At 63.5% G+C, this 54591-nt stretch carries 59 protein-coding genes; 28 read left to right on the top strand and 31 right to left on the bottom strand.

Annotation, left to right across the window (positions count from 1 at the left end):
• The first annotated feature begins 106 nt into the window (after positions 1–106).
• Complete coding sequence (locus DOM56_RS16170) at positions 107–877, top strand: Crp/Fnr family transcriptional regulator (protein WP_348627125.1); 771 nt, start codon at positions 107–109, stop codon at positions 875–877.
• A gap of 157 nt (positions 878–1034) precedes the next feature.
• Here DOM56_RS16170 and DOM56_RS16165 read toward each other — a convergent pair whose 3' ends face one another.
• Positions 1035–1274, bottom strand: a complete 240-nt coding sequence (locus DOM56_RS16165; protein ID WP_110710093.1) for a hypothetical protein — start codon at positions 1272–1274, stop codon at positions 1035–1037.
• Positions 1275–1453: 179 nt separating this feature from the next.
• Between DOM56_RS16165 and DOM56_RS16160 the strand changes: the two genes are divergently transcribed.
• Both DOM56_RS16160 and DOM56_RS16155 read left to right on the top strand, forming a co-directional pair.
• A complete protein-coding gene (locus DOM56_RS16160; protein WP_110710092.1) occupies positions 1454–1669 on the top strand; it encodes a DUF2945 domain-containing protein in 216 nt (71 codons plus the stop codon).
• Between the two features lie 15 nt (positions 1670–1684).
• On the top strand, positions 1685–2059 hold the full coding sequence (locus DOM56_RS16155) for a DUF6482 family protein (protein ID WP_110710091.1): 375 nt from the start codon (positions 1685–1687) through the stop codon (positions 2057–2059).
• Between the two features lie 237 nt (positions 2060–2296).
• Here the strand turns inward: DOM56_RS16155 and DOM56_RS20040 are convergent, their stop codons facing one another.
• Complete coding sequence (locus DOM56_RS20040; protein ID WP_280951298.1) at positions 2297–2419, bottom strand: hypothetical protein; 123 nt, start codon at positions 2417–2419, stop codon at positions 2297–2299.
• 890 nt (positions 2420–3309) lie between these two features.
• Between DOM56_RS20040 and DOM56_RS19770 the strand changes: the two genes are divergently transcribed.
• Entirely contained in the window at positions 3310–3510 is a 201-nt protein-coding gene (locus DOM56_RS19770) for a hypothetical protein (protein WP_157958259.1), read from the top strand.
• 373 nt (positions 3511–3883) lie between these two features.
• Here the strand turns inward: DOM56_RS19770 and DOM56_RS19875 are convergent, their stop codons facing one another.
• The 3 genes from DOM56_RS19875 to DOM56_RS16135 all read right to left on the bottom strand — a co-directional run bounded on the left by DOM56_RS19875 (position 3884) and on the right by DOM56_RS16135 (position 4799).
• Positions 3884–4033 (bottom strand): hypothetical protein, encoded by a 150-nt coding sequence (locus DOM56_RS19875; RefSeq protein WP_167404622.1) that lies wholly within the window; start codon positions 4031–4033, stop codon positions 3884–3886.
• Positions 4034–4111: 78 nt separating this feature from the next.
• A complete protein-coding gene (locus DOM56_RS16140; protein ID WP_110710088.1) occupies positions 4112–4309 on the bottom strand; it encodes a hypothetical protein in 198 nt (65 codons plus the stop codon).
• A gap of 169 nt (positions 4310–4478) precedes the next feature.
• On the bottom strand, positions 4479–4799 hold the full coding sequence (locus DOM56_RS16135) for a hypothetical protein (protein ID WP_110710087.1): 321 nt from the start codon (positions 4797–4799) through the stop codon (positions 4479–4481).
• A gap of 219 nt (positions 4800–5018) precedes the next feature.
• Between DOM56_RS16135 and DOM56_RS16130 the strand changes: the two genes are divergently transcribed.
• Both DOM56_RS16130 and DOM56_RS16125 read left to right on the top strand, forming a co-directional pair.
• Complete coding sequence (locus DOM56_RS16130; RefSeq protein ID WP_110710086.1) at positions 5019–5258, top strand: hypothetical protein; 240 nt, start codon at positions 5019–5021, stop codon at positions 5256–5258.
• Positions 5259–5431: 173 nt separating this feature from the next.
• Positions 5432–5590 carry a YqaE/Pmp3 family membrane protein gene (locus DOM56_RS16125; protein ID WP_110600857.1) on the top strand — a complete coding sequence of 53 codons (159 nt, stop codon included), beginning with the start codon at positions 5432–5434 and terminating at the stop codon, positions 5588–5590.
• A gap of 52 nt (positions 5591–5642) precedes the next feature.
• Here the strand turns inward: DOM56_RS16125 and DOM56_RS16120 are convergent, their stop codons facing one another.
• On the bottom strand, positions 5643–6044 hold the full coding sequence (locus DOM56_RS16120) for a DUF6314 family protein (protein ID WP_280951302.1): 402 nt from the start codon (positions 6042–6044) through the stop codon (positions 5643–5645).
• Between the two features lie 84 nt (positions 6045–6128).
• Here DOM56_RS16120 and DOM56_RS16115 point away from each other — a divergent pair, with 84 nt between their 5' ends.
• Entirely contained in the window at positions 6129–7019 is an 891-nt protein-coding gene (locus DOM56_RS16115) for a carboxylate/amino acid/amine transporter (protein ID WP_110710084.1), read from the top strand.
• Here the strand turns inward: DOM56_RS16115 and DOM56_RS16110 are convergent.
• Genes DOM56_RS16110 through DOM56_RS16095 form a run of 4 tightly spaced genes read right to left on the bottom strand, consistent with a single transcriptional unit; the run spans position 6955 to position 9795 of the window.
• Positions 6955–7992, bottom strand: a complete 1038-nt coding sequence (locus tag DOM56_RS16110; RefSeq protein WP_110710083.1) for a DUF1853 family protein — start codon at positions 7990–7992, stop codon at positions 6955–6957. The two genes, DOM56_RS16115 and DOM56_RS16110, sit on opposite strands and share 65 nt — an antisense overlap.
• A 10-nt stretch (positions 7993–8002) precedes the next feature.
• On the bottom strand, positions 8003–8803 hold the full coding sequence (epsC, locus tag DOM56_RS16105; RefSeq protein WP_157958257.1) for a serine O-acetyltransferase EpsC: 801 nt from the start codon (positions 8801–8803) through the stop codon (positions 8003–8005).
• A 40-nt stretch (positions 8804–8843) separates the two neighbouring features.
• On the bottom strand, positions 8844–9476 hold the full coding sequence (locus DOM56_RS16100) for a cell wall hydrolase (RefSeq protein ID WP_110710081.1): 633 nt from the start codon (positions 9474–9476) through the stop codon (positions 8844–8846).
• Positions 9460–9795, bottom strand: a complete 336-nt coding sequence (locus tag DOM56_RS16095) for an antibiotic biosynthesis monooxygenase (RefSeq protein WP_110710080.1) — start codon at positions 9793–9795, stop codon at positions 9460–9462. Before DOM56_RS16095 ends, DOM56_RS16100 begins: the two co-directional genes overlap by 17 nt.
• A 208-nt stretch (positions 9796–10003) precedes the next feature.
• Between DOM56_RS16095 and DOM56_RS16090 the strand changes: the two genes are divergently transcribed.
• Positions 10004–10918 (top strand): LysR family transcriptional regulator, encoded by a 915-nt coding sequence (locus tag DOM56_RS16090; protein ID WP_110710079.1) that lies wholly within the window; start codon positions 10004–10006, stop codon positions 10916–10918.
• 48 nt (positions 10919–10966) lie between these two features.
• Here DOM56_RS16090 and DOM56_RS16085 read toward each other — a convergent pair whose 3' ends face one another.
• The 8 genes from DOM56_RS16085 to DOM56_RS16050 form a co-directional block, all read right to left on the bottom strand.
• Positions 10967–11839 (bottom strand): VOC family protein, encoded by an 873-nt coding sequence (locus DOM56_RS16085; protein ID WP_110710078.1) that lies wholly within the window; start codon positions 11837–11839, stop codon positions 10967–10969.
• Positions 11840–11929: 90 nt separating this feature from the next.
• Entirely contained in the window at positions 11930–13057 is a 1128-nt protein-coding gene (locus DOM56_RS16080; protein WP_110710077.1) for an aminotransferase class V-fold PLP-dependent enzyme, read from the bottom strand.
• Positions 13058–13150: 93 nt separating this feature from the next.
• Complete coding sequence (locus tag DOM56_RS16075; protein ID WP_110710076.1) at positions 13151–14710, bottom strand: aldehyde dehydrogenase family protein; 1560 nt, start codon at positions 14708–14710, stop codon at positions 13151–13153.
• The gene (locus DOM56_RS16070; protein WP_110710075.1) at positions 14707–15618 is read right to left on the bottom strand and encodes an NAD(P)-dependent oxidoreductase; all 912 of its coding nucleotides are present in this window, start codon (positions 15616–15618) and stop codon (positions 14707–14709) included. The genes DOM56_RS16075 and DOM56_RS16070 overlap by 4 nt, the downstream gene beginning before the upstream one ends.
• A gap of 49 nt (positions 15619–15667) precedes the next feature.
• A complete protein-coding gene (locus DOM56_RS16065; protein WP_110710239.1) occupies positions 15668–16828 on the bottom strand; it encodes a M20 aminoacylase family protein in 1161 nt (386 codons plus the stop codon).
• 92 nt (positions 16829–16920) lie between these two features.
• Positions 16921–18213, bottom strand: a complete 1293-nt coding sequence (locus tag DOM56_RS16060; RefSeq protein ID WP_110710074.1) for a DUF3100 domain-containing protein — start codon at positions 18211–18213, stop codon at positions 16921–16923.
• Positions 18214–18402: 189 nt separating this feature from the next.
• Complete coding sequence (locus DOM56_RS16055; protein ID WP_110710073.1) at positions 18403–20538, bottom strand: pyrroloquinoline quinone-dependent dehydrogenase; 2136 nt, start codon at positions 20536–20538, stop codon at positions 18403–18405.
• A gap of 11 nt (positions 20539–20549) precedes the next feature.
• Positions 20550–20915, bottom strand: coding sequence for a hypothetical protein (locus DOM56_RS16050; protein WP_110600881.1), 366 nt, complete (start codon positions 20913–20915; stop codon positions 20550–20552).
• 367 nt (positions 20916–21282) lie between these two features.
• Here DOM56_RS16050 and DOM56_RS16045 point away from each other — a divergent pair, with 367 nt between their 5' ends.
• The 5 genes from DOM56_RS16045 (at position 21283) to DOM56_RS16025 (ending at position 25520) form a co-directional block, all read left to right on the top strand.
• Entirely contained in the window at positions 21283–22164 is an 882-nt protein-coding gene (locus DOM56_RS16045) for an NAD(+) kinase (RefSeq protein ID WP_110600883.1), read from the top strand.
• Between the two features lies 1 nt (position 22165).
• On the top strand, positions 22166–23143 hold the full coding sequence (locus tag DOM56_RS16040) for a metallophosphoesterase (RefSeq protein WP_110710072.1): 978 nt from the start codon (positions 22166–22168) through the stop codon (positions 23141–23143).
• Positions 23144–23488: 345 nt separating this feature from the next.
• Positions 23489–24367 carry a rhomboid family intramembrane serine protease gene (locus DOM56_RS16035; RefSeq protein WP_110710071.1) on the top strand — a complete coding sequence of 293 codons (879 nt, stop codon included), beginning with the start codon at positions 23489–23491 and terminating at the stop codon, positions 24365–24367.
• Positions 24367–24633, top strand: a complete 267-nt coding sequence (locus DOM56_RS16030) for a DUF1315 family protein (protein WP_110600888.1) — start codon at positions 24367–24369, stop codon at positions 24631–24633. The genes DOM56_RS16035 and DOM56_RS16030 overlap by 1 nt, the downstream gene beginning before the upstream one ends.
• A complete protein-coding gene (locus DOM56_RS16025) occupies positions 24621–25520 on the top strand; it encodes a DUF2797 domain-containing protein (protein WP_110710070.1) in 900 nt (299 codons plus the stop codon). The genes DOM56_RS16030 and DOM56_RS16025 overlap by 13 nt, the downstream gene beginning before the upstream one ends.
• A gap of 10 nt (positions 25521–25530) precedes the next feature.
• Here DOM56_RS16025 and DOM56_RS16020 read toward each other — a convergent pair whose 3' ends face one another.
• On the bottom strand, positions 25531–27018 hold the full coding sequence (locus tag DOM56_RS16020) for a RimK family protein (protein WP_110600890.1): 1488 nt from the start codon (positions 27016–27018) through the stop codon (positions 25531–25533).
• A gap of 247 nt (positions 27019–27265) precedes the next feature.
• On the opposite strand from DOM56_RS16020, the gene DOM56_RS16015 reads away from it, so the two are divergent.
• Complete coding sequence (locus DOM56_RS16015) at positions 27266–27751, top strand: N-acetyltransferase (RefSeq protein ID WP_110710069.1); 486 nt, start codon at positions 27266–27268, stop codon at positions 27749–27751.
• Positions 27752–27796: 45 nt separating this feature from the next.
• Entirely contained in the window at positions 27797–28282 is a 486-nt protein-coding gene (locus tag DOM56_RS16010) for a YajQ family cyclic di-GMP-binding protein (RefSeq protein ID WP_110710068.1), read from the top strand.
• Between the two features lie 37 nt (positions 28283–28319).
• Here the strand turns inward: DOM56_RS16010 and DOM56_RS16005 are convergent, their stop codons facing one another.
• Positions 28320–29126 carry a class III extradiol ring-cleavage dioxygenase gene (locus DOM56_RS16005; RefSeq protein WP_110710067.1) on the bottom strand — a complete coding sequence of 269 codons (807 nt, stop codon included), beginning with the start codon at positions 29124–29126 and terminating at the stop codon, positions 28320–28322.
• Between the two features lie 215 nt (positions 29127–29341).
• Here DOM56_RS16005 and DOM56_RS16000 point away from each other — a divergent pair, with 215 nt between their 5' ends.
• From DOM56_RS16000 to DOM56_RS15990, 3 genes are all read left to right on the top strand, one after another.
• On the top strand, positions 29342–29752 hold the full coding sequence (locus tag DOM56_RS16000) for a YbaN family protein (protein WP_348627124.1): 411 nt from the start codon (positions 29342–29344) through the stop codon (positions 29750–29752).
• A gap of 183 nt (positions 29753–29935) precedes the next feature.
• Positions 29936–32587: an aminopeptidase N gene (pepN, locus tag DOM56_RS15995; protein WP_110710065.1), complete on the top strand. Its 2652-nt coding sequence runs from the start codon at positions 29936–29938 to the stop codon at positions 32585–32587.
• 88 nt (positions 32588–32675) lie between these two features.
• On the top strand, positions 32676–33875 hold the full coding sequence (locus tag DOM56_RS15990) for an MFS transporter (protein WP_110710064.1): 1200 nt from the start codon (positions 32676–32678) through the stop codon (positions 33873–33875).
• Between the two features lie 69 nt (positions 33876–33944).
• Here DOM56_RS15990 and aldA read toward each other — a convergent pair whose 3' ends face one another.
• The 3 genes from aldA to nfo all read right to left on the bottom strand — a co-directional run bounded on the left by aldA (position 33945) and on the right by nfo (position 36754).
• Positions 33945–35420: an aldehyde dehydrogenase gene (gene aldA, locus DOM56_RS15985; RefSeq protein ID WP_110710063.1), complete on the bottom strand. Its 1476-nt coding sequence runs from the start codon at positions 35418–35420 to the stop codon at positions 33945–33947.
• A 176-nt stretch (positions 35421–35596) separates the two neighbouring features.
• Positions 35597–35884 (bottom strand): hypothetical protein, encoded by a 288-nt coding sequence (locus tag DOM56_RS15980; protein ID WP_110710062.1) that lies wholly within the window; start codon positions 35882–35884, stop codon positions 35597–35599.
• A gap of 21 nt (positions 35885–35905) precedes the next feature.
• Positions 35906–36754 carry a deoxyribonuclease IV gene (nfo, locus tag DOM56_RS15975; RefSeq protein WP_110710061.1) on the bottom strand — a complete coding sequence of 283 codons (849 nt, stop codon included), beginning with the start codon at positions 36752–36754 and terminating at the stop codon, positions 35906–35908.
• 187 nt (positions 36755–36941) lie between these two features.
• Between nfo and DOM56_RS15970 the strand changes: the two genes are divergently transcribed.
• Positions 36942–38492, top strand: coding sequence for a methyl-accepting chemotaxis protein (locus tag DOM56_RS15970; RefSeq protein ID WP_110710060.1), 1551 nt, complete (start codon positions 36942–36944; stop codon positions 38490–38492).
• Between the two features lie 5 nt (positions 38493–38497).
• Here DOM56_RS15970 and DOM56_RS15965 read toward each other — a convergent pair whose 3' ends face one another.
• A complete protein-coding gene (locus tag DOM56_RS15965) occupies positions 38498–39106 on the bottom strand; it encodes a hypothetical protein (RefSeq protein ID WP_110710059.1) in 609 nt (202 codons plus the stop codon).
• Positions 39107–39335: 229 nt separating this feature from the next.
• Between DOM56_RS15965 and DOM56_RS15960 the strand changes: the two genes are divergently transcribed.
• Both DOM56_RS15960 and DOM56_RS15955 read left to right on the top strand, forming a co-directional pair.
• Positions 39336–39539: a putative motility protein gene (locus DOM56_RS15960; RefSeq protein ID WP_110710058.1), complete on the top strand. Its 204-nt coding sequence runs from the start codon at positions 39336–39338 to the stop codon at positions 39537–39539.
• Positions 39540–40046: 507 nt separating this feature from the next.
• Entirely contained in the window at positions 40047–40373 is a 327-nt protein-coding gene (locus tag DOM56_RS15955) for a DUF1127 domain-containing protein (protein ID WP_110710057.1), read from the top strand.
• Positions 40374–40453: 80 nt separating this feature from the next.
• Here DOM56_RS15955 and DOM56_RS15950 read toward each other — a convergent pair whose 3' ends face one another.
• The 4 genes from DOM56_RS15950 to DOM56_RS15935 form a co-directional block, all read right to left on the bottom strand.
• Complete coding sequence (locus DOM56_RS15950; protein ID WP_110710056.1) at positions 40454–41251, bottom strand: HpcH/HpaI aldolase/citrate lyase family protein; 798 nt, start codon at positions 41249–41251, stop codon at positions 40454–40456.
• 101 nt (positions 41252–41352) lie between these two features.
• Positions 41353–42330, bottom strand: a complete 978-nt coding sequence (locus DOM56_RS15945; protein ID WP_110710055.1) for a tripartite tricarboxylate transporter substrate binding protein — start codon at positions 42328–42330, stop codon at positions 41353–41355.
• A 192-nt stretch (positions 42331–42522) separates the two neighbouring features.
• Positions 42523–43038 carry an invasion associated locus B family protein gene (locus DOM56_RS15940; RefSeq protein ID WP_110710054.1) on the bottom strand — a complete coding sequence of 172 codons (516 nt, stop codon included), beginning with the start codon at positions 43036–43038 and terminating at the stop codon, positions 42523–42525.
• A 135-nt stretch (positions 43039–43173) separates the two neighbouring features.
• Complete coding sequence (locus DOM56_RS15935; RefSeq protein WP_110710053.1) at positions 43174–43659, bottom strand: Lrp/AsnC family transcriptional regulator; 486 nt, start codon at positions 43657–43659, stop codon at positions 43174–43176.
• A 255-nt stretch (positions 43660–43914) separates the two neighbouring features.
• Here DOM56_RS15935 and DOM56_RS15930 point away from each other — a divergent pair, with 255 nt between their 5' ends.
• Positions 43915–45618 (top strand): 2-isopropylmalate synthase, encoded by a 1704-nt coding sequence (locus tag DOM56_RS15930; protein WP_110710052.1) that lies wholly within the window; start codon positions 43915–43917, stop codon positions 45616–45618.
• A 94-nt stretch (positions 45619–45712) separates the two neighbouring features.
• On the opposite strand, the gene DOM56_RS15925 is transcribed toward DOM56_RS15930, so the two are convergent.
• Positions 45713–46561 (bottom strand): formate/nitrite transporter family protein, encoded by an 849-nt coding sequence (locus DOM56_RS15925; protein ID WP_110710051.1) that lies wholly within the window; start codon positions 46559–46561, stop codon positions 45713–45715.
• 152 nt (positions 46562–46713) lie between these two features.
• Here DOM56_RS15925 and DOM56_RS15920 point away from each other — a divergent pair, with 152 nt between their 5' ends.
• The 4 genes from DOM56_RS15920 (at position 46714) to DOM56_RS15905 (ending at position 50270) form a co-directional block, all read left to right on the top strand.
• Positions 46714–47388 carry an MgtC/SapB family protein gene (locus tag DOM56_RS15920; protein WP_232822336.1) on the top strand — a complete coding sequence of 225 codons (675 nt, stop codon included), beginning with the start codon at positions 46714–46716 and terminating at the stop codon, positions 47386–47388.
• Positions 47389–47457: 69 nt separating this feature from the next.
• Complete coding sequence (locus DOM56_RS15915; RefSeq protein ID WP_110710049.1) at positions 47458–48645, top strand: multidrug effflux MFS transporter; 1188 nt, start codon at positions 47458–47460, stop codon at positions 48643–48645.
• Between the two features lie 201 nt (positions 48646–48846).
• Entirely contained in the window at positions 48847–49770 is a 924-nt protein-coding gene (yegS, locus tag DOM56_RS15910; RefSeq protein ID WP_110710048.1) for a lipid kinase YegS, read from the top strand.
• Between the two features lie 59 nt (positions 49771–49829).
• A complete protein-coding gene (locus DOM56_RS15905) occupies positions 49830–50270 on the top strand; it encodes a nucleoside deaminase (protein ID WP_110710047.1) in 441 nt (146 codons plus the stop codon).
• 118 nt (positions 50271–50388) lie between these two features.
• Here DOM56_RS15905 and DOM56_RS15900 read toward each other — a convergent pair whose 3' ends face one another.
• Positions 50389–50595 (bottom strand): cold-shock protein, encoded by a 207-nt coding sequence (locus DOM56_RS15900; RefSeq protein ID WP_110600936.1) that lies wholly within the window; start codon positions 50593–50595, stop codon positions 50389–50391.
• 607 nt (positions 50596–51202) lie between these two features.
• Between DOM56_RS15900 and DOM56_RS15895 the strand changes: the two genes are divergently transcribed.
• Together DOM56_RS15895 and DOM56_RS15890 are read left to right on the top strand one after the other, a co-directional pair.
• Positions 51203–51619 carry a TM2 domain-containing protein gene (locus tag DOM56_RS15895; protein ID WP_198655816.1) on the top strand — a complete coding sequence of 139 codons (417 nt, stop codon included), beginning with the start codon at positions 51203–51205 and terminating at the stop codon, positions 51617–51619.
• A 60-nt stretch (positions 51620–51679) separates the two neighbouring features.
• On the top strand, positions 51680–52258 hold the full coding sequence (locus DOM56_RS15890) for an exopolysaccharide biosynthesis protein (protein WP_110710046.1): 579 nt from the start codon (positions 51680–51682) through the stop codon (positions 52256–52258).
• Between the two features lie 105 nt (positions 52259–52363).
• On the opposite strand, the gene DOM56_RS15885 is transcribed toward DOM56_RS15890, so the two are convergent.
• Positions 52364–54340, bottom strand: a complete 1977-nt coding sequence (locus DOM56_RS15885; protein ID WP_110710045.1) for a transglycosylase SLT domain-containing protein — start codon at positions 54338–54340, stop codon at positions 52364–52366.
• Positions 54341–54591: the final 251 nt, after the last annotated feature.

The following is a 54591-nucleotide window of genomic DNA, read 5'->3' as shown; positions in this document are numbered from 1 at the left end:
AGAACACGGCGAGTGAAGCAGGATGTAGCGGCCGAACCGGGTAGCCGAGGAACTCGCTGCCGCTCACAGCGAAAGGCACAGCATCGGCTATTCTCAGGTAGTTATCTTGGCCCAATCCTCTGATGTGAACTTGCTTATGACCCGCTCAATTTCGCCGAACGATTTGCTGATCCGAAGGCTGCAAAGTATTCATCCCGTATCGAATGAAGAGATCCGAGCGCTTAGAGATTTGCCCTTGGAAATAGCATCGCTGGAACCGGGTCACGACATCGTGCGCATGGGAGAGCGGCCCACGCAGTGCTGCGTGGTGATCGAGGGCTTTACCTGCATCTACAAACTGACGTCCGACGGCGGGCGTCAGATCATGGCAATCCATGTCCCGGGGGATATTCCCGATATTCAGAGCCTGCACCTTGGGGTGATGGATTTTGGCCTCGCTCCGATCAGTTCCTGCACCGTGGGCTATATCCCCCACGAGAAGATACGACAAGTGTGCGATACCTACCCTCGGTTGGGGGTTGCCCTGTGGCGCGAGACGTTGATCGACGCGGCCATATACAGAGACTGGATGCTCAACATTGGTCAGCGTGAGGCCTTTGGAAGGGTGGCGCATCTGGTCTGTGAACTGATGATGCGTCTCAAAGCGGTAGGCCTTACGGAAGGGAGCTCCTTCGAGTTTCCAGTCACTCAAGCGAATCTGGCCGATGCCTTTGGCATCAGCTCGGTCCATATGAGTCGAGTCTACGGAATGCTCGCCAAACAGGGACTTCTCCAGGTGACTCGAACTCATATCACCGTGCTCGACTGGGACGAGCTCCAGGAGGCGGGTGACTTCGATCCCACTTACCTTCATCTCGAAAGGAGCGCCCCAGCGTAAAGGAGAGTGCGACGCGCGGCGGGGGGGCACCTCAATGATGGCGATCCTTTCCTCCCGATGCCCGGAAAGGCCGCGACGGTGACGCAATGGGCGGCTGGACGAAAAAAGCCGCTCATGGTGAGCGGCCGAAGGGAACAGTGTGAAAGCTGGTATTGACTCAAGCGGCAGAGGCCATTGTCCGCATCCACGCTTTATCGCGGGACATTTCGATCAGCAGTTCCAGCGACTGACTCAGGGTGTGCATGCGGTGGTTGCGCGAGGCAAAAGCGAACTGGTGATCCCGGGTGCCAATGAACTCGCCACATCCCAGGCAATTGATCTCGTCCCAGTCTCGGGCGGTATCGTTTGAGGCTGCTTCGTGGTGCCCGCAGCGTGGGCAGGAAATCTCGTGTTTCATGATAGCCATCCTTGGCTTCCCGCTGGCCGGTCTTCCTGACCGGTCGATGTCTGGTTGGTGCTCCTGAACTGGGCCCGCGGCTCAAGTCTCCGTCAGCGATCCGTGCCGACGAAAGCATCATGGCATGATGAAATAAATTGTACAAGATTGTCGTTGTGTACAGGAAAGGGATTTCAGACATGTCGGACTACAAGCAGCGCGAGTGGGTCAAATGGAAGTGGGGCGACAACTGGGCGGAAGGTCAGGTGACCCGGAAGTACCAGGAGAAAGTCACCAGGAAACTGCAGGGCACCGAGGTGACAAGGAAGGGTACCAAGCAAACGCCGGCGTATCTGATCAAGCAGGAAGACGGCACCCGGGTGTTGAAGCTTCATTCCGAAATCGAGAAAGCCTAGCCAAGGATGGTAGCCATGAAGTTCTCGAAATTTGTACAACTTGCACGTGATGGGCAGATCTCGGAGCTCCACATCGAGTCTGTCACGCCGCAGTCCTTCCGTTTTCGCGCCGTCGCTGAGGGGTACGCTGTCGCCCTTCGCGATGAGCAGGGAAGGCAGATAAGCGACCGGTCCCTGGGACACGCGAAGCAGAGGCTTCGAAACGTCAGGGGGCTCGAGAAACTGCCGCTCTATCTCGTCCAGCAGCGGTCCGGCTCGATCATGGTCGGCAACACGGCCTATAGCACCTCACACAAGACCCCGCTTACGCTGGATGCATCGCCCTTGAGCGTTGCCATCAGAGTTGTCGGAGAGACGGTTGGGACGGCTGACGCCCAGGCGACCCTGTAATGAGGACAAGCTGCTCTGACCAGTTGTAAAACGTGGGAGTGAAGCGCCCCAGCCTGGGCGCTTTTTTCGTGCCTGCGATCAGCGCTCGGCGTTGTCCCGTACATACCGGGAGATCTGACCCGGCAGCGTACCGAGACGTTGAAGAGCTACTCGCGGTGCGAGGAGGGCGATGTGAGTTGCCCAGTGCCCAGGCAGTAGAAATCTTCCTCGTGGCCGGTTCCGCGTCGGTCCCTGAAGCTATTCACGATGTATGGGAAGGGTGATCTTGAGGTTCTTCACCTCATCCCCTTCTTTCCAGATATTGCAGGGGAAGTCGAAGTGATATTCGGCCTCGGCCCTGAGCATATCGATTCGGCGCACGAGGGCATTCCGGTAGAAGAACGTGCTAGCTGGTATGGTACGGCACATAACTTTGTCAGAGTGTGTGATGCGGATAGGGAATGATTCATTCTGAGTGTCTTGCCATTCTACGACGAATGGCTCGAGCCCCGTTTCGACGAGGCGTTGAGCTTGCCTCTGATTTAATCGCATCGTCGTGTCTCCTCCTTGAGGGCAGCTTAGACTTTTAATGTAAGCTAAACGCTACTGGCTGATAAAGGGCGCTCGAGCCTTGCCGCTATTGCTATGACATAACAGGCGGCACTAGGTTTAAGTTGAAACTGACTAACAATGGAGCATTCCTATGTTTCAAGATATTTGTGCTCGCTCTGAATGCGACGGCAAGGGCACTAACCAATTCACCGAAGGGGTAGCGAAGCGGCGCTGACAGCGAGCCTGCACGACCGGCCATGTTGACGGGACCGGAGGCCGAGGGCGTGAGGTCGCGGATGAGAGAAGACACGGTCACCATCGCCGGAGCTTGGCGGATAGGCACCCTTATGGGGCATTCGTGCAGTGATGGATTATCTGTATGGCTGAGTGTAAGGACGGCGAAAAAAATGCCTTGGGAGTTCGAAAAACCGCCGCTGTTCGATTCCCTTCACCCGCTCCAGCCGATCCCGGCTGTCGTTGGCGCCTCTTCCTCCCTACTGGGGCCTAGCCTCCTCGATGCCTCAATCCACCAGACGCCGCTTCAGCAGTGCCTTCATGACCTGTGCTGGTGTCTCTCGGGGATATGGCGAATCGTCTCGCGAAAGGCGGTCTTCTGCTCTACCGGCCGGGACCGTCGCCTGGGGTGACGTCGAGGAGAAATCGCTCTCCTTGAAGTGTCGCTCCGTCGGCTCGATCTGAGGCGGAAGTGTACTGGGTGAATGAATATTGTGCTGCCATTCATAACGCGCGTCTTTGAGTCGCTGGCGGTGATGATGGCGATTCAGCCACCTGGCTTCTTCGATGGCGGCGGGGCGATTGAAATAGACGTTCATGCATGCCCCCTCCTGCTGGAAATCGGCGACCACGAAATGTTCCATCAGGGTATTGGGGTTGACGGTTCTAACGAAATAGCGGTTTGACATGCGCTTGCTCCCACCTTAGCCAATGCTCGACCGTGTCTTCTATCTAGGAGTACGCATTTAGCTTTCACCTGGATGCAGATTAGATATTAGCTTTTTTGTCACACTAGTGTGAAGCGAAAGTAACAAGACCAGGGAAGGGATTGATCTTACAAGCGATTTTAAAGTGCATTATCGTCATCTCAATAACCGGGGGGTGAATTTCCAGGAATCGACGCCTTAGTTGGCAAAATTGACGTGGCGTTCCAGCCAGTACCAGACGAGATCCCAACAAGCATCATCGGCACCGGATCGATTCCATGTCGGAACGATGCACTTCCGACACACGGTTCGTCGCAATAGGGCGTCATTTGTCGCTGACTGCCGACTGGCCTCAGCGAGAGTCGGGGCCTGTATCGGGCGCCGTTCCCTTCTTGCGGCGCTGATACTTATCGTAGGCCTGCTTGGCCGTGCGTTTGGCTTTCTCACGGTTTTCCGGTTTTCTCAACCAGTTGGCGATGGCGGCGCCTATCATCTTCTTCATGACATCATCCCGATCGGTGGTGCTGGGTTCTTTACCACGGTGAGTACGGTGTTCAAATCTTCATTCGTCACGACCCCACTAGTCGACGCTACCGATGGGGGCCGTATCGTTGCCGTTGAGGCGCTCAGCCTCCATTTCGGCCTCCTCCGGAAAGGCGTGACGGGACATGATCCAGCAAGGCTCGGCGCCATCGTCGTAGCGTTGATCGACCACGAGCCACTCTGGTGCCTGCCGTGTTTCATTGATTGCTGAGTGGCGAACGACGAACGAGTTCAAGGTGAACGCTCCTCTTTGGGCTGATGGCTCTCACCGGGCGTTGCGGCATGCCCTGCCGGTTGCCCTTTAAGACACCGACCCGAATCGGTCTCGCAACCTGGCGCGGCTCTACGCTATCTCGGTGCATAAAAAAAGGGGCCGAAGCCCCTCGGCTATTGCCAGTGACTCATCACTGACTTTCGATGGCATCGCCAGCCGCGTCGCTGTGACCCTCGGAGTTGATGTCGTCGAGGTCGTCGGATTGCTGAATGTCCGTCTTTTCATCCGTCTCGGCATCGACCGCATCCATGGACTGATTGGCGGCATCGCTGTGACCGCTGGCCTTGTCCGAGGCTTGACCGCCCTCGGTCGTGACACCACTGCCAGAAGCCATGGGCTGCTCGTTCGCCTGCTCGGCTTCTTCCATGGCATCACTCTGTGCAAAGGTGCTGCCGGCGACGCCCATCAGCAACATGGCGGTCATCGCTGAGGTAATCAGATGCTTTCTCATGACAAATTCCTTTTGTGTAGGCGATGTTTGTTGCGATATGCAACTCGAAGCACTTTCACTGTAGCCCATAAATGGAATTCGGCGAGAAAATTGACGGTACGAACGCTCATGGGGACCTTGAAGTGACGGTCGGTCGATGCCATCTAGGGAGTATTGCGGAGCGAAGCGCATCCGCGAGTGCAGTTAGACGATCCTGCGATGCAGGAGGGGAGGCTTTGGATGAATGCTCGAGACTATCTCGCCAAGCAGGGCATCGCGCTGGAGAAGGAGCAGGACAAGCCCCAGTCGCTCGAGGAAAAAGCCTGGGCACGGGCGCGCGAGGCCGCCGAACATGGTCCGAGAAGTGGCACGCCGCATGATTGGGAAGACTGGGAAAGGCATCACGAGGAACTTGCCTCGGAGTCTTCCACCATTCAGACCAAGGTGAACAAGGCGCGCTTCACCGACGATGGTCACTGACCAACGACAGCGTTCGCGGTCAAAGGGCGCTATGCTGTGGCGGGGTGAAGCATTATCGGTCGGCGGGATGTCGCCATCCCGTTGTTCAGGTCGGCCGGTTCGACGGTCGCCTGAAACTCCACAATGGATTGTTTGACGCCAATAACGATGTCGTTCTGAGCAAAGGAGGCTACATGGACATCATTCGCATCATCTTCGCCATTCTCTTGCCGCCGGTAGGGGTGTTCCTGCAGGTTGGCCTGGGACTGCAATTCTGGATCAATATCGTGCTGACGCTGCTGGGTTACATCCCGGGCATCATTCATGCCATCTGGATCATTGCGACGCGCTGATACGGTTTCAGCGGTTCCCTTCTTCGGCTTCCCTCGGGAAGCCGTCGTCGTTTCAGCGGACTCGATAACGATAGAGAATACGCTCGTCCTTGCGGGGGCCGACGATTCGCCACTCCAGATCGATACCGTCCGATACCAGTGTGAGCGTGGCGCTATAGGCGTCGGCGGCGCACTGATGGACCTCGGCGCTGACCAGGGTGTCCTCGTCGCTGGCGATGAGATCGAAAAGCCAAACGGCAGCGGCGGTGCCACGGCGTTCGTGGGACAGCGAGACCCGCTCGGAATGAAGATCCCAGCGATAGACGTTGCGCATCGGTATGCTGCGATCCTGGCCATCAGGCGTGAAGGTCCCGGACTCGAAAAAGCGCACGGTGTCCTGTTGTCGAGCCACGTCGACCGTGCCGCTACCCGCGCCGTTCCAACCTACTTCCGAAGCCGCCCCCGATTGCGCCACGAATTCGAAGCGCGACAGGCTGGGCAAAACCGCGCTTAGCCGTATAATGGCTGTCAACTTATCATTTTTCACAGGTTGACCTGCATGTCTTACCTCGTTGGCGTCACGGCGCTCTGGGCCTTCTCTTTCAGTCTGATCGGTGTCTACCTGTCAGGGCAAGTGGATAGCTACTTTGCGGTCATGGTGCGTATCCTGTTGGCGACGCTGATTTTTCTGCCTTTCCTGCGTCCTGCCGCGCTTCGCTGGTCCTCGCGTCTGGGCCTCATGGCCATCGGCAGTCTCCAGCTCGGAGTCATGTATCTCTTCTTCTATCACTCGTTTCTGTTGTTGACGGTGCCGGAAGTGCTGCTGTTCACCATCTTCACGCCGCTCTATATCACCCTGATCGACGACCTGCTGGCGCGGCACTTCTCGCCGCGCTACCTCGCGGTGGCCGTGCTGGCGGTGATTGGTGCGGCGGTCATTCGATACGACGGGGTCACAGCCAACTACTGGCTCGGCTTTCTGGTCGTACAGGGCGCGAATCTCTGCTTTGCACTGGGCCAGGTCGGGTATCGGCACCTGGCGCAGCGCTTGCCGACCGAGCTGGCGCATCGCCATCTGTTTGGCTGGTTCTATCTGGGGGCTCTGTGCATCGCGTTGCCGGCTTTCTGGGTGCTGGGAGACGCCGCCAAGCTACCTACCACGTCACTCCAGTGGAGCGTGCTGGGCTGGCTGGGAATCGTCGCCTCCGGGCTGGGCTACTTCCTCTGGAACAAGGGAGCCTGCCGTGTCGATGCCGGCACCCTGGCCATCATGAACAATGCGTTGATCCCGGCTGGACTGATCGTCAACCTGTTGATCTGGAACCGGGACGCCGATCTCGTGCGGCTGGGAGTCGGCGCGCTGATTCTGGCCGGCTCGCTATGGCTCAACGCACGCTGGGCAAAAGGGCCGGCGGGGGCAGCGGCAGTGCCGGCGGCCACTCGTTCCTGACCACGAAAACCCGGCACTGCTTGCCGTTCGGAAGGACCAGCAGCAGGTGTGCCGACTTGCCCTGGTCGCTGAAATGCCTTGCCAGTGCGCCCTCCAGCGCCGCCAGCGGCAGTGGCGCGGAGAGGGGCGGTGCGAGCCAGTGGGGCTTGATCAGCCAATGGCCAGCCGTGCCTTCGGGCAGTTGTCGCAGCAGCGCTGGCCAGACGCTTCGGTGACACCACAGCCCCTGCTCCGTGCTGTCATTGGCAAGGCGGGGTAGCGACAGGCGTTGGTCCCAGGGGTGGTAGAGACACCCGGGCATGATGATCCGCTGTTGCAGTGATCCGGCGGCGTCCAGCGCCTGGCGCTGTCGTTCGGCGGCGGGGGATAGGCCCTGGGGTAGCTGGTGTGACTGGAGGCGATGGCATTTGATGGCCAGCGAGTCGAAGCTCCCGACGCCGATCCAGCGTGCCCCATCGTGTCGATCCCCCGGGCCTTCCGGCAGACCGAGGAAGAACTTGATCGCCAGCTCGGCGTGAAAGATATCGGCTTTGCGATCTTCGGATGGCGAGTCGATGGCCGGCGTTGGCGCGTAGAGAAGGTCGAGCTCGCCCAGGGTCTGCCCCTTCTCGCGCAGCGCGATGTTGTGCGCCAGTAGTCGAGTGCAGGGGGCTCGCTCAAGGATCCACTGCCAAAGCGTCTCGTGATAGATGCCCAGTCGCTGCGAGCGTCGCTTCAGTCGCTGTCGTTGAAAGTCGGCATCCAGGGTCTCCTGCTGGGCCAGCCACGCCCGCCTGCGGTCGTGCCGGTCGAGCCCGAGCTCCGCCAGCGTCGGGCGGCCGAGGCAGTCAAGGGTGGCCATGTCCGGCGCGTGCAGCAACCACGCCATGTCGCGCACCCAGGAGCGGCTGAGCCGTGTCAGATCCGTCGTCAGCGCTGCGTCTGGCCCTCGAAAAATATCGAGCCTGAGTCGGGGTTCCGAGGGAGCAAGCATCGTGACTCTCTCAGCGCGGTCTGGCGGCGGTGCCGATCACGGTGGTGCCGGCGGCGACGCTGCGGGTGACGATGGCCGCAGCGCCGATCCGGGCGTCTTCCCCGATTTCGATATTGCCCAGGATGGTGGCGCCGGCCCCCAGAAAGGCGCCACGGCGAACCTTGGGGTGACGGTCGCCGCTCACCTTGCCCGAACTGCCGAGCGTCACGCCATGAAAGATCGTGACATCGTCCTCGACGACGGCGGTTTCACCGATGACGATCCCGGCACCATGATCGACGAACAGCCCGGCGCCAAGGGTCGCGGCGGGGTGGATATCGGCACTGAACTGGACTGCCGTGCGGTACTGGAGGTGGCTGGCCAGGTCGGTCAGCCCGTCCAGCCACCATTGATGGGCAATGCGGTGACACTGCACCGCCCGGTAGCCGGGAAAGAACAGCAGCGGCGTGAAGGGTTCGGGAATGGCGGCATCCTCGCGGAGCAGCGCGACCAGATCCCGCTCGGCAGCCCTGGCGATCGCCGGATGTCGGTCGAGAAGCGCCTCGACGCGCTTCCGCGCTGCGTCCTCCGGCAACCGCGGCGTGGTCAGCGTCTCGGCGATGACCCGGGCCAGGGCGCTCGCGAAGTCCGGCACCTCCAGCAGGGTATGGCGATACAGTGCGGACAGCAGCGGGTCTCGGTTCACCGCGCTGCTCGCGGCATCGAGTAGCGTCTGCCACAGGGCGTCGGTATCGATTGGATTCGAGAAGAAGATCGAGCGGTGTCCGGTATCTGCGGCCCTGGTCTGTTCGGTGTCGAAGCGTGGTTTCATCGGCATGGATTCGGTCTGCGTCGGGAGTAGATGGCCTGGATCATCCGGGCTGGCGATAGAAGTTGAACTCTTGGGTTCGAGCCGTCCTGACCAGTGTCGACATCCAGCCGGGAGAGATGCTGCGGTGGTGGAAGAACAGGGCGCCATGGGTGATGTCGGGGAGCGTCCCGTTGAGCGCGCGACGCGCCACTTCCCTGGCTTTCGCGTACTGTTCTGGCTCGTTGGCTTCGTCGGGACGGCCATCGCACCACCAGGAGAACTGGCAGTGTCCGTGCTCCGATCCTTGCTGAACGATGTCACACAGGCTCGAGGGAAACTCGGGGTTGCCCAGCCGGTTCATGATCACGTTGGCGACTGCCTGCATCTCGCGCTGATCGGTGCCCTTGGCCTCCCAGTAGATCGACCGCGCCAGGCAGGTGATCGCATCGTCGAGCGGCGCCAAACCCTGCGGGTCGACAGCCTCGGTCCCCTCCGGCGTCAGTCGCACTGCCTCGGGGGCGGGTTCGATCCTGTCCGTCTCGACCACGCGTCGCTCTAGCTGTACAGCCTTCTGCTTCGCGACCTCGGCTTTGGTCGGCGGTGGCGAGGCCGACGAAGGGCCGCTCGACAGCAGGCCGGCCAGGACGAGGCCGATCGCCAGGCGCCGATAGCCCCGCTCAGCCAGCGCTTTCATCGCTGCCGATCGTCTGAATGACGTCGAAGCCCTCGAACTTGGGTGGGCCGAGATAGAGGCCTTCACGCCGACTCTGGCCGGCGTTGGCATGGGCCGCGCGGAACGCTTCGGAATGGGTCCAGGCGTCGAAATCGTCGCGAGAGCGCCAGACGGTGTGGGAGGCGTAGAGCACGTGGTCTTCCTCCGCCGGGCCGCGCAGCATCTGGAATTCGACGAATCCGGGCAGTCCTTGGAGATGGGTTTCGCGCTCCAGCCATATCGTCTCGAACTCCTCGGTGCGCGCCGGGTTGACGCGAAAGCGGTTCATGGCGATGAACATGAGGTGACTCCTGCTGGGGGAAGAGCGGTGCCGGCGAGGGAATCGACAAAGGCCGTCGCCGCGAGTTTTCAGGCATGACTGGGCAACATTGCCAGCATCCGATGGCCGAAGTCGAGTCGAAAGCGCCATTGCCCCGGCGAGAACGTTGACGTCGTCACGCGTTGATGGGCTAATCGTGGCCACGGTTCCCGCTCTCCGGTCGACACTCATGGACATTCCCCATCAGCGCCTGGTCTATTTTCGCGTCACGGTCGAGTCCGGATCGCTGCGCAAGGCGGCAGCGCGGCTGGACATCGCACCCTCGGCAGTCAGTCGCCAGATATCGTTGCTGGAGGCAGCGTTCGAAGCGCCGCTGCTCGAACGCACGCCGAGAGGGATTCGCCCTACGCCGGTGGGAGAGATGGCGCTCGACTACTGCCGTCGACGCGGGGACCTGGACGACGAGTTCATCACCCGCCTGGAGGCCTACCAGCGGCTGGAGACCGGCACCATCTCCCTGGTCGTGGGCGAGGGGTTCATCAACGATTTGATCGACGCCCCGCTCAGAGCCTTTGCCGAACGCTACCGGGGCGTGCGCCTGGACATCGAACAGGCGGGCACGGACGAGATCATCGAGTCGGTGGTGGAGGATCGGGCGCATATCGGGCTGATGTTCCACGAACGGGTGCATCCGCAGATTCGCTTCTGGGCCTCCAGCGGCCAGCCGCTGTTGGCGATCTGTCCCGCCGACCACCCGCTTGTCGGGGATCCTGATTCGATCTCGCTGCAACGGCTCAGTGGAATCCCGATGGCGCTCTGGAAACCGGGGCACGGCGTGCGCCGGCTGGTGGATCAGGCATTCGCCCAGGCGGGCCTGCACCCGCAGGTCGCGGTGGAGACCAACTCGATGGCGGTGCTGCGCCGTGCGGTGGTCGCCGGCATGGGTATCACGCTGCTGCCGCGGTTTGCCGTGGCCCACGAGATAGTCGAGGGCAGCGTAGTGGCGTTACCGGTGGCCTCGGCGCTTTTCCAGAACTCCCAGGCCCACATGATCACCCGGATCGGTCGGCGCCAGCCGCAGGCGAGCCTCAAGTTGCTGCGCCACCTGGCGGCCTGGATGCAGGCCTTCCGTGCCCCGTCGTGAGCAACGACGTTCGGGGCCGCCATCCGGTCGGTGTCGGCGGGATGCCCGCTAACGCTGCTCGAATCGAAGCAGGGTCCCCATGACGCCCGGCGCAATGTCGGCCTGGGTCTCGCTGTGACGATGGTAGTCGATCCCGTGCTCCTCCCAACAGGCGATCGCCGCTGTCAGGTCCCGGCAGGTGAGGGTCAGGGCTACGGCGCGTGGGGGCTCCGCCTCGACCTCGCCGAGAGTGGGGAAGGTCGCCGCCAGCGTCCGGGCATCGAGCAGGTGGCAGTCCCCCTTGTGGGTGTGAATCGTCCACGCCGCGTCGCTGCCCCGGACCGAGCCGGCACCGTGAATGCGGCGGAAGTGCTCGATGTCGTAATCCGGCTCATCGCTGACGTACCAGACGTCGGCGATCGATGTCGCGGTGTTGGCATGCGCCTCCTGCGTCGGGTCGACACGAAACAGTTCCGGGCGTAGCTGCTGGCAGAGGAACTGGGTCAGGAAGGGGCGTTCGGGGTCGTGGAGGATATCCAGCGCCACGCTCACCTCCTCGTCGCGGCCGCCGGGCAAATGGGCCATGCGGCGGAAGATGATCGGGCAAGCGTCGTTGAAGCCACGTGCCGCGACCAGGGCGTGATCACGCTGGATACTGTCGCTGTCCAGCGCCACCATGGCGATGCCGTCGCCTACCGTGATCAGTCGAGCCTCGACCAGGCGGCCGAACTGGAAGCCGTTGGCATCCTGGTAGTCCAGGCATTCCGGACGACCGATGCCGATCAGTTCGATGAAGTTGTTGCTGAAGAACAGCAGGTGATTGTCCGTGCCCCACGGATGTTGATGTCGCGGGTTGACGGTGAAACCGAGATCCCTGGCTGCCCGGGCGGCATGATCGAGATTACTGACCGCCAGTAAAGGGTGATCGATGCCGAAGCTCATGAGCCTTCCATCCCGTCGCGTCGTTGTATGCAGTATCGCCCAATATCGCGAGGCGAGGGAGACAGGGTACGCGATCGGCTTCGCGTTTTCTCATTTCAACGCCGCCATGGCGCGGTCGATATCCGCCGAGGTGTTATGCCAGTGGGGCGAGATCCGCAATAACGTGCCGGTTGCCGGCAGCCGAACGTTCAGGGGTTCGGCTGCCGTGCTGCAGGCCTTGGCGACGATCCCGGCGGCATCGAGCCGCTGAACCACCTGGAGCGGCTCGCTATCCGGCAGGTGGATCGTGGCGATGCCCGTTTCGGGATGGGGCAACAGCGGCCGAAATCCCTGTTCCCGAGCGATGTCGTAGACCTGCCCGGCGAGCGCGGTCAGATGGTCGCGCAGCGGCTGCAGCGCGATCTGCTGTAGCTCGTTCAGGGCGGCCGTCAAACCCACCTGATTCATGACCGAGAGGTCGGAAGCATCGAAACGTCGGGCCTGGGGCAGATCGACGAACCGCTGGCTTGTCGGATCCAGCCTCAGCCCCGCCAGCTCTGGCGTCGGGTTGAGGCGCATCATGGCCATTGCCGGCTGGCTGACGTAGAGCAGTGCCATGCCGCGAGGTCCACGAAGCCACTTACGCGTCGTGGCAACCAGTACGTCACAGCCGAGTCGGCGGACGTCGATCTCCGTCTGTCCCAGCCCCTGTGCGGCATCGACGATCAGCGGACAGTGCGACGGCCGGGGCAGGGCGCCCAGGGTTTCCACCGCGTAGCGCCGACCCTCGATGCTGGTTACCAGCGGCGTCAATATCGCCGCGACGTCGTCGTCGATCTGCCTGGCGATGGCAGCCATGTCCAACCGTCCCTCCGCATCCGTCGCCAGCAGTTCGATGGCGCGCGGCGGCTCCCCGCCGAGCCGTCTGAGCATGACGATGTTGGAAGCCCACTCGCCAGGTGCGACCAGCAGCCGTCTTCCGGCGAGGTCCAGGTTGCCGATGACCTGGGCCATGAGCTGCGAGGTGCTGGCACCGAAGGCGAGCTGGGTCTCCGGTGCACCGATCCACTGGCTCAGCTTGGTTCTGGTCGCCTGGCCATCCCAGAGCGCGCTCTCGAGGCGCTGACGCGGATAGGCCGCCATCTCCGCCTCCAGCCAATCCCGCAGGCGAGCCGCGACCGCCGGGCTCTGCAGGCCGACGGAGGCGTTGTTGAGATAACAGAGATCGGCGGGGTGCACGGGCGATTCCTCGTCGGTTCCAGGCTGATGCCTGCGATGATACCCGAACTCGCGCCTGGGCGAGCGACGTCGCTGCCCGCCCTCGACGGCGCCTCAGGCAGCGCCGCTGCCGTAACCCATGGCGACGCTGGCTTCGGCGCCGGTCTCGACCCAGACGCTCTGCGGGACGGTGTATTCACGCAGGCCGTCGAGACCGCTGGACCGGCCAAAGCCGCTGTCACGGAAGCCGCCGAAGGGCGACATCACGTTGATCGCCTTGTAGCTGTTGATCCAGATCGTGCCGGCACGCAGCTGGCCGGCGACGCGATGCGCGCGGGCCGGGTCCTGCGTCCAGACGGCCCCGGCGAGACCGAAGCGGGTCGCATTGGCGAGCCGAACGGCGTCGGCTTCGTCGTCGAACGGCATGGCGACCACCACCGGACCGAACACCTCCTCGCGGGCAATCTCCATGGAGGCATCGACATCGGCGATCACCGTCGGCGCCAGGTAGTAACCGTCGGCACCTGGGGGCAGCCCCTCCGGGCGCTGCCCGCCAGTGACGACACGCGCACCGGCGGCCCTGGCACGCTCGATCATGGCGGTGACGCGTCCGTACTGGCGGGCGTTCTGCAGCGGCCCCATGCGGGTGGCCTCATCGGCAGGGAGGCCCACGACAATCTGGCTGGCGGCCCGACCGACGCGCTCGACCACGGCATCGAAGATGTCGCGCTGGATCAGCAGGCGCGAACCGGCCACGCAGCTCTGCCCGGCGGCAGCGAAGATCGCTGCCTGGGCGCCGGCCACGGCATCGTCGAGCCTGGCATCGTCGAACACGATGTTGGCGGATTTGCCACCGAGCTCCAGCACGCTGGGGACCAGGCGGCGGGCGCCGGCCTCGGCGATCAGGCGGCCGCTGTCGGGGGAGCCGACGAACACCAGTTTGCTGATGCCGTCGTGGCCTGTCAGCGCGGCGCCGGTGGTCGGGCCGAGGCCGTTGACGATATTGATCAGTCCCCTGGGCAGGCCGCCGCATTCGAGCAGGCGGGCGATCACCACCGATGAGAACGGCGTCAGCTCCGAAGGCTTGAGAACGACGCCGTTGCCCGCGGCGATGGCCGGCGCCAGCTGCCAGGCGCAGGTGAACATCGGTGCGTTCCAGGGGGTGATCTGGCCGACCACGCCGAAGGGGACGTGGCGAACGTAGTTGAGATGGGAGGTAGGCACCGGAATGACCTCGCCGTGCTGCTTGTCGCACCAGCCGGCGTAGTACTCGAACATCTCCCTGACCTTGCCGACCTCGCCCCGGCAGTCCCGAATCGGCTTGCCGGCGACCACGCTCTCGAGCTGAGCGAGGTCCTCCTCGTGGCCCTCCAGCCGACGGATGGCGGCGTTCATGCGCCGGCCGCGTTCACTGGCGGTCAACGCCATCCATTCGAGCTGGGCGCGCGCCGCGGCCTCGACGGCTCGGTCGAGCAGCTCGGCGCCAGCATCGCGATAGCTGCCCAGATCGCCTCCGGTCGCCGGGTTCGTCAGCGCGATGCTGTCGCCCTGACCCGCGACCAGATTGCCGTCGATCCAGTTGGAGCAGGGCGTGTCTCCAGGCTCCAGCGACAAGCCGAACTGGGCGAGAAGACGGTGCAAGGCTTGCTGGGCCTGGGTGTCGAGCGCATTCATGCGGAGGTCTCCTCGTCGTTGGCGGAGCGCCGGGTGAAATCGACCCCGGCCTGGGCCAGGATCGGCGAGACGATATGATTGAAATCGTCGCCGTCCCTCGGGCGTTCGGCGTTGGCATGCCAGCCGGCAACGACCTGATGGAGAAGTGCCAGATCGAGCCCGAGATCGTCGGCGGCGTCCCGGGCGAGACGCAGGTCCTTGCGCATCAGGCCGCTGGTGAAGCCGGAGTCGAAACGGCCGGAAAGGATCCACTCGGGAAAATTGACTTCGCTGACGGCGCTGCGCCCCGAGCCGCTGTTGAGGCCGGACAGGCAGGCCGCCGGATCGACGCCGGCCTTGGCCGCGAGGACCACGGCTTCGGCGGTCGCGATCAGGTTGGTGGCGCAGAGATAGTTGTTGGCCAGCTTGACCACGTGGCCGCTGCCCGGGCCGCCCACATGGGTTCGCTTGGCGGACATCGCTTCCAGCATCGGCATGACACGCTCCAGCGTCGCCATGTTGCCACCGAGCAGCATGCCGAGCTTGCCGTTTGCCGCGCCCTTGGGGCCGCCGCTGACCGGGGCGTCCAGCCACTCGAGGCCGGCCGCGATGACCTTGGCGGCGAGTTCGCGGCTCACCACCGGGTCGCTGGTGGAGGTGTCGACGATCACGCTGCCCTTGGGCGCGCGGTCCAGCAGTCCAGGTGAGGTTTCGATGACTTCCCGGACGTGATCGGAGGTGGGCAGTGACAGCAGGTAGACATCGCTGGCGGTAATCGCCTCCGGGCCGACGGTAGCGAGGCCCTGCGCCGCCAGACGCTCCCGGGCGGCCTCGAAACGGTCGCTGCCGCTGACATCGAAGCCGGCGCGCTTGAGCGTCAGCGCCATATTGCCACCCATCTGGCCAAGGCCGATGACGGTGATTTTCATCAGGTTCTCCAGGCTTGCTTTCGGATGAATCGTTTCGCTAGGGCCGTCGTCAGTCGTTCAACAGTTTCTTCACCAACGCCTGCCAGTAGGCGACGCCGAGCGGTGAAATGGCATCGTTGAAGTCATAGGCCGGGTTGTGTAACGCGGCGCTGTCGCCGTTACCCAGCCAGATATAGGCGCCGGGGCAGCGGTCGAGCATGAAGGCGAAATCTTCCGACCCCATGCTGGGCGCCATATCGCGGTGGACCTTGTCGATGCCGGGCAGCGCCTCGAGCACCTCGGCACATCGGGTGGCATGCCGGGGCGTATTGATCGTGGCCGGATAGCGCGCCTGGTAGTCGAAATCGGCCTTGAGGCCGTGGAACTGGGCGGTGGCCGTGACGGCGTCGCGGAAGCGCTGTTCCAGCCGGGCCTTGAGCGCCGCATCGAAGCAGCGCACGGTGCCGCGCAGTTCCACCGTCTCAGGAATGACGTTGTAGGCGTCGCCGGCGTGGAACTGGGTAATGCTCAGCACGGCGGATTGATGCGGTGGGGTCTCGCGGCTGATCAGCCCCTGCAACTGATTGGCCAGCTGGCAGGCGGCGAGCACCACGTCCGTTCCCAGATGGGGCATGGCCGCGTGGCAGCCGCGCCCGGTCAGCTTGAGCGTGAAGACATCGAACGCCGCCATCACCGGGCCATCGTGGACGGCGGCCTCGCCGACGGCGAGTCCCGGCCAGTTGTGCAGGCCGTAGACCGCCTCCATCGGGAAGCGTTCGAACAGCCCCTCTTCGACCATCACCCGGCCGCCGCCTTCGCTCTCTTCCGCGGGCTGGAAGATACAGTGGACCTGGCCGGCGAAGTCCGGATCCTTCGCCAGCGCGCAGGCCGCGCCCAGCAGCATGGTGGTGTGGCCGTCGTGGCCGCAGGCGTGCATGCGCCCTGGTATCGTCGAGCGATGATCGACGTCGTTGAGTTCGTCGATGGGCAGGGCGTCGATATCGGCCCGCAGCCCGATACGCCGGCCTTCTCCCCGGTTGCCGCTGATGGTGACGACGACGCCGGTGCCTCCGCCAAGCCCGGTGACCGGGTCGAGGCCATGCTCGCGCAGAATGGCGACGATGCGCTCGCTGGTGCGGGTCTCCTCGAAGGCGATCTCCGGATGGCGATGGAAGTCGTGGCGCCACGCGGTCAGCGTCTTCGGGTCGGGATAGGGTGCGCTCTGGTTCATGATCTGCTCCAGCAATGGCTCATGATCGATTCGAACGATCGGGTGACGCGCCCGCTACCGGGTCGGGCGCGTCGCCGATGAAGGCGAGGTGCCTACAGCAGTACCTGGGCCACCACGGCCGAGCCGATGTAGGTACCGGTGAACACCAGCAGCGAGATGATGATCAGCTTCCAGCCGGTCTGGCGGAACATGCTGAACTCGCGCCGGCTGAGGGCCAGGCCGGCGTAGGCCAGGACCGGGGTGACGATGGCGAGGAAGTTGACCGCGGCAAGCTGCTCGACGATCCAGCCGCTGCCCGGGAAAAACGGCAGTGTCATGACGATGCTGACCAACGACACCCAGGCCACGGCGGGGAGATAGAACGGCGCCGCCCGAGTGATGGCCAGGCCGACCACGGTCATGACGTAGAGAATGATCATGCCCGGCAGGGCTGCGACCAGCGAGGCACCGTTGATGGTGTTGGCGATCCAGCCGACGATACAGGCCATGGCCAGTACGGCGGCGGTCTTGGCGAGATTCGCCTCGGGGCGTTCTTCGCGGGTGAGGTCCGCCGCCTCATCGTCGGTCGCGGCGCCCATCGTGCTGGCGGCGTGGCGGCGACCGCCCAGGCGACGGTAGAGCCACTCGGCGACGGGCAGGGCAATGAAGAGCGAGACGTAAAGCCCGGTGGCATAGGTCAACAGGTTGCTGGCGCCGGCAAAGGCGAGCAGGTCGTCGGCGAGATCGGGGACGGCGCCGGCCAGCGCGCCGGAACATGCCGCGACCATGCTGCCGCTGCCGACACCGCAGGCCATCGCCAGCGCGCGCGGGTCGAACCAGTCCAGCGAGGCGAGATAGCCGGCCATCAGCGCGAACCATAGCGTGCCGAACATGGTACCGACGACGTAGACCCCCATCACGCCGACGCCTTCCGGACCCTTGAGGCCGTACTTGTCGGAGATGATCGCGATGTTGGGTTCGCGCGCGATCGAATAGGTCGCGCCGATCGCTTCCCGCCCCATCTGGAGAACCAGCACCGCCACCGGCAGTGCCACCAGCATGGTGCCGAGATTGCCCAGCTCCTGCAGGATCAGTGCCGGACCCGCGCTGATGAGCTGGTCGATGGCAGGGCCGATGGTCGAACCGAAGCGCGCAATGAACGGCATGATCGAGATCAGGATGAGCGGGGTGGCCGCCTGGCTGACGCTCTCGGGCAGGAATCGCCGGGTTCCGGAGAACAGGTGCGGATTGAGCAGGACCCCGAGGACGAAGGCGTAGAACAGCGGCAGTAGCAGTAGCGTCCCCGGCCCGAGCGGAATCTTGACGATACCGATCCATTCGCTGAGCAGCGACAGCAGGACGACCAGCAGATGCAGGCGCCAATTGAGCAGTTGAGAGAGGGGCATCGATCGTTACCTCTTTGTTGTTGGTGGAGAGGTCATCCACCGAGTATCCAGAGAGAGTGTGATCGAATGAAAGGCGCGGGGTGTTCTGTTTTTTGGATGACAGGCAGAAGACCATGGGCTGGAACGTAAACGGGGTAGGCCGAAGCCTACCCCGTGCGGGTGATCACCGAACGATGTGCGATGCGACGATCACTTCTCCGGCAGGGCGTAGACCACGACCTGATCGCCCACCTGGTCCTTGAGGATGGTGTTGCCGCCGGCCACGAAGGCGACATACTGCCGGCCCTGATATTCGTAGACCGAGGGGTTGGCCACGGCCGGCGCTTGGGCCTGGTCCGACCACAGCTCTTCGCCCGTCTCCAGCGAGAAGGCACGCAGCTTGGCGTCCATCGAGGCACCGATGAACACGACGCCACCCGCGGTCACCGCAGGACCGCCGATGGTGGGGGAGCCCCACTTCTCGGGCATGAAGAAGCCGTACTGCTGCGATGCCCCGACCGGACGCCGCCACTTCACGTCACCGGTATGCATGTCCAGCGCTACCAGCTCGCCGAAGGGCGGTTCCCAGCACGGCATGCCCAGCCAGTTCGTCGCGACTTCCAGGCGCAGGCCGTAGGGCGCACCCTTCTGCGGCGCGAAACCGCTCTCGTTGCCGGAACCGCTGTCCGCTTTCTCGTAATCTTCGCGGTTGTACAGCTTGATGGTCTGCACGATATGCGAGGTGTTGACGATCGCGGTCTGGCTCACGGGGTCGAACGCCACCCCGCCCCACTGAACGCCACCCGCGCTGTCCGGATAGGCCAGGGCGCCCTCGCCCTTGGTGGTCGGCGGGGTGTACATGCCTTCGTAGGTCAGGTCGTCCCACAGACGAGAACACTGGCCACCACCCACGGCATCGGCGAGGCCCCAGATCTTGGGCTTCTCGGACTGGTCCAGCAGCGGCGCCGGCTTGGTCGGGAAGGGCTGGGTCGGGGCGTAGACCTCGCCTTCGACGCTGCCGTCACCCTGCGGTACCGGACGCTCCTCGATCGGCCAGACGTCTTCGCCGGTCAGGCGATTGACTACGAACAGGAAGCCCTGCTTGGTCGCCTGGATCAGCGCCGGGACCTCCTTGCCATCGACGGTGATATCCATCAGCGTCGGGGCGGAGTTGATGTCATAGTCCCAGATATCGTGGTGAACCCACTGGCGCGACCACACCACCTTGCCGGTCTCGATATCGAGCGCGGTGGTCGAAGTCGCCAGCGGCGCCTCCTCGGTGCGATTGCCGCCCCAGTAGTTCGGCGACGGCGAGGAGACCGGCAGGTAAAGCAGGCCGTTCTCGCGATCGGCGGACATGTGGGTCCAGACGTTGGCGGTACCGCTCTTCTCGCGCATCTCGTCGGAGAGCGCCTGGAATGTCCACTCGAGCTCGCCGGTCTGGGCGTTTAGCGAGAAGATCGTGCCCGGGGGCGCCTGTTCATAGGCCCAGTCCATGCCGGCCCAGCCCAGCATCAGGTGGTCACCGACCACCGTTGGCGGCTGCAGTACGGAGAGCGGCCACTCGGCGTGGGTATCGTTCCACTGGTTGACATTGAGCACGCCGTTGTCGGCAAAGCCCTTGCAGAGTTCGCCGGTGTCGGCGTCCAGCGCGAATAGCTGGGCGTCCATGGTGCCCATGTAGACGATCTTCTGGCACGGCTCGCCGGCTACGGGATTCTCGGCTTCCCAGTAGGAGACACCGCGGTTCTTGAGTACCGGCTGGGTCAGCGCCTTGCGCGAGGATTTGGTATCGAAACTCCACTTCTCCTCGCCGGTGCCCGGGTCGAGCGCGATCAGGCGATAGAAGGGGGTGCCGATATAGATCGTGTCGTTGGCGAAGACCGGGGTCGCCGACCATACGGTTGCTGGCGTATCGCCGGAGCCGTCGGAGATATCGCCGGTGTGGTACTCCCAGACCTTCTCGATATCTCCGACGTTATCCGCCGTGATCTGGTCTAGCGGGCTGTATTTCTGGGCATTGAGCTGGCCGTGGAAACTGTCCCAGGTCGGCTTTTCGGGGACGAGCGGAATCGGTGCCCGATTGGCATTTTGCCGATCGCTCGAGTCTGCCGTGCTGACGTCCCGGTTGCTCTCATCGTTGGCCTGCGCCGAACTGGGCGATGCCGTGGTCTCGGATGATGCCGGAGATTCGCTTCGCGTCGAGGTTGGATCGGATTCGGCCGGCTGATCCTGGGCTAGCAGCGGCAGCGGGGCGAGCAGCAGCGCCAGTGCCGTGACCGAACCCAACCGGGTGGCGGCGAGTTTCAGGGTCGGTGTGGACGGCTGTGACAGGGATGTGGACATGACTCGGCTCCTCAGGAATGGGCTGGCGTGGTGGAGGAGGCAGGACTGGCCATCTCCAGCAGCAGGCCGATCAGGCCCACCACCATGGCGGCCGTCAGCCACCACTGGTGCAGCAGCAGCCCGGCGAAGCCGGTGCCGACGAGGTCCAGCAGGATCAGCACGCGCAGTGCCACGCGGCCGCTGCGGCAGGAAAGTGGCGCCAGGACCAGCGTCAGGATGGCCAGTGCGATCGTCGATAGAATGACGACGAGGGCGCCAAGGGATCCATTGACCCCGGTGAGCGGCGTGAAATAGGCATAGAGCGCCACGGCGAGCCCGGCGAGCGAGCCCAGGAGCATGACGATGATGCCCGGCCTGAATGATCCAGATTGCGACATGAAGCTTTTTTCTCCTGATGAGAGCGGTTTTGCGAGCCTGGCGGTTGCCTTTCAGTGCGATATGGCATCGGACCGGAAAGACCGCGCCGATAGCGCTTGGTGAAGGGGGACGTGCGGGCGTGAACTCCCTGCGCCAGGCCGGCCAAAGTATAGGATATTTTAGACCGTTAGCCCCAGGCCGATTGGCTCGCCCTCCCGTCCCGATTGAGATTTCGGGCGGGGGGCGTCGGCCGTGTCTTGCACGGACGGGTGCGCTTGGCGTGGGGGGCAGTTCATGCCCCACGCCGGGAGCGAATCGTCGGGTTTGCCGGGGAGCGAGCCCAGCCAGCATAATGGCGGGCCGTCACGTCGCGTAGAGACACGCTGTATGGAATCGTTCAACACCATCGGCCTGATCGGCCGTTTGGGTAGCGACAAGGTGGTCGAGACGCTCAAGCGTCTGGTGATCTTCCTCGAACGTCGTGGTCTCGACATCGTGATCGAGGACCGCACGGCGGCGCTGCTGCAGGGGCACGGCCACGGCGAAGCCAGACGCCGCGAGCTGGGTACGCTGTGCGACCTGGTGATCGTGGTGGGAGGTGACGGCAGCCTGCTGGGCGCCGCACGGGCGCTGTGTCACAGCGGGACGCCGGTACTCGGCATCAACCGTGGCCGGCTGGGATTTCTGACCGATATTTCACCGGACGAGGTGGAGCAGAAGGTCGCCGAGGTGCTGGAAGGGCAGTACGACAGCGAGCGACGCTTTCTGCTCGAGGCGGAGCTCTATCGTGGCGAGCGCCTGATCGGCTCCGGCTCCAGTCTCAACGATGTCGTCGTGCATCCCGGCAAGGCAGCCCGAATGATCGAGTTCGAGCTGTTCGTCGACGATCGCTTCGTCTACTCCCAGCGCTCCGATGGCTTGATCATGGCGACCCCGACTGGCTCCACTGCCTACGCGCTGTCGGGGGGCGGGCCTATCGTGCATCCGGGACTGGAAGCCATCACGCTGGTGCCGATGTTCCCGCATACGCTCTCCAGCCGGCCGATCGTGATCGATGCCGCCAGCGAGATTCGCGTGCATATCGGCGACATCAACCAGGCCTATCCCCACGTCAGTTGCGATGGCCAGACCCGCGTCGTCTGCAAGCCCGACGACGTCCTCTATGTCCGTCGCCAAGCCGAGCGGCTGACCTTGATCCACCCGCGCGGACACAGTTTCTTCGAGGCCTGCCGCTCCAAGCTGGGTTGGAGCAGCAGGCTGGGAGACTGACATGGCGAAAGACGATGGTGTCGACGGCTACGACCTGATCGGAGACGTACACGGTTGCGGGCACACCCTGATACGTCTGCTCGAAAAGCTTGGCTATCGGGCAGACGATGGTGTCTTTCGTCATCCAAGCCGGCGCGTGATCTTCCTGGGGGATCTGATCGATCGCGGACCCAGCATCCGGCTGGCGGTCGCCGTGGCCAAGGGCATGGTCGATGCTGGCGAGGCCCGTATCGTGATGGGCAATCACGAGGTCAACGCCCTGGCCTACTGTCACCAGGCACCGAGCGATAGAGAGCGTGAGTGGCTACGGGAGCACACCCCGCGTAACAACCGGATCATCGGTCGCACCCTGGAGCAGTTCCACGCCTTTCCGCTGGAGTGGGAGAACTGTCTCTCCTGGTTCATGACACTGCCGCTGTGCCTTGACCTGGGAGGATTGCGGGTGGTCCACGCATGCTGGGACGAGCCGCTGATCGCCGCCTTCCTGGCGCGCCGCCCCGATGCCCGTATCGATCGGGACTTTCTGATCGAATCGATCGATCACGGCAGCCTGGCGCAGCGTGTCCTGGATCGGCTCACCCGCGGCACTCAACTGCCGTTGCCCCCGGGGGTGGAGATCCGCTCCGGCGATGGCTTCACGCGGCGCTCGTTTCGTACCCATTTCTGGTGCCGGAACCCGCGCACCTACGGGGATGTTGTCTTTCAGCCCGACAACCTGCCGCTGGGGCTCGAGGATCGCTCTCTGAGCGCCGGCGAACGGGAGCGGTTGAGTTACTACCCGGAATCGGCACCGCCGCTGTTCGTCGGCCACTACTGGTGCAAGGGGGTCCCGGCGCTGCCGCGGGCGAATATCGCCTGTCTCGATTACAGCGCGGTGAAGTATGGCCGACTGGTGGCCTACCGCTGGGAAGGGGAGGCGCGGCTAGATGCCAACCGGTTCGTCTGGGTCGACGTCGAGAGGGAGGGCGCGCGCAATTGACGTCGTGAGCCTGCCTGCTGCGATTTTTGCATTTTTTTACAATGATTTTAGCAATTGATTTATCGAGTTTTTTTGACAGCCCGGTGCCAATCGGGAAAAAAATGGGATTTTTTTTCCTCTGCCGAGGAACTCCGTCCGGCGGATACCCTCAAAGTCAGTGTTCCCTTGAATGATCCCTTGCTCTTATCCGGCGGCCTTCCGCCGGATTTTTCTTTTTCTGGTCTGTAGAATGGCGGCGTCGAACGATCATCGATGTCGTCGAGCTCCGGGCCGTCCGTCCGGTGCGCTCACGTGTCGTCGACTCTCGTCGACACTCTTTCTCGGAAACCGGGTCGGACCTTTCCCATGTACAAGTTACTCGAACTGCCCGGCGATCTGGATACGCGTCCGCTTCGACAAGCGATGTGGGCGAACCATATCGGCCATCGCTTCACCCAGGAGGCCGATCGGCAGGTGTTGTGGCTGGCGAATCCCGAGCAGCGGGACGAGGCGGCACGGCTGATCGAGCTTTGGCATCGTGGCGAGCTGGAGACGTCGGCTGCCCAGTCGGCGCCTCGCCGGCGTCCCAGCATCACCGGCCAGGCCTTCGGCCAGGCGCCGCTCGCGGCAGGGCTGATTGCGGTCTGCGTGGCGGTCTTCCTCTGCATGACGTTTGCCGGCGATGCCATCGTCCGTGCTTTCACCATCGTGCCTCTCGAAGTGATAGGGCAGCGGCTGGTGCCCGGCGATCTCGTCTCCGACACCCTGGCCGGGGGCCAGGTATGGCGGCTGTTCACGCCGGCGCTGCTGCACTTCGGCTGGATGCACCTGATCTTCAACATGCTGTGGGTGTGGTACTTCGGCCGTCAGGTAGAGTCGCTCCAGGGCTGGCGCCGACTGGGTGTCATCGTCGTCGTGGCCGCGCTGTTCTCGAATCTGGCCCAGTATTTCACCGGCACCGTGCTGTTCGGGGGAATGTCCGGCGTCGACTATGCGCTGCTCGGCTATGTCTGGCTGATGTCCCGGCGCCGCCCCGAAAGCGGCCTCTTCGTGCCTCAGATGCTGATGGTCTTCATGCTGGGCTGGATGGTCTTTACCATGACCGGGCTGGGCGATGCCTTCGGCTTCGGCAACGTTGCCAACGAGGCGCATCTGGGAGGATTGCTGATCGGGTTGATCATGGGCTGGTTCGCCAGCCGCAATGCACCGGGAGGCGCCGGCCACGACGCCTCGGGAGACAGGTAATGAGCGAGATGAATTTCGACCGCATGGTCGCGCAGATGACGCCGGAGATGTACCAGAACTTCAAACAGGCCATCGAGCGCCGCAAGTGGCCGGACGGCCGCCGGCTGAGCGCCGAACAGACCGAGCTGTGCATGGAGGCCGTGATCAAGTACGAGATGATCCACGACGTTCCCGCGGAGCAGCGCGTCGGCTATCTGGAGCGCAACGAGTGCGCCTCCGGCAGCCACTCTTCCGCCGAGGAAGCCGCGGTCAAATGGATCAACTGATCCCGCTGACAGCCGGTGACGAAAGCCTCCCGGGAGAAGACCGGCAAGATCGGGCCCGTGGCCAGTTGCGCAAGCTCGATATCCGGCTGCCGGTGTCGGGGCGCCCGGCGGAGTACACGCTGCGGGCCGGCGACCAGCGCGTGGGGCTCAACGCCTGGCTGGGCCGGCGCGTCGAGCTGCGTCACACCGGCGAGATTCACTGCATCGAGTGCGGCCGGGCCACGCGCAAGAGCTTCGGCCAGGGGCACTGCTACCCCTGTTTCTCGTCGCTGGCGCATTGCGATCTCTGCATGATGCGTCCGGAGACCTGTCACTATTTCCAGGGTACCTGCCGCGATCCCGCCTGGGGGGAGCGTCACTGCTTTCGCCCGCATACCGTCTACCTGGCCAACGCCTCCGGACTCAAGGTCGGCATCACGCGTGGCACCAACATGCCGACACGCTGGCTCGACCAGGGAGCGATTCAGGCACTGCCGATTCTCGACGTGGAGACCCGTCAGCAGTCCGGTTTCGTCGAGACGCTGTTCAAGGCGCAGGTTTCCGATCGCACCAACTGGCGGGCGATGCTCAAGGGCGAGGTCGACCCGCTCGATCTGGTTGCCGAGCGCGGTCGGCTGCTGGCGTCGCTGGAGCCCGGGCTGGCAGAACTGCGTCGACGGTTCGGTCACGACGCGATCCAGACGGTCGATGACGTGGCACCGCTGTCGATCGACTACCCGGTGCTCGAGTGGCCGCGCAAGATCGTGTCGTTCAATTTCGACAAGACGCCCCGGATCGAGGGCACCCTGATGGGGCTCAAGGGCCAGTACCTGATCCTCGACACCGGCGTCGTCAACCTGCGCAAGTTCGTCGGCTACCAGGTGGCCGTGAGCGCCGGGGCGGCCTGAACCGGGAGCGTCAGCGCGGCTTGTGCTCGAGCTGGCGCTCCATGCGGTTCAGGAACACCGTCATCACCCGTTCGTAGAGTTTATCCTTCAGCACCACGTCCTCCACGCCCGCGTCCAGGTTGGGGTTGTCGTTGACCTCGATGACCACGACACGGTCGCCGATCTGCTTGAGGTCGACCCCGTAGAGACCATTGCCGATCAGCTTGGTCGCCCGCAACGCGGCCTTGACCACCGGTGGCGGCACTTCGGACAGGTCGTGGGTGGTGAAGCCCCCGCTGCGCGTCTTGCCGCTGGAGTGGTCGTAGATCTGCCAGTGGCCGCGGGCCATGTAGTAGCGGCTGGCGAACAGCATCTGGCCGTCGAGCACGCCGATGCGCCAGTCGAAGTCGGTGGGCAGCCACTCCTGAAGCAGCAGCAGGGCGGAGGATTCGAACAGCTTGGGGGCCTCCGCGACCAGCTCCTCCCGCGATCGAATCTTGACCACGCCCTTGGAAAAAGCGCCGTCTGGCACCTTCAACACCAGCGGATACTCCAGGTGGGCCAGCTTCTCGTCGAGCCGCTCCATGTCGCCGCGATAGAGCAGTTGGCCGCGAGGCGCGGGGATCTTGTGGGTGCCCAGCAACTCGTGGAGAAAAATCTTGTTGGTGCAGCGCAGGATCGACTGCGGGTCGTCGATCACCACCAGCCCCTCGTGTTCGGCCTTCTTGGCCATGCGGTAGGTGTGGTGGTCCAGCCGGGTCGTCTCGCGGATGAACAGGGCGTCGAATTCGGCCAGCCGACCGGCATCGCGATGGGTGATCAGGTTGACGTCGATTCCCAGCCGCCGGCCGGCGCGGATGAAACGCTTGATGGCTCCCCGGTTGCTGGGCGGCAACGCTTCCTGCGGGTCGACCAGGATCGCCAGGTCGAAACGGTAGCGACGACGGGCGCGCGGTGTGCGCCAGACCCGGGTCGAGTGGCGGTTCAGCGCCGTCGCGAACAGATCCTCCTCGCCGGACTGCAGCGCGGTCAGTGCCAGGGGCTTGAGCCTCGCCAGTCGCCAGACGTTCTGGCGTTTCTCGAAACGGGCTTCCAGCAATGGATGGGGCAGGCGCTCGAACAGCCTTCGAGCCAGGCGCTGCAGCTCGGGCTCGCGACATTCACCGAAGAACACGCGCAGGGTGAAGGTATCGCCCGCCAGCGCACCGCGCTTGTCCAGTTCCATCAACAAGGGGTCGATGGCGGCCAGCTGCATGTCGATCAGGGCCTTGCGCGACAGCTGGTTGAGGGTTTCCACGCTGGGCAGGACGCGCTGATCGCGGGCCTGGGCCAGCAACGACACGTAATAACCGGTTTCCAGATAATCGAGGTTGGCACACAGGTTGATGACATGGGTGGCATCGTCCGCTGCCACCGAGCCGTCCAGTGCCAGGAAGGCGTCGGCGCTGATCAGGTCCTCGGAAGGGTAGTAGGGTTGCCAGTCGGCAAGGCGGTCGACGACGATACGCAGGCGTGACATGAAATCGGTGGCTCCTTTTCCCGCCATCTCCCGATGGGAGGCGGCGGAGATCGATACGGCAGGCGTCGAGGCTGCGGGGGGAACAGCATGCGACGACGGGAAGGCGGCGACAAGTCGTTGTCGGCGTGAAATAATTTCAGCATCGCCGGTACGTTGAAGGTCCCTCCGAGGGCCTGCCGGTGCGGTTTCAGGGCGATGAAGACCTGAAGACACTGAAATTCTAGATGAATCTGATGAGAGCGCACGCATGCTCCGCACGCTTCGTCGCGGCTTACCCGCCGATTGCGACGCCTTGTACCAACTGGAAGAGCGCTGCTTCGACAGTGACCGCTTCAGCCGGCGCCAACTGGCGCACCTGTTGACCCGTGCCAATGCCGTCAACCTGCTGGCGGTGTCAGAGGATCAATGTGTCGTCGGCTACGGCACGCTGCTGTTTCGTCGTAACAGCACCACGGCGAGGCTCTACTCCTTCTGCGTCGATCCCGCCGCACGCGGCACCGGGCTGGGGCGGGAGCTGCTTCAGGCGCTGGAGGAGGCGGCGCTGGCGCGCGGCAGCCAACGTTTACTGCTCGAGGTGCGTGCCGACAACCGTGTCGCGATGGGGCTCTATCGCCGGATGGGGTTCATCGCCCATCGCTGGCTGGACGACTACTATGCCGATGGCTGTGCCGCCTGGCAGATGGACAAGCGACTCGACGTTTCCGAGACGCCCGACGCGGCGTCAGCCGACTGACCCTCGCCGCAGCCGCGGTGGATTTTTTGACTGAGGACTATTCCCATGCCGTCTTTCGATATCGTCTCCGAATTCGATCGTCATGAAGCGACCAACGCCGTCGACCAGGCGAACCGCGAGATACAGACCCGCTTCGACTTCCGCGGCGTCGATGCCAGCTTTTCGCTGGAGGGCGAGACCGTGTCACTCGAGGCGGATGCCGAGTTCCAGCTTCAGCAGATGATCGACGTGCTGCGCAACAAGTTGATCGCTCGTGGTATCGACCCGCGCTGCATGGAGATCGAGGACGCACAGACCTCCGGCGTCAAGGCGCGCCAGCAGGTCAAGCTCAAGCAGGGCCTGGAACAGCCCGATGCCAAGGCGATCGTCAAGCTGCTCAAGGAGTCGAAGCTCAAGGTGCAGTCCGCGATCCAGGGCGACAAGGTCCGGGTGACCGGCAAGAAGCGCGACGATCTGCAGCAGGCGATCGCGTTGCTCAAGGGCGAAGAGGGCCCCGACCTGCCGCTGCAGTACGACAACTTCCGGGATTGATGCTGCCGGTCGCCCGGGACGCCCCTGGCTCCACTCGCTAAGCGGCGGCGATGTCGAGCCGCCCCGGCAGCTCCTCGCTGCCCAGCGCCAGCATGCTCAGATTGCCGAACATGAAGCTCTCGTGAAGTGTCCGAAGCGGTCGGCCCTCCATGGCACCCACACACATCAGCAACGGCAGGAAGTGCTCGGGCGTCGGGTGCGCGTAGCGGGCGTTCGGCGCATCCCGCCACGCTCTCATCGCGTCGAGGTCGCCACGTGCGGCGACGTCGATGGCCCAGTCGTGAAACTGCCGTGCCCAGGTATCCGGCGCATCGTGGATGACGTGCCGGGCGCCGAGATTGTGGGTGGCGGCACCGGAGCCGATCAGCATCACGCCGTTGGTTGCGGCCCATCGGCCCAATGCCGCCGCTATCTGGAGCTGGGTTGCGGTATCGGCCGCCATGGGCACGCTGACCGGTATCAGCGGCACGTCGGCGTCCGGCCACAGCAGCGAGAGCGGTGACCAGATACCATGATCCAGCGGCCTGGCGTGGTCCAGGCGAGCGTCGATACCTGACACGGCGAGGTCCTCGCTCAGTTGCCGTGCCATTGTCGGTGCTCCGGCGGCGGGATATCGCAGCCGGTAGAGTAGGGCGGGGAAGCCGTGGAAGTCGTGCCAGGTAGCGGGTTTCTCGGCACTGCCCAGAACCAGCCCCGGCGCTTCGAAGTGCGCCGAGATCACCAGCGCTGCCGAGGGCTTGGGCAACCGCTCGCCGAGGTCGGCCAGGAAGGCGCGGGCCGGATGGTCGGTCAGGCTGAGGTCCGGGGAGCCGTGGGAGAGATAGAGCACCTGGCGCGTCGTCATGGGTGTCGCTTCCGGGAAAATGAGTATTACCGACAGCCTACGCCGAAGACCGGGCCACACTAGCCGTCTCCAGGCGAACGGACGGTTTCGCTATCGTCAACATTGGCGTTTTCCATCGACGGAGATTGGAGGGCGGGGAGGAGGCTGGTTTACACTACCTGACCAAGCGTCCTCTTCGGGCGGCGCCTCGATCCATCGCAGTGGGGATGTCCGGCATGCGTAATGCCATCTATGTCACCTTGGCCGCCATCAGCTTCGCGCTGGGCGTGATCGGTCTGTTCCTGCCGGTGATGCCGACCACCTGTTTCATGCTGGCGGCTGTTTGGCTGGCGTCGCGAGGCTCGCCGCGATTTGCCAACTGGATTCGCAATCATCCGCGCTTCGGCCCGCCGATCCAGTCGTGGGAGCGCGAGCGTGCCATACCCAAGCACGCCAAGATCATGGCAGTGATCATGCTCGGCGTGTCGTGCCTGATCATCGCTTTCACCGTCTCCCTCTGGCCACTCAAGGTGGGCCTGATCCTGGGTCTGGCGGGGCTGGCGCTCTGGATCGTGACGCGGCCCCTGCCGAGTCTGCAGTGCCCGGTGCGTGGGGTGTGGTCGGAAGAGGCTCCCGAGCGCCGCTGAACCCGGGGCCGATAATCGCGGCTCTCCTCCCGGCTGTCGTCCCGCCCGGCTTCTCCGGGCGTCATCCTGATTCGATATCGTTCCGGTCACGCGGGTAGAATGGTGCTCGATCGTCGGTCGTCGGGTCCGTTTTCCAATTCGACCCGCCGTCGCGACCTGCCCACTTCCACAAGGAGCGTTGCCATGTCTGGGATGCAAGCGACCTATCTCAAGGACTATCTGCCGCCGGCGTACCGCGTCACCCATACCGAGCTCACCTTCGATCTCGCGCCGGCCGCCACCCGGGTCAAGGCGCGCTTGCATATGGAACGCCATCCCGATCGCGAGCCCGGTGACGCTGAAACCAGCCTGCCGCTGGAACTGGCTGGGAGCGAGCTCAAGCTGATCCGTATCGCCGTCGACGGCCAGACGCTGGAGCCGGGGGAGTTCGAGGTCGGCGACGGCAAGCTCACCGTCGCGACCGTGCCGGAGCGCTTCCTGCTCGATACCGAGGTCGAGATCGACCCCGATGCCAATACCGCGCTGGAGGGGCTGTATCGCTCCAATGGCATGTTCTGCACCCAGTGCGAGCCGGAAGGATTCCGTCGGATCACCTACTATCCCGATCGGCCGGACGTGATGGCGACCTTCTCGACCACGGTGATCGGCGATCGCGAGTCGCTGCCGGTGCTGCTCTCCAACGGCAATCCGGTGGAAAAGGGCGAGTTGCCCAACAATCGCCACTTCGTGACCTGGGAGGACCCGCACCCCAAGCCGAGCTATCTGTTCGCGCTGGTCGCCGGCAGCCTGGAGAAGGTCGAGGATCACTACACCACCGCGAGCGGCCGCGAGGTGCTGCTGCAGATCTGGGTCGAGCCGGAGAATCTCGACAAGACCGAGCACGCCATGGCCTCGCTCAAGCGTTCGATGCAGTGGGACGAAGAGACCTATGGTCGCGAGTACGATCTCGACCGCTTCATGATCGTTGCCGTCAACGACTTCAACATGGGCGCGATGGAGAACAAGGGGCTCAACATCTTCAACTCGGCGGCGGTGCTGACCCACCCGCAGACCGCCAACGATGCGACCTTCCAGCGCGTGGAGGGGATCGTCGCCCATGAATACTTCCACAACTGGTCGGGTAACCGGGTCACCTGCCGCGACTGGTTTCAGCTCTCGCTGAAGGAAGGCTTCACCGTCTTCCGTGACCAGACCTTCTCCGCCGACGTCAATTCGGCCCCGGTCAAGCGGATCGAGGACGTCTCGTTCTTCCGCACCGCCCAGTTCGCCGAGGACGCCGGGCCCACCGCCCATCCCGTCCGTCCCGATCATTACATCGAGATCTCCAACTTCTACACCCTGACCATCTACGAGAAGGGCGCGGAACTGGTGCGCATGCTGCGCCACCTGCTGGGGTGGGAGGATTTTCGTCGCGGCAGCGATCTCTACTTCGCACGCTTCGATGGCCAGGCGGTGACGATCGAGGACTTCGTCGCCTGCATGGCGGAAGTGTCCGGGCTCGACCTCGAACAGTTCCTGCGCTGGTACTCGCAGGCAGGGACGCCGGAGGTCGACGCCCATGGCGAGTACGATTACGCCACCGGCGAATACCGTCTGCGCCTGTCGCAGCGTACCCCGGCGACGCCGGGACAGACCGACAAGTTGCCGCTGCACATTCCGGTTCGCATGGGCCTGGTGGGGACCAAGTCCGGGCACGACCTGACCTTGACGCTGGACGGTGAAAAGCGTGGCAAGGACGCGGTCATTCATCTGCGCGAAGCCGAGCAGACCTTCGTCTTCACCGACGTCGAAGAGGCGCCGGTGCCGTCGCTGCTGCGCGGATTCTCGGCGCCGGTGAAGTTGCGCTATCCCTACTCGCGCGAGGAACTGGCGTTCCTGCTGACCCACGACTCCGACGGTTTCAATCGCTGGGATGCCGGTCAGCGCCTGACCATGCTGGCGCTGGACGACCTCATCGCCGCGCACCGCAACGGCGTCGAGAAGGTGATGGACGTGCGCCTGGTCGAGGCGTATCGCAGCCTGCTCAATGAGCCCGGCGACGACAAGGCGGTGCTGGCGGAGATGCTGACGCTACCGTCGGAGGCGTACATCGCCGAACAGCAGCCGGTGGTCGATGTCGATGCCATCCATGCCGCGCGCGAGTTCGTGCGCCAGTCGCTGGCCTGGCAACTGCGCGACGAGTTTCTCGCCGTCTACCGTGACAACCAGAGTGACGAGCCCTATGCGCCGACGCCGGAGCAGATCGCGAGCCGTCGTCTCAAGAACGTCGCCCTGGCTTACCTGATGAGCATCGAGGACGACGAAGCCATCAGTCTCACCCAGCAGCAACTGGAGCGGGGCGCCAACATGACCGACGTGCGCGCCGCGTTGACGCTGCTGGCGCACAGCGACCGTACCGATCTGGCCGAGCCGGCACTCAAGGCATTCGGCGAGAAGTGGGCGCACGACCCGCTGGTGATGGATCAGTGGTTCACCATCCAGGTCACCCGCCCCCAGCCCGATGTGCTCGAGCGCGTGCGCTTCTTGATGGGGCATCCGCTGTTCTCGATGAAGAACCCCAACAAGGTGCGCGCGCTGATCGGCGCCTTCGCTCAGAACCGGGTCAACTTCCACCGGCTCGATGGCGAGGGCTACAAGCTGTTGGCGGACGTGGTGATCGAGCTCAACCGCCTCAATCCGGAGATCGCGGCGCGCATCATCACCCCATTGACCCGCTGGCAGCGCTTCGACGAAGAGCGCCAGGCGCTGATGAAGGCCGAACTCGAGCGCATTCGTGCCGAGAAGCTCTCGCCCAACGTCTATGAGATGGTCGAGCGCGCCCTGGCGGGTGCCTGATGACCGCTGTCGCCCGGTCGGGCCGGGTCGCACCTGGCGTGCGGCTCGGTGGCCGTGCCGATAGCCGGCCCCGGAGAGTGCTCGACGGATGAGATCGCCCAATCGCCATTTTTTCGTGTCGCTGCTGCTGTCGCGGCTGGCGGACCAGATGCTGCTGTTTCTGGTACCGCTGGTGATCTATCAGTTGACCGGCAGTGTCGCCTGGTCGGGTCTGGCGTTCTTCTTCGAGACCCTGCCACGGTTTCTGGCCTTTCCGCTGTGCGGTCAGCTCTGCGATCGTCACCGCAACGATCGGTTGCTGCGATCCAGCCAGCGCTGGCGCATGGCGACGTGCATTGCAGCGATCCTGGGCTATCTGGCGATGCCCCATGTGGCATGGTTGATCGGCCTGTCGGCGCTGGTCGGCGTATTGTCGACCCAGGGCGTGATGGCGCGAGAGATGCTGTTGGTGCAGGCCTTCGGTGCCACTCGCTACGAGCGGCTCGTCTCCCACGCCCAACTGTTCGACCAGGTGGGGACGGTACTTGGCCCGCTGGTGGCGGCGGCGCTGCTGGCGCGGCTCGAGTGGGAGGCGGTGGTGGTGGTGATCGCGCTCGGTTTCGCGCTCGGCGATCTCGCGATCTGGCGCTGGCAGCGCCTGGCCAGGCCGGAGTTGCCGACGCCGCGGCCGAATGCCGCCAACGGGTATCGGGCGCTGCTGATCGCGGGCCGTCATCTCCGCGTCAGTCCCGCGCTGCCGGCATCGATTGGTCTGGCAATGGCCGTCAATCTACTGCTGGGAACGCTGCTGGCCACGGCGCCCGCCGTGGTCACCGGCGTTCAGAGCCACGGCGAAATCTACTATGGCGTGTTGCAGGCCGGCGGTGCGCTGGCCACGGTGTTGGTATTGCTGTTCACGGCAAGATCGCTGATACCGGCGGACCGGCTGGGGCTGCTGGCCTATGCGACGATGGCGCTAGGCGGGCTGATGGCGAGCGTGACCGCGATCTCGTCGCTCTACGCGCTCGGATTTTTGCTGGTGATCGGTTTCGACAAGATGTTCAGTGTCTCGATTCGCAGCCTGCGCCGTCGGGTGATTCCCTCGGAAGACTTCGGCAAGACGACGGGGTTGGTGGTGATGCTCAACAATCTGACTCAGCCGCTGGGCGGGTTGATCGTGAGCACGACGGCGGGGTTTCTGGCGACGGGCTCGATCCTTCTGGCGGTCGCACTCGTCATGGTTTTCGCCGGGGTATTCATCCTGTGGCGCTACCGTGACCATGTGCTGCCGTCGCTTGGGCAGTGCTAGCAGAGCGATAGCCGGTAACGAGTACGGGCCGCCACTGGCGGCCCGTTAGCGGGAAAGTCGGTGCTTCGATCAGGAATAGTGCACATACATCGTCTTGCTCTTGACGTACGCTTCCAGCCCGTACTTGCCGTCTTCGCCGCCGAGACCGCTGTTGCGATACCCCTTGTGGAAGCCCTGGACGGATTCGCCGGCACCGCGGTTGACGTAGATCTCGCCGAAGTCGAGCTCACGGGTCAGCGCCATCAGGTGCTTGACGTTCTGGGTGAACACATAGGCGGATAGGCCGTACTCCGAGGCGTTGGCGTACGCCATCGCCTGTTCGAAGTCGTCGACCTTCATGATCGGCGCCACCGGACCGAAGATCTCCTCCTTCATGATATCCATGTCGTTGTCGACGTCGGTCAGTATCGTCGGCGCGTAGTAGTTGCCCTTGTCGTAGTCGCCACCGGTCAGCCGCTTGCCGCCGGTCAACAGTTGCGCGCCCTGGCTCTGGGCGTGCTCGACCATCTCGTGGATCTTGTCGAGCTCCCCGGCGTTGATCTTGGGTCCCATGTCGACGTCCTCGTCGGTCAGCGGGTTGCCCACCTTGAGCGCCTCGACGCGCTGCTTGAAGCGCTCCAGGAAGCGATCGTAGATACCGGACTGGACATACATGCGCTCGTTACAGGTGCAGACCTGGCCGCAGTTGTTGTAGCGCGAGGCGATGGCGGCATCGACCGCCGGATCGAGATCGGCGTCGTCGAGCACGATGAACGGTGCCTTGCCGCCCAGCTCGAGACGCACGATCTTGAGATGCTCGGCAGCGGCCTTGTTGATCTCGCGACCGCCGCTCACGCTGCCGGTCATGCTGACCAATTGGGTGATCGGGCTGGTGATCAAGTGATTGCCGATGTCACGGCCGCGACCGTTGACCAGGTTGACGACGCCATCGGGAATGCCGGCCTGGCGCGCCAGCTCGACGATCTCCAGCGCGGTCAGCGGCGTCTCTTCCGAGGGTTTGAGCACGATGGTGTTGCCCGCGGCCAGTGCCGGGCCGAGCTTGCGACCGATCAGCGCGGCGGGGAAGTTCCAGGCGGTGATGCCGACCACGACGCCATGCGGCACCTTCTGGATCCAGATCTGTTCGTCCGGGTCGTCCGCCGGGATGATGTCGCCCTCGAGCCGGCGGGTGTTTTCCGCCGCGAAGCGGATCAGGTCGCAGCACATGCCGACGTCCGCATCGGCTTCCGAGAGCGGCTTGCCTTGCTCGGTGGTGATCAGCCGGGCCAGGCGGTCCCGGTTGTCCTGGATCAGATCCACCAGCTTGTAGAGATGATCGGCGCGCTCGACGGCAGTCTTGCGTGACCAGGCGGGGAAGGCGTCCTGCGCTGCCTGAAGCGCCTGGTCGGCCAGCTTTTCATCGGCCAGTCGGGCCCGTGCAATGACCTCGCCGGTGGCGGGATTGAGGACGTCCAGCAACTCGCCGTCACCGGTGAGCCATTGGCCACCAATGAACTGGTTGTAGACGTCGACGCCGTTCTGCTGCGCTTTGAGTGACTGACTCATCCTGATGTCTCCTTGTCTGACGTGACGACAGAACCTGTCATCAATCGGTCACCAATCAATGTGACCTTGCGACCTCAAGGTGGTAGACGAAAGAGGGTATGACAAGGAGGTCACGGGGGCCCAGGAGGAATAGGCATGTCTTCCCGCCGATTGTTGCAATCGGGAAGAGACCCGACTCAGCGAATCAACCAGCTTAGTATCAGCAGCCCCAGCAGCAGCCACACGATGCCGCCGGCGATACCGCCGCGCACCAGCGAGCGGAGGCCGTTGATCAGCAGCAGCACGCCAATCACCAGGACGGCGATGCTGAAGATCGAATCGCTGATGCCCAGGGAACCGGTCAAGCCTTCGACGAAGCCGTCGATGGCCTGCCAGAGCCCGCCGAAGATGCCGTGCAGCCCGTTGATCACGGCGCGAATCACGTTGCCGATCGCCTCGCCGAGCCAGTTGAAGAATCCATCCATGGTGAGGTCTGTCCTGAAAAGTTAATCGGCGTGCTGCTGATCGCGCAGCCACTGGATCTCGTCCGGCCAGATCGCCGGCTCGACGGTTTCCAGTATCAGCGGTATGTCATCGGTGCGGGGGTCGCGCATCAACGCGGTGAATCCCGCCAGGCCGATATTACCCTTGCCGAGGCTGTGGTGACGGTCGACCCGACTGGCGAACTCGCTCTTGGCATCGTTGAGGTGCATGCCGCGAAGAAATCGAGCGCCAACCACGCGCTCGAACTCGTCGAGCATTGCAATGGCGTCCGCCTCGGTACGCAGGTCGTAGCCGGCGGCGAAGGCGTGACAGGTATCGATGCAGGCACCCACGCGGGACTTGTCGTCGACCTGTTCGATGATCTCGGCCAATTGCTCGAACCGGAAACCGAGATTCGAACCCTGGCCGGCAGTATTTTCGATCACCGCGACCACCGAGTGGGTCGCCGCATGGGTCTCGTTGATCGACTCCGCGATCCGCGCCAGGCAGTCGCGCTCGCTGATCTTGTTGAGATGGCTGCCAGGATGGAAGTTGAGCAGCGTCAGCCCCAGTTGCTCACAGCGCTGACACTCGTCGAGAAACGCCGCGCGGGATTTGGCCAGCCCCTCCGGTTCGGGGTGGCCCAGATTGATCAGGTAGCTGTCATGGGGAAGTATCTGACCCGGGCCAAAACCCTGCTCGCGACAGGCGGTCTTGAATGCCTCGATCGTACGCTCTTCCAGGGGCTTGGCTTTCCACTGGCGCTGATTCTTGGTGAACAGCGCAAAAGCGTTGGCGCCGATCTCGGTGGCGCGACTCACGGCCTGATCGACACCGCCCGCGGCGCTGACGTGGGCTCCGATGGTTTTCATGAGGTCATCCAATCCTTGGGCTGGCGCTCGCAGTGTAGCAGCCGCGCCATGGCGGTGTCCTGAGGCGGGAGGGGTGGCAAGGCGGGAGTGAAGAGTCGCTGCGCGATGCCGATAACTGTTCTGATCGGCATGCCTGCCGACGCCCGGTGGATTCACCGGCCCCGACAACAAGATCGTGAGAGACGCCATGGATTCATCGTTTTCGTCCAGGGACCTGCTGACCGGTGTCTACGTTCGCGCCAATCGCCTGATGGCGCTGCTGCTGGTCGTTCTCGGTGTCACGACACTAGGAATGGCCGCCGTGCACGGTCTGTGGTGGCCCGCCCTCGTGGTGGGATTGCCGGCCAGTATCATACCCATCGTGATGATCCGGTGCTGGCCGACTGCGCTGACGACGCGGCTTTGCGTGGCGACGGCGTTCATGGTCCATGCGGGGCTGCAGATTCACCTGCTGCTGGGGATGATCGAGGGGCACTTCGTCATCTTCGTGCTGCTGTCGATCCTGCTGGCGTATCGCGACTGGCGAGTGCTCGCCTGCGGCGCGGGGGTGATAGCGGGTCACCACCTGCTGTTCTGCTACCTGCAACATCAGGGTTGGGACATCTATGTGATGCCGCAATCGCACATGATGGCCTATCTGCCGATGGTCCTGATCCACGCCGCCTACGTGGTCGTCCAGACGGTGGTGCTGGGGTTCCTGGCGCGCCAGATGGCACGCGACGCCATCAGCGCCGAGGAGCTGAGCCGTCTCAGCAGGCACATCGGGCGCCGTGAAGGCATCTTCGATCTCGGGTTCGACGATACGACGATGCGCAGCCACGTCGGTGGGGAGTTCAAGCGCACGATGCAGGTCGTGCGCGCGACGCTCGGGCGCGTGAAGACGACGCTTGTCGAGGTCGCGGCGGTATCCACCACGATCAATCACGGCAACGACGAGCTCGCTGATCGCAATCGCCGGCAGGAGACGGCGCTGGTCCGCACCCAGGGTAAACTCGAGGCGATCGGCGGCTCCGTGCAGGAAAACAGCGACCATGCCCGACGCGCCAGTATGCTGGCCAGCGAAGCCGGCGACGTGGCGGACGAGGGCCAGCGGATGGTTAACGCATTGACGGGGGCCATGCATCAGCTGCGCGAAAGCTCGAACAGGATCACCGAAATCACCGATCTGATCGACAGCATTGCCTTTCAGACCAATATCCTGGCGCTCAATGCTGCCGTGGAGGCGGCGCGCGCAGGGGAAAGCGGGCGTGGCTTTGCGGTCGTCGCCGGCGAAGTGCAGGCGCTGGCGAATCGCAGCGCCGAAGCGTCCCGCGATATCAGGGCGCTGATCGGCGAATCTCGGCAGCAAGTCGTGAACGGTACCGCCAGGGCGGAAGACGTCGCGCGTACCATGACCGACATGCATGGCCGGACGAACGACGTCGCCCGGTTGATCGACGGAATCAGTCAGGCCTGTTGCCGTCAGAGCGACGATATCGGCGAGGTCAACGCCGATCTGCGTGGGATCGCCCAGGACACCGAGGAGAACGGATCCCTGGTCGAGAGCGTCTCGCACGCCTCCGAGAGACTGCGTCAGCAATCCTCTCTGCTGGATGAAGCGGTCTCATCCTTCGACCTGGGGAAGACGATCGGGGCGGAAGCATCATCGCCATCGAACCGATCTTTGGCGGGAGCGGGCACCCGGGGGAAACAAGCGCTTCCCCAGGTGACCGGCCGCGCGCCGGCGACAGCGGGATAGCCCGATTATCCTCCGGTGAACGACAGCCCGTCACTGATCGCGCGTAACCGCTTCATGGCCTCGTCGCTGGAGAACGGCGGCTGGCGAGGCGGATCGTAAACCTCGCCGTTGGTTCCCTGCACGATCAGGTCGATGGCGTAGCAGGTGTCGTTGACCACGGCGCGATAGCCTTCGGCGTTCTGGAAGTGGCTCATGCCGGCGTCTCCGAGGGTGAAGCCGGTAAACGCCTCTCCCGCCAGGTTGGTCTTCGAGGGCATTGCCTGAGCATTGACGGGCAGGCTCAGGCAGTTGGCCACGGCCTTGGCGTCGCGGCTTGCGCCCAAGCGCCACAGGGCGGTCGCCACGTCGTCGGATTCGGGGAGTTTCAGCAGGATCAGGCGATCGCCGGGGGCATCGTCCGACAGTTGCCAGCCGCCGTTGTCGAAATAGTTGGAGACCTCGCCATCGACGCGTATCAGCGAGGCGTCGTATCGCACCTCGAGCGGGTAATTCGCCGCTTGGAAGGTCTCCCTGGCAGCGTCGGTATCCTGATTCGAAACGTCACGCTGCTGGCAGGCGCTCAAGGCAACGCCGGCACAGAGGGTGAGGGCGAGGGTCAACGAGAGTCTGGGCATCGATATATCCTTCGGACGGTAAACGCTTGACCGGGTTGGAATTGCGCGATCAAGCGTAGCCGATAGCGTGGTGATTTTCTCCACAGGAGAGCCTGGCTGCGGCTCCTGCTCGCATCGGATGGCTAAAGTCGGTGGGGCGTCGCGCCGATAGACCGATGGATGGACCGAAAGATCGAGAAACCGAGAGTGCCATGGAAGCGTGGCCTCTCTTCGGATCGAGGAGTTTGTGATGGATACTGCAGTCAATGCCGCCGTCGGTACGGAGCTGGCGCTACAGAACTTCAATCAGGACCAGCAAGCGCAGAATAGTCTGTTGAAGCAGTCGCTGGATGGGCAGGCATCACACATCGCGCAGTTGATGTCCTCGGTGGCGCCGTCGCCGGAGCTGGCATCCTCTGGCAGTGTGGGAACACAAATCAACACCTATGCCTGAAGCCTTCGCTCGACGTGCGCTGTGCTGCGCGCGCCGAGCGTTTTGGGTCTTGCCGAACCGCACGTTGTCGGTCGATCCCGGCTCTCCAGACCTCATCCCCAGGCGTGACCGCGGCGCCCTCGCTTTTCTGGCCTCGAGTTTTCATCCCAGCGGGCTCGAAGAACTTCTCCCTATTTCGGTTTTTCCGGTTGACGTCGGCAGATACCTCGTTTTTAATCGAAATGATCGAAGGGAATAAGATTATTGCTTTCGGTAATTCGATAACGAATGACGTTATCGAAACGCTTCCATTAATTTTCGGAAATCGTGATGAATTCCCATCGCCTGGCCTGGTCAACGTTCTCCAATATCGCGTTTCTGCGCGATATGCGAGCACGTTGTCGGTCGCGCGCCCTGGATTGAAATTCATCATCGGCCGCGACACCCATCGCGGCCGAAAGACGACGAAAGTCCCCGCCTTTTTACTGCGATTCGTGTCCGGCCTCCGCCAGTCTGGAGATCGGAGACATGAAGTTTTCAAGCATTTTCAAAGCATTGTTGCAACGCCTCGCCGCGAGCCGTCAATATCGGCACGACTTGAAGGCCTTGAGTGGGTTGAACGACCACATGCTCAAGGATATCGGTCTGCGCCGATTCGAGAACGAGATCGTTTCGGCCTTCCCGACCTTTGACGAAAAAGCGAAGATGAAGGATCGCGTTCTCGGCGACATTGAGCGTGCTGCAGGGCAGCGAAAGGCGGCGGACATTACGCGGGCAGTGGAAGCAATGCCGGGCGTCGAGTCCCTTGCGAACAAGACCGTGATATGTCGGTATTGCGGAGAACGAGTGGCTTAGCCAAGCCCCGGTCACAGGATGTGGCCGGGGCTTTTTCGATGATTCGCTTGTCGTCGGCAACCACTATCCAGGGCGGGGGCTCAGTAGCCGAGACTCGATTTCGGCCGAGGGATATCGGACTTGTAGCGCGAAATCGTCTCGATGGCAGCCTGGTGCAGCAGGCTGATATCGATACCCACGGCGATAAAGTCGAACCCCCATTGCGCATACCGTTTGGCATCCGCCTCGGCGGGCGCCAGGATGCCGGCGGCCTTGCCGGCGGCGTGGGTGGCCTCGAGGGTACGACGGATCATCGCCTGCACGTCGGGATGGTTCGGATTGCCGGCATGGCCGACCCCGGTGGAGAGGTCCACGGGGCCGACGAAAACGGCATCGACGCCTTCGGTTTTCGCTATCGCTTCGGCGTTGTCGACGCCGGTTCGCGACTCCACCTGGACTATCAGGCAAAGTTCCTCATGGGCTCGGGCCAGGTAATTCTCGACGCCGTCCCACCGGGTAGCACGGGTCAGACCGCCACCGACGCCCCGAAAACCGTGCGGCGGGTAACGGGTCGCGGCGACCAGTCTGGCGGCCTGCTCGGCCGTATCGACCATCGGGATCATCAACGTCTGGGCACCAATGTCGAGCAACTGTTTGATCAGGGCAGGGTCGTGGTTGACGGTACGCACGACCGGTGCGCTGGGATAGGGCGCCACGGCCTGCAGCTGCGACAGGATGGACGGGACCGTATTGGGCGCGTGTTCACCATCGATCAACAGCCAGTCGAATCCGGTGGTGGCGAGAATCTCGGTGGCGTAGCCGGTACCGAAGCCGGCCCAGCAGCCATAGCGCGTATTACCGTCGAGCGAGCGTCGGAACGGATTCTGCGGCAGCTCCATGCAGGTGACCTCTTGAGTAGCTGAGACGAGAAATGACGACGAGCCGGTATCGTCACGACGCCGGCCCGATCGGTTATCGAGTGCAGGGTATCGGGCACCGTCTAATGGGTCAGACCCATCTCGCCCATGATCTTGCCAAATTTCTGGTCATCCTCCGCCATCAGCTGCTCGAAGCCATCGGCGTCTCGCCACACCACGCCATAACCCTGCCTGGCCATGAAGCTCTGATAGGCATCGCTGTCGTAGGCTTTCTTCAGCGCATCCTCGAGCGTGGCCACGACATCTTCACTCATCCCCTTGGGACCGACGATGCCACGCCATGCGCCCAGCGTGAAATCACTGCCGATCTGTTCCTCGAAGGTCGGCACATCGGGAAAGCCTTCCAGTCTTTCCGGTGTCATGACACCGAGGCTTCGGAGCTCGCCGGCATCGATCATCGATCTCGCCTCGGGAAGCGACGAGGCGACCACGTCGATGCTGCCGGAGGCCAGCTCTGTCATGGCCGGTGCGGAGCCCTGGCTGGGGATCCAGGTGATCTTGCCGGCGGCGATGCCCTGATCCATCAGGAAGCCGTTGAGCGCGACGTGCCAGATACCGCCCAGGCCGGTACCCGATGCGGTATAGGTACCCTTGGGGTTATCTTTGACCTGGGTCACGAACGCTTCGAGATTGTCGAACGGAGAGTCCTCGGCGACCGAAAGGCTGGCGGAGTCGAAGTTGATCTGGGCGATGGGGGTGAAGTCCTGATAGGTGAGGTCGGTCAGCCCTTGCCAATGCATCATCGCGACCTCGACGGTGGCCAGGCCCAGGGTGTAGCCATCCGGCCGGGCGTTGGCGATCGCGGTGTGACCGACCACGCCGCTGCCCCCGGTCCGGTTGACCACGTTGATCGTCTGCCCGAGCTGCTCTTCCAGCGACGAGGCGATGATGCGAGCCGTGGCGTCGGTGCCGCCGCCGGCCGCCCAGGGGACGATCAGGGTAATCGGCTTTTCGGGATACTCCGCCCATGCCAGTGGCGAGGCCAGTAAGGCGGCGAACAGCAGCGGAGTGAGATGGCGGGACGTGCTTGATCGACTCATTGTGACCTCGCTAGACGGGTTCTGTTATCGATAAGATGCACTTTGCATGCAAAGTCTTAACCGGCCGCCACTGTCTCCACAATTGCGCAATCGTCTAATGAGGGGCCGCACGCGACCGGCATCCGGCGGTGCGCCGCCGGGATCGACCCGCCGACGCGGCCCCGGGCATCTCGGGCGCGTGGGCTGGGGACTTTACTGCGGGGCGATGCGCTGGCTGGCGCTGGTGAAGCCCATCAGCGAAAGGTCCATGTCGAGCCGCTTGCCGTCGGGAGCGATGGCGCTGACCGTGGCCTTGTTGCCGCCGCGCAGCTGGGCGAGCAACTGCGGCGACAGCGCCAGATTGGCACGGCAGCCTTGCTGCAGGCAGACCTGGTAGGGCATGCCCACCGGCTCGTTGGCGTCCACCTGCAGCTGGATACCCGGCGCCAGGCGCACGCCCAGCGGCAGCAGGAAGACCATGACCGGACCGTCGGCCTGGGCCGGATGACCGACCATGGCACGCATCAGCGGTTCGTTGCTGTCGGGGTTGCTGACCATCTGGCTCATCACGCAGCTCTGGCGCTCACCGCCCTTGGGGCAGCCCACTTCCCAGGACTGGAACTGCTGGGTATCGACCTGCGGTGCGCTCGACTGCTGAGCCTGCGCCGGCGTCAGGATGGCGGCGGCCAGGGGCAGCAGCGAGGCGAGCAGGGTACGGCGAAAAGACATGGCATTATCCTATGTAGTGATCGGTCACGCGTTGTCATGCATGAGTATGGTCCAATTCGTAAGTCGGGTGAGCCGACAGTCGATAAATTCCATCACGCCCGGCGTAGAGATGGCCAGTCAGTGCCGGATATACGGTCAGGGCGCCACCGGCACGCCGCGATTCTCGAACACCGGGCGCAGCACGAAGTTGGAGTGGACGCCGGAGACGCCCTCGATCGGCGTGATGTGCTGCAGCAGTAACTGCTGATAGTCATCCATGTCCTCGACCCGGATCTTGAGCTGATAGTCGACCTCCTGGCCGGTGATCATCAGGCACTCCTGCACCTGGGGCAGCGCCGCCACCTGGCGCTCGAAGTTGGCGAAGCGCTCCGGGGTGTGGCGATCCATGGAGATGTGCACCAGCGCCATCAGCCGGTAGCCCAGCTGCCGCGCGTCGACCAGGGCGCGGTAACCGAGGATCAGGCCGCTCTCCTCCAGCGCACGCAGGCGGCGCAGGCAAGGCGAGGGCGAGAGCCCGATGCGCTCGGCCAGTTCCTGGTTGCTGATCCGGCCTTCCTGCTGGATCAGCTCGAGAATGCGCCGGTCGTAGCGATCGAGAGTCAGAGGCTGTGAGGAGTTCATTGGCAATATCTGTCTCTTTTTTGTCTTGATTGGCAGATTATGCCATCCGGCGGCGAGAAAGATCGATCTTCGCAATGTCCTGTCGGCCCAAAAGCCTTACACTGTCTCTGCTGCCACAAGCAGCTTCGGGCCGGTCCCCGCATCCGGGGTCCGGCCCCCGTTTCCGCCGCGATCCGCGGTGGCTCAACAGCGGGGCCCGCCCCAACGGCGCGCCCTACAATTCGTTGGCTCTTTTATCTCGTCAGGATGTTTGCCATGTCTGCCATCGATCATCGCGCCTTTGATCACAGAAAATACCGCCCGGCTCCCCGGGTACCCGCCTTCGACCGCCAGTGGCCGGATCGTGATCTCGATCACGCCCCGATCTGGGTCAGCGAAGACCTGCGCGATGGCAATCAGGCACTACTGGAACCGATGAGCGTCGAGCAGAAGAAGCGGTTCTGGCATCAGATCGTCAAGGTGGGGATCAAGGAAGTCATGGTGGGGTTTCCGTCGGCGAGCCAGCCCGACTACGACTTCGTTCGCTGGTTGATCGAGGATGACCAGATCCCCGATGACGTGACCATTGCCGTACTGGTGCAGTGTCGCGAGCATCTGGTCGAGAAGACCTTCGAGTCGCTGGTCGGTGCCAAGCGCGCCATCGTCCACCTCTATAACTCGACCTCGACCGTGCAGCGCGAGCGGGTGTTCGAGATGGATCGCGATGGTATCGTCGATATCGCGGTGCAGGGGGCGACCTGGGTCAAGACCTATGCCGAGCGCTACCCGGACGTGGAGTGGCGGTTCGAGTACACCCCCGAGAGCTTTTCCAGCACCGAGATCGACTTCTCGCTGCGCATCTGCGAAGCGGTCATGGACGTCTGGCAACCGACCCCGAGTCGCAAGTGCATTCTCAACCTGCCGACCACGGTCGAAGTGGCGGGGCCGCACCATCACGCCGATCAGATCGAGTATTTCTGCCAGCACATCAAGAATCGCGACAGCGTGATCATCTCGATTCATACCCACAACGATCGCGGCGGGGCGGTCGCCTCCGCGGAACTGGCATTGCTGGCCGGTGCCGAGCGCGTGGAGGGTACGCTGCTGGGCAACGGCGAACGTACCGGCAACATGGATATCGTCACGCTGGCGATGAACCTCTACAGCCAGGGGATCGATCCGGAGCTCGACCTGTCGCGGCCGGACGAGATCATCGAAGTGGTCAACGAGTGCACCAACATCCCGATTCACCCCCGCCATCCCTGGGTCGGCGAGATGGTCTACACCGCCTTCTCCGGCAGTCATCAGGATGCGATCCGCAAATCGCTCAAGAAACAGAAACCGGATGAGCCGTGGCAGGTGGCCTATCTGCCGATCGACCCCCATGACATTGGTCGCGACTACCAGGCGGTGATCCGGGTCAACAGCCAGTCCGGCAAGGGTGGCATGGCGTTCCTGCTCGAGCGCGACTACGGCATCAGCCTGCCGCGCTGGATGATGCTGGCGCTGGCGCCTTACGTGCAGCAGGAGAGCGAGAAGCGGGCCAGCGAACTCTCCAGCGAAATCATCCGCCAGGTCATGTTCGACCGGTTCACCAGCGAATCACCGTTGTCGCTGGCCGACTATCGTCTCTCCAAAGGGCAGGACGAAGGCATCGAGGTGACCCTGTGGCAGGGTGCCGAGACGCTGCGTCTCTCCGGCAAGGGCAACGGCGCGATGTCCTCCTTCACCGACGCGTGGCAGAAGCATTCCGGCGTCAGTGTCGGCATCATCGACTACGCCGAGCACTCGCTGGGAGGCGACAGCGAGGCCAACGCCATTGCGTTCGTCCAGCTCAATGTCGACGGGCAGCGCGTTTGCGCCGTCGCCGAGGACAGCGACACCGTCAGTGCTTCGCTCAAGGCGTTGATCGCGGGAATCAACCTGGCATCCACTGCCACCGAGCCCCGAGAGTCCCGCGAGACCGAGCGGGCGACTTGAGCCTTTCGCGACGCCAGCGGTAATGCGAACGGGGCGCCTGTCTGGCGCCCCGTTCGCGTTGTCGTGCTCGATATCGGCGATGATTTGGCAAGTCTCAACGATCGCTATCGCTGCGGATCTGGGCGTGGCTGATCAGGGCGAAGATGAAGGTGCCTCCGACCACATTGCCGAGCAGAGTCGGGAAGCCGAAATGGAAGAGATATTCCGACCAGCCGGCGTGGCCGGAGAAGACCAGGTACATCACCTCGGTGGAGCCGACGATGATATGGGTGAACTCGCCGATCGCGACGAGGTAGGTCACGATCAGGATGACCCAGATCTTGGCGCTTCCCGCGCTGGGCAGCAGCCAGACCATCGTCGCGATCATCCACCCGGCCACGATGCCCTTGGCGAACATCTGCATCGGCGTGTTCTCGAGAATATGTTCGCCCAGGGTCAGAAACGCCTCGTGGGTCTCGAGCGAGAAGATCGGCAGCGCCAGGATGGCCCAGGCGGAGACGGCGACACCGACCAGGTTGCCGATCAGCACCACGCCCCATAGCCGGAGCAGGCACACGAACTTGCCGAGCCGGGGCTGGCTCATCACGGGAAGCACGGCCGTCACGGTATTTTCGGTGAAGAGCTGCTGGCGCGCCAGGATGACGACCAGGAACCCCACCGTATAGCCCAGCGACTCGACCAGGAAGCCGACGTCGTTTTCCGGCAGGTGCGCGCGCAAAAGGCCCTTCGCCAGCATCGAGAAGCTCATCGACAGGCCCGCGGCGATGGCGGACCAGAGCAGCGCCGACACGGTCCGGCTCAACTCCGTTTCTCCCTCCTCCCTGATGGATTCGTGTACGGCGGCGGCGCGTGAGGGCAGTTCCTCGTCGTTGAGCTGAAGGTCGTGTTCTTCCTCGTCTTTTTGCACACGACTGGGCGGGGTGAGATTGTGACGTTTGCTCAAGCGTTCATTCCTTCATGGCTGAAAAGTGGCAAGGCGCGGGTACGGCAAATACCGCCGAGTCTTCTGCGGTGGCCGGTCACAGCCGCTATGCTTGAACGATAGTCGTAAACACGACAGGGAGATAGCCAAGTATGTCGCCGGAATCCTGGACAATGTTGATTCACTTGGGATTGGCCTGGCTGGCGGGAAGCCTGATCGGACTGGAGCGGACCTTTCATGGGCGGCCGGCGGGCTTTCGCACCCATGCGCTGGTCTGCGTGTCGTCGGCCCTGCTGATGATGGTCACGGTCTATCAGTGGCAGTGGCTGGGCACCAACGTTCCGGAAGCGACCGTTCGCACCGATCCCACCCGGATGGCTCAAGGGATCATGACCGGGATCGGGTTCCTGGGCGCCGGCGTGATCTTCAAGGAGGGATTGACGGTCCGGGGATTGACCACGGCCGCCTCGATCTGGGTCACATCCACGTTGGGCATTCTCTATGGCATCGGCTTTCTGTTTCCGGCCGTGGTGGCGACAGTGGTCACCTTGCTGACACTCTCCCTTTTCCGGGTGGTGGAGGGGCGCATGCCCAGTCGGATCTTTGCCCGCTGCATCCTGCGTTTCGACAGCGGTAGCGTGATGTCCGAAACGCAGATCCATGACCTGATGGCGTCTCACCGATTCAGGGTCGAGAGCCTGAGCTACCGGACGCGCGACGATGGCCGGCAGTTCGAGTACCGCCTGATGTTGCGCACGCATGACCGCAAGTACATCCCGCCGCTGGCCGCCGATCTTCGAGAGCATGATCGGCTGCTGGAGTTCCAGCTCTCTCCGACCGGGGATTGATATCGAGAATGGTTGTCATTCCCCCGTCAATCGATAGAGTAGGCGCTCCTGAATGGTGGTGAGGCAGTCATGCAGCAACAAGGACGTCCGGCTTTCTGGATATTGATGGGCGCGGTCATGCTGTCGCCACTGGCGATCGACATCTACCTGCCGGCACTGACCGCGATGGCGGCGGAATTCGAGCGTTCCTACGCGGCGATGCAGTTGACCATCACTCTGTTCTTGATGAGCGTCGGTGTCGGGCAGCTCATGGTCGGCCCGCTGACCGACCGTTTCGGGCGCCGCCCGGTGCTGCTGGGGGGAGCTGCCATCTACATGGTCGCGGCGTTGATCGGTATGTCGGCCGTGTCGATAGAGATGCTCTACGCTTCCCGCGTGCTCCAGGGATTCGGCGCCTGCGCTTCCGTCACGGTGGCCTTTGCGGCGGTACGTGACAGCTATCCTCCCGTCGAGGGCGCCAAGCTCTACAGTTATCTCAACGGTTCGCTGACGCTGGTGCCCTCACTGGCGCCGGTATTGGGCGGGGCCCTGACAGTATGGCTGGGGTGGCGGAGCAACTTTGCCTTCATGACCGGGTTCGCGGGACTGCTGTGGCTGGGAGCCTGCTGGCGATTCGGGGAGACACGGCCCCATGACACGCTGATCGAACGGCGTCTCTATCGCTGGTCGCGCTATCGCCCGGTACTGTTCCACCGGCGGTTTCTCTACTATGCCATTCTCGTCAGCACGATGATGGCCGCCATTCTGGTTTATGTGTCCGCAGCGCCGGTGGTGATGATGGACCGGCTGCGGCAGCCGGAATGGGTCTTCAGCCTCTGGTTCGGTGGCAATGCCCTGGTCAGCACCGTGGCGTTCTTCGTCGTGCCCCGATTGATGGCACGCTGGGGGCGCAGGCCGACCGTGCAGCGGGGACTGGTCGTCGTCGTGAGCGGGGGTGCCCTGATCGCCGGCCTGTACTGGGGGTTGCCGGTTTCCGTACTCACCTTCATGGGCCCCGTGGCGCTGCTGTCGGTGGGATTCTCGATGGTGCTGGGGGCTGCAGCGAGCCTGGCGCTGGAACCGTTCCCTCAGCGGGCGGGGACTGCGGCCGCACTGCTGGGCGCCATTCAACTGGGCGGTGGCGCGTCGCTGGCAACCCTGTTGCTGATCACGCCGCTGGCACCGCAGACGTCGTTGGCACTGATATGTTGTGGTGGCGGTTTGGCGTTGTGGGTGGCCGGAAGAGGATTGGCGGACGCCACCGCCGTCGGCGAGTGACCCGATCGGTGGCGGCGCTTGCCTCGCCGTCGGAAGCGTCGGCGTGGAGCGGGTTGCCGCTGCGTTGGCGTGAGGTTTAACACGTCGAATATCGGTATGGCGCCAACGCGCTAGAATGAGCGGGTTCGTCGTATCGACAGCGCGAGATTTCACGGCACGGCCGAGATGAATCGACCGGCCCCGGGAAAGGACGAGACAGGTATGGCCAGTCATGGCAAGGAAAGCACATGGTTGATACTCAACGGTAAATCGGCCCAGCAGCCCGAGATCCGCGATGCGGTCGAGGAGCTTCGCCGTCAAGGTCACGATCTTCAGGTTCGGGTCACCTGGGAGGGTGGAGATGGCGTCTGGATGGTGGATGCCGCGGTAGCGGGTGGCGCCGCGAGAATCATCGCCGGCGGTGGCGATGGCTCGATCAACGAGATCGTCGCCGGGCTGATGCGCCAGCCTCCGGAGCGTCGCCCGGCTCTCGGCATCCTGCCGCTGGGCAGCGCCAACGACTTCGCCCACGGCCTGAACCTGCCGATGGGTCCGCGTGACGCCTTGAAGCTGGCCCTGACCGGCAGCGTCCGGCAGGTGGATGTCGGCAAGCTCGATGACGAGGCCTTCATCAATGTGGCGTCCGGCGGGTTCGGTGCCGAGATCACGACTTCCACGCCGGTAGGATTGAAGAGACTGCTGGGCGGCGGCGCCTACTCGCTGATGGGCATGTTGAAAGCGTGGAATTACCAGCCCTTCGAAGGTCACATGCGCTGGCCGGAGGGAGAAGCGCGGGTTCCGCTCTTCATGCTGGCCATCGGTAACGGATGCCAGGCCGGTGGAGGGCAACGCCTGGCGCCCTCCGCGAGATTGGACGATGGTCTGCTCGAACTGCTGTTCGTGCGTCACTTCAACTCGTTGGGCGAGTTGAAGCGCATCATCGATGAACTCGAGAACCTCCCGCAGGATGGGGAGTTCGTGCGCTATCTTCGCGTGCCATGGGTCGAGTTCGATAGCGACGGCGCTTTCCCTCTCAATCTCGATGGTGAGCCACGACGGTACGAGCACTTCCGGGCCTCGCTCGATCGCGAGGCCTTACCGCTGGTGGTTCCCGAAGACTGCCCCTTGCTGCGTCGTGCCGGTTGATAACGGCCCGCGACAGGACGGCGTCACAACCCGATCAACGTGCTAGAGGAGAGCTCGACGTGGATGAATTCATGCAGGCGGCGGTCGAACAAGCCAGGCGCAGTCTCGACCAGGGGGGCGTGCCGATCGGGTCCGTCCTGGTCCACCGGGGTGAGATCATCGGGCGAGGGCACAATCAGCGCCAGCAGCGGGGGAGTGCCATTCTTCACGGCGAGATGGATGCCTTGGAGAATGCCGGTCGCCTCCCGGCTTCTGTCTATCGGGATTCGACGCTCTACACGACCTTGTCGCCATGCTCGATGTGCAGCGGCGCGATCCTGCTCTACGGCATACCCAGGATCGTCGTCGGCGAGAATCGAACCTTCATGGGCGAAGAGGCGTTGCTCAGAGAACGTGGGGTTGCAGTCGAGGTCCTCGACGATCCGGTGTGCCGGGAGTTGATGTCACAGTTCATCGCCGTCCATCCGGAGGTCTGGCACGAAGATATCGGCGAGCCCTGATGGGCCGGGGCTTGTGAGCTTTCGTCGCGCCCACTAAAAAGCCCACCATCCGGTGGGCTTTGCTCAAGGCGGTGAAACGCTTGGAATCGATCCCTGCGTCTGGAACCTTTGGCCGGTGTTAGCCAGCGACCTTGATGTTGGCGGCCTGAAGGCCTTTCTTGCCCTGAGTGACGTCGAAGGTAACCTTCTGGCCGTCCTGCAGAGTTTTGAAGCCTTCTGCCTGAATTTCGGAGAAGTGCGCGAACAGATCATCGCCGCCGTCATCGGGAGAGATGAAACCGTAGCCTTTGGTGTCGTTAAACCATTTGACAGTGCCAGTTGCCATTGTCGATATCCTTAACTTGCATAGTGATGTACCCGAGCCTCCCGGGGGATGCCCGAAATGCGTGGTCAGACTAGGGGGGAATGCGCACTAGGAGTTGGACGAGATCGACTAACAACTGACGACATTCTACCTGCAAACCTACGCAACGGATGTTGCATTGGGGGATATACCTGGTCAAGCGTCTGAAGGCTTGACTTTGGTAGCACCGTTTCCCATGCCCCGCTCACAAACCATAGATGGAAAATTTATGCGCGTCTACAGCCTGCCAACGCCTTTTTTCTGGGCTGATCGCGTCACACGGTATGGTTTTATTAACCCTTTTTAAGAAGATTGACAGAAAACGGTAACGCTCGCCCCGACAGGCGCCGTTACAGGCGGGGAGCACTCGGAATTTACCGTCAGCGACAGCAAGTTCGTCTCCCGGGCGTCGCGGGCGCAGCAGATATTGCGGCCCGGGCCGTGGCCGGGCCAGCATCTCGACACGCCGCTATGTATCGTGTCGGCGACCTTGGGTAAGCTGTCGCCCGCTGCTCGCGGGGCGCGTCAGCGCAGCAAGCCGGCGCCGGCCAGCGGTTTTCACACATCAAACGAGTCAGGAGCAACGCGCGTGGCACAACACGGTTTGAGTCTCAACGATACGCACAGCAAGGTCATCGGGTATCTGTTGTGGATCTTCGGGTTCACCGGAGCCCACCGGTTCTACTACGGCAAACCCGTCACCGGCACGATCTGGTTTCTGACGCTGGGGCTGTTCGGGATCGGCTGGCTGATCGACCTGTTCCTGATCCCGAGCATGGACCGCCAGGCGGACCTGCGTTTCCGGGCTGGCCCGACCAGTTACACCCTGGCGTGGATCCTGCTGACGTTCCTGGGGATCTTCGGCATTCATCGGATGTACATGGGGAAGTGGATCACCGGGTTGATCTACCTGTTGACCGGCGGCTTGTTCCTGATCGGCGTTCTCTACGACTTCTGGACGCTCAACGATCAGATCTCGTTGAAGCATGCCCGCCGTGGGCTTTGAGCGCGTCGTTCACAGGCCCGTTATCAGGATGCTAGTCATGACGTTACAGGGAGGTGACGTATGTCGGAGCGGATGAAGCTCACCGATATTCTCGAGACACTCGACCAGCAGGTCGAGGATGAGACGATAACGCTGCAGGATATCGTCGATACCTTCAATGCCCGCGGGTTCGGTCCCGTGGTGTTGCTGCCGGCGCTGATTGCATTGCTGCCCACCGGTGGCGTGCCAGGGGTGCCGAGTTTCTGCGGCATTTTCATTGCGCTGATGGCGATCCAACTGGTTTTCGGGCGCAGGAGCCCGTGGCTACCGGGCACCCTGGCCGAACGCGGCATCAGCCACGAACGGTGGCATCGCGTCACCCAGCGCGTCAGGCCCTGGACGCGGAGAATCGATCGATTTCTCGCGCCTAGGCTGTCCTGGCTGATGGGGGACGTGACCCAGCGCCTGCTGGCGCTGCTGATGGTGGTGCTGGGGCTCGGGATGATGCCATTGGAGTTGCTGCCATTCGCCGCTGCCATCCCCGCACTGGCGATCGTCATCATGGCGCTCGGCCTGACCGCCGGGGATGGGCTGATGATGCTGATCGGCCTCGCCATCACCGTGGCCGGGGGCGTCGGCCTCGGTCTCTGGCTGATCTGATCGGTTCGCGCTCCTGGCCCGTTCGACCCGAATCGCCCCGTACGCCCGGAACTGGCACTCCATTTCCGGGCGTTAAGGGCGTTGCGTCGAGCGATTGGGATCGAGTCAGTTTCGGGCGATCAGGGTGGGATCGTAATTCCCCTGGCGCTCGGCCTGGGAGAGCATGGCGACGCCCTGGGTATCGCCCTGTTTGGCCAGGCTCTCGAAGATGACCCGGTAGGCCAGCACGGCCTGCACGTAATCCCGGGTCTCCCGGAAAGGGATGCTCTCGACGAAGCGGTCGAATTCACGCGGCGCACTGGTCAGCCATCGATCCACTCGCTGGGGGCCGGCGTTGTAGGCCGCCGTCGCCGCGATCCGGTTGCCGCGATAGCGCTCCAGCATCGAATGGATGTAGGTGCTGCCCAGGCGGATGTTGATCTGAGGCTCGAACAGCTCCGAGGTGCTAGGGGCGCTGATGCCGAGATTGCGGGCGACATGGTCGGCGGTGCCCGGCATCAGCTGCATCAGCCCGCGCGCTCCCACCGGAGATGTCGCCTGCGGGTTGAAGGCACTCTCGCGCCTGGCGATACCCATCAGCAGGTAGGGATCGACCTGGTTGAGCTCGCCCCATTTGATGAACGAGTCGCGATAGGCCGCCGGAAAGCGCCAGGGCAGAGCGTCCCACTGTTTCGCGGCAATGGTGGTCTGTATCGCCATGCCGAACCAGCCCTGACGAATCGCGTAGTCGGCCAGTGCCTCGGCCTGGTCCGGTGTGTCGCGGGCGGCGGCGGTATACCACTCGCTGCGCGCCAGGCCCTCTTCGCCGATGCGCATCAGCGCCTCGGTGCGCTTGACCACCGGCAGCATGCCCGTCAGTTCCTGCTGTAACGTCGAGACTTGGGTATTGGCCATCTGCAGCTGGTAGGGCTGCCCCAGGCGATCGGCGGCGGCAAAGCCGAAAAAGCTACGATCCTGTGCGGCCAGCTGGTACGCCTGGCGCGCCTTGGCCTCGTCTCCCATCGCCTCGCTGGCGCGCCCGAGCCAGTACTGCCAATGGGCCTCCGCCCGCACGTCGGGCGGGAGCGCTTCGCTCCAGCGCGCGACATTGGGCCAATTGCCTTCAGTGACCGCATTGCGAATGCGCAGCTCGATCAGGTCGGCGTCCGCGAGACGCGGTAGCGTCGTGTCGACCCAGCCCTGATTGTTGTCGACGTCGCGAACCATGGAGTAGAACGCCAGGTCGTGCTCTATTTGGTGACGTCGCTCCTCGCTGAGCGAGACATGGGGCGCAATCTTGCGCCAGGCCTCCAGCGAGGCTTCGGTATCGGCGCGCGTCAGGCCGTGCATGGCGGCGGCGATCAGGGCACCGCTGGCCTCGCCGTCGGGCCCCAGGTCCAGCGGAACCCGGGTCACCCCGGCATAATTGCCGCGGACGCTATCGAAGCTGTCGATGGCGCGCTGCCAGCTGTCGTCAAGGCCGCGCTCGAGGTAGGTGACCAGCCCGTCCTGACCGTTCTCCCACGCCAGCATCATGCGCTCCCAGGTGTCCTCGTCGGTCAGCACGCCGCGCTGCTGAAGCGTCGAGAACAGAGTGTCGCAGGCCTCGGGCTGGGAGGCGCCAACGTGCCACAGCTTCTCCCCGCCCGCCGCGGCCTCGGCCGGATCGCGGTCGAGAAGCGCGGTGTAGTAGTAGCACTGACGGATGGTCGCGGAGGGCTCGCCATCGTTGATCGCCAGCAGGTCGTCGAAGCGTCCCAACTGACCGAAACGGGTCTGGGCGGCGCCGCGCATCCAGTCCGCCAGCGGAGAGTCGCCATGGCGAACGATGAAGTCGTTGACCTCCGCCGCAGACGCAGTGGAAAGCCGGGCGCGAAGCCTGTGGTACTCCACGTATCCGGCCAGTACATGGTCCTGTATGGCGGCCTGGTCGATATCGTCCCAGCGTCGGTCGCGGGCGGCATCCAGCGCCTGCTTCATGATCCGGTCGTCATTGGTGCTGACGTCTGGCGACGTCACGACGGCCTGTGCACCGGTGCTCAAGCCCATGGCGCCGGCCAGGCACCAGCTGAACCAACGTCTGCGGATGGGCAATGCGGGCATTGGGTCTCTCTCTTGTCAAAGCGCTCTCGTCGTCGAACGCGGCTGGTCTGATCGTGCGGTCGACGACAGCCTCGCCAGCGCGGCCATGCTGACGGCGCCAGCACCGGACGTGGCGCCGCGGCCGGGCCGTCCGCCAGGACCGGGTCGACTCATGGCGACCATCGTCGCCGATGGGGAGCGACTTGGGTAGCCCCGTTTTACAACGCCAACGTTGAATCTTGGTCGAATCGTGACCATCTAAAGAGCCAGGT

This window comes from Salinicola sp. CR57, assembly GCF_003206585.1.
In the GTDB taxonomy this organism is placed as follows: Bacteria; Pseudomonadota; Gammaproteobacteria; order Pseudomonadales; family Halomonadaceae; genus Salinicola; species Salinicola lusitanus.
This window is presented reverse-complemented; position numbering and strand designations above follow the sequence as displayed.

What these genes read in the sequence shown, in the direction of transcription:
- DOM56_RS16165 (WP_110710093.1), bottom strand. Translation starts at nt 1,274, where the DNA reads ATGAAACACGAGATTTCCTGCCCACGCTGCGGGCACCACGAAGCAGCC.
- DOM56_RS16160 (WP_110710092.1), top strand. Translation starts at nt 1,454, where the DNA reads ATGTCGGACTACAAGCAGCGCGAGTGGGTCAAATGGAAGTGGGGCGAC.
- DOM56_RS16155 (WP_110710091.1), top strand. Translation starts at nt 1,685, where the DNA reads ATGAAGTTCTCGAAATTTGTACAACTTGCACGTGATGGGCAGATCTCG.
- DOM56_RS19770 (WP_157958259.1), top strand. Translation starts at nt 3,310, where the DNA reads ATGAATATTGTGCTGCCATTCATAACGCGCGTCTTTGAGTCGCTGGCG.
- DOM56_RS19875 (WP_167404622.1), bottom strand. Translation starts at nt 4,033, where the DNA reads ATGAAGAAGATGATAGGCGCCGCCATCGCCAACTGGTTGAGAAAACCG.
- DOM56_RS16135 (WP_110710087.1), bottom strand. Translation starts at nt 4,799, where the DNA reads ATGAGAAAGCATCTGATTACCTCAGCGATGACCGCCATGTTGCTGATG.
- DOM56_RS16130 (WP_110710086.1), top strand. Translation starts at nt 5,019, where the DNA reads ATGAATGCTCGAGACTATCTCGCCAAGCAGGGCATCGCGCTGGAGAAG.
- DOM56_RS16125 (WP_110600857.1), top strand. Translation starts at nt 5,432, where the DNA reads ATGGACATCATTCGCATCATCTTCGCCATTCTCTTGCCGCCGGTAGGG.
- DOM56_RS16115 (WP_110710084.1), top strand. Translation starts at nt 6,129, where the DNA reads ATGTCTTACCTCGTTGGCGTCACGGCGCTCTGGGCCTTCTCTTTCAGT.
- DOM56_RS16110 (WP_110710083.1), bottom strand. Translation starts at nt 7,992, where the DNA reads ATGCTTGCTCCCTCGGAACCCCGACTCAGGCTCGATATTTTTCGAGGG.
- epsC (WP_157958257.1), bottom strand. Translation starts at nt 8,803, where the DNA reads ATGAAACCACGCTTCGACACCGAACAGACCAGGGCCGCAGATACCGGA.
- DOM56_RS16100 (WP_110710081.1), bottom strand. Translation starts at nt 9,476, where the DNA reads ATGAAAGCGCTGGCTGAGCGGGGCTATCGGCGCCTGGCGATCGGCCTC.
- DOM56_RS16095 (WP_110710080.1), bottom strand. Translation starts at nt 9,795, where the DNA reads ATGTTCATCGCCATGAACCGCTTTCGCGTCAACCCGGCGCGCACCGAG.
- DOM56_RS16090 (WP_110710079.1), top strand. Translation starts at nt 10,004, where the DNA reads ATGGACATTCCCCATCAGCGCCTGGTCTATTTTCGCGTCACGGTCGAG.
- DOM56_RS16085 (WP_110710078.1), bottom strand. Translation starts at nt 11,839, where the DNA reads ATGAGCTTCGGCATCGATCACCCTTTACTGGCGGTCAGTAATCTCGAT.
- DOM56_RS16075 (WP_110710076.1), bottom strand. Translation starts at nt 14,710, where the DNA reads ATGAATGCGCTCGACACCCAGGCCCAGCAAGCCTTGCACCGTCTTCTC.
- DOM56_RS16070 (WP_110710075.1), bottom strand. Translation starts at nt 15,618, where the DNA reads ATGAAAATCACCGTCATCGGCCTTGGCCAGATGGGTGGCAATATGGCG.
- DOM56_RS16065 (WP_110710239.1), bottom strand. Translation starts at nt 16,828, where the DNA reads ATGAACCAGAGCGCACCCTATCCCGACCCGAAGACGCTGACCGCGTGG.
- DOM56_RS16060 (WP_110710074.1), bottom strand. Translation starts at nt 18,213, where the DNA reads ATGCCCCTCTCTCAACTGCTCAATTGGCGCCTGCATCTGCTGGTCGTC.
- DOM56_RS16055 (WP_110710073.1), bottom strand. Translation starts at nt 20,538, where the DNA reads ATGTCCACATCCCTGTCACAGCCGTCCACACCGACCCTGAAACTCGCC.
- DOM56_RS16050 (WP_110600881.1), bottom strand. Translation starts at nt 20,915, where the DNA reads ATGTCGCAATCTGGATCATTCAGGCCGGGCATCATCGTCATGCTCCTG.
- DOM56_RS16045 (WP_110600883.1), top strand. Translation starts at nt 21,283, where the DNA reads ATGGAATCGTTCAACACCATCGGCCTGATCGGCCGTTTGGGTAGCGAC.
- DOM56_RS16040 (WP_110710072.1), top strand. Translation starts at nt 22,166, where the DNA reads ATGGCGAAAGACGATGGTGTCGACGGCTACGACCTGATCGGAGACGTA.
- DOM56_RS16035 (WP_110710071.1), top strand. Translation starts at nt 23,489, where the DNA reads ATGTACAAGTTACTCGAACTGCCCGGCGATCTGGATACGCGTCCGCTT.
- DOM56_RS16030 (WP_110600888.1), top strand. Translation starts at nt 24,367, where the DNA reads ATGAGCGAGATGAATTTCGACCGCATGGTCGCGCAGATGACGCCGGAG.
- DOM56_RS16025 (WP_110710070.1), top strand. Translation starts at nt 24,621, where the DNA reads ATGGATCAACTGATCCCGCTGACAGCCGGTGACGAAAGCCTCCCGGGA.
- DOM56_RS16020 (WP_110600890.1), bottom strand. Translation starts at nt 27,018, where the DNA reads ATGTCACGCCTGCGTATCGTCGTCGACCGCCTTGCCGACTGGCAACCC.
- DOM56_RS16015 (WP_110710069.1), top strand. Translation starts at nt 27,266, where the DNA reads ATGCTCCGCACGCTTCGTCGCGGCTTACCCGCCGATTGCGACGCCTTG.
- DOM56_RS16010 (WP_110710068.1), top strand. Translation starts at nt 27,797, where the DNA reads ATGCCGTCTTTCGATATCGTCTCCGAATTCGATCGTCATGAAGCGACC.
- DOM56_RS16005 (WP_110710067.1), bottom strand. Translation starts at nt 29,126, where the DNA reads ATGACGACGCGCCAGGTGCTCTATCTCTCCCACGGCTCCCCGGACCTC.
- DOM56_RS16000 (WP_348627124.1), top strand. Translation starts at nt 29,342, where the DNA reads ATGCGTAATGCCATCTATGTCACCTTGGCCGCCATCAGCTTCGCGCTG.
- pepN (WP_110710065.1), top strand. Translation starts at nt 29,936, where the DNA reads ATGTCTGGGATGCAAGCGACCTATCTCAAGGACTATCTGCCGCCGGCG.
- DOM56_RS15990 (WP_110710064.1), top strand. Translation starts at nt 32,676, where the DNA reads ATGAGATCGCCCAATCGCCATTTTTTCGTGTCGCTGCTGCTGTCGCGG.
- aldA (WP_110710063.1), bottom strand. Translation starts at nt 35,420, where the DNA reads ATGAGTCAGTCACTCAAAGCGCAGCAGAACGGCGTCGACGTCTACAAC.
- DOM56_RS15980 (WP_110710062.1), bottom strand. Translation starts at nt 35,884, where the DNA reads ATGGATGGATTCTTCAACTGGCTCGGCGAGGCGATCGGCAACGTGATT.
- nfo (WP_110710061.1), bottom strand. Translation starts at nt 36,754, where the DNA reads ATGAAAACCATCGGAGCCCACGTCAGCGCCGCGGGCGGTGTCGATCAG.
- DOM56_RS15970 (WP_110710060.1), top strand. Translation starts at nt 36,942, where the DNA reads ATGGATTCATCGTTTTCGTCCAGGGACCTGCTGACCGGTGTCTACGTT.
- DOM56_RS15965 (WP_110710059.1), bottom strand. Translation starts at nt 39,106, where the DNA reads ATGCCCAGACTCTCGTTGACCCTCGCCCTCACCCTCTGTGCCGGCGTT.
- DOM56_RS15960 (WP_110710058.1), top strand. Translation starts at nt 39,336, where the DNA reads ATGGATACTGCAGTCAATGCCGCCGTCGGTACGGAGCTGGCGCTACAG.
- DOM56_RS15955 (WP_110710057.1), top strand. Translation starts at nt 40,047, where the DNA reads ATGAAGTTTTCAAGCATTTTCAAAGCATTGTTGCAACGCCTCGCCGCG.
- DOM56_RS15950 (WP_110710056.1), bottom strand. Translation starts at nt 41,251, where the DNA reads ATGGAGCTGCCGCAGAATCCGTTCCGACGCTCGCTCGACGGTAATACG.
- DOM56_RS15945 (WP_110710055.1), bottom strand. Translation starts at nt 42,330, where the DNA reads ATGAGTCGATCAAGCACGTCCCGCCATCTCACTCCGCTGCTGTTCGCC.
- DOM56_RS15940 (WP_110710054.1), bottom strand. Translation starts at nt 43,038, where the DNA reads ATGTCTTTTCGCCGTACCCTGCTCGCCTCGCTGCTGCCCCTGGCCGCC.
- DOM56_RS15935 (WP_110710053.1), bottom strand. Translation starts at nt 43,659, where the DNA reads ATGAACTCCTCACAGCCTCTGACTCTCGATCGCTACGACCGGCGCATT.
- DOM56_RS15930 (WP_110710052.1), top strand. Translation starts at nt 43,915, where the DNA reads ATGTCTGCCATCGATCATCGCGCCTTTGATCACAGAAAATACCGCCCG.
- DOM56_RS15920 (WP_232822336.1), top strand. Translation starts at nt 46,714, where the DNA reads ATGTTGATTCACTTGGGATTGGCCTGGCTGGCGGGAAGCCTGATCGGA.
- DOM56_RS15915 (WP_110710049.1), top strand. Translation starts at nt 47,458, where the DNA reads ATGCAGCAACAAGGACGTCCGGCTTTCTGGATATTGATGGGCGCGGTC.
- yegS (WP_110710048.1), top strand. Translation starts at nt 48,847, where the DNA reads ATGGCCAGTCATGGCAAGGAAAGCACATGGTTGATACTCAACGGTAAA.
- DOM56_RS15900 (WP_110600936.1), bottom strand. Translation starts at nt 50,595, where the DNA reads ATGGCAACTGGCACTGTCAAATGGTTTAACGACACCAAAGGCTACGGT.
- DOM56_RS15890 (WP_110710046.1), top strand. Translation starts at nt 51,680, where the DNA reads ATGTCGGAGCGGATGAAGCTCACCGATATTCTCGAGACACTCGACCAG.
- DOM56_RS15885 (WP_110710045.1), bottom strand. Translation starts at nt 54,340, where the DNA reads ATGCCCGCATTGCCCATCCGCAGACGTTGGTTCAGCTGGTGCCTGGCC.